The 57671-nt window shown below is 61.7% G+C and carries 44 protein-coding genes and 1 pseudogene (1 of these 45 only partly in view); 26 read left to right on the top strand and 19 right to left on the bottom strand.

What is annotated here, in order from left to right; all coding sequences use genetic code 11:
- Positions 1-104: 104 nt before the first annotated feature.
- The 8 genes and pseudogenes from CUJ91_RS25285 (at position 105) to CUJ91_RS25255 (ending at position 12372) form a co-directional block, all read left to right on the top strand.
- Positions 105-2500, top strand: a pseudogene (locus CUJ91_RS25285) (phosphoketolase family protein).
- 86 nt (positions 2501-2586) lie between these two features.
- On the top strand, positions 2587-5085 hold the full coding sequence (locus CUJ91_RS25280; RefSeq protein ID WP_114157445.1) for a glycogen/starch/alpha-glucan phosphorylase: 2499 nt from the start codon (positions 2587-2589) through the stop codon (positions 5083-5085).
- Positions 5072-7162: a glycogen debranching protein gene (locus CUJ91_RS25275; protein ID WP_114157444.1), complete on the top strand. Its 2091-nt coding sequence runs from the start codon at positions 5072-5074 to the stop codon at positions 7160-7162. Before CUJ91_RS25280 ends, CUJ91_RS25275 begins: the two co-directional genes overlap by 14 nt.
- 89 nt (positions 7163-7251) lie before the next feature.
- Positions 7252-8841, top strand: a complete 1590-nt coding sequence (locus tag CUJ91_RS25270) for an aspartate:alanine exchanger family transporter (protein WP_114157443.1) — start codon at positions 7252-7254, stop codon at positions 8839-8841.
- A 56-nt stretch (positions 8842-8897) separates the two neighbouring features.
- Complete coding sequence (locus CUJ91_RS25265; protein ID WP_114157442.1) at positions 8898-9893, top strand: 2-hydroxyacid dehydrogenase; 996 nt, start codon at positions 8898-8900, stop codon at positions 9891-9893.
- A gap of 198 nt (positions 9894-10091) precedes the next feature.
- Entirely contained in the window at positions 10092-10661 is a 570-nt protein-coding gene (locus tag CUJ91_RS25260; RefSeq protein ID WP_006051611.1) for a BPSL1445 family SYLF domain-containing lipoprotein, read from the top strand.
- 92 nt (positions 10662-10753) lie between these two features.
- A complete protein-coding gene (locus CUJ91_RS34940) occupies positions 10754-11224 on the top strand; it encodes a tetratricopeptide repeat protein (protein WP_244231023.1) in 471 nt (156 codons plus the stop codon).
- A 38-nt stretch (positions 11225-11262) separates the two neighbouring features.
- Positions 11263-12372: a tetratricopeptide repeat protein gene (locus CUJ91_RS25255; protein ID WP_244231022.1), complete on the top strand. Its 1110-nt coding sequence runs from the start codon at positions 11263-11265 to the stop codon at positions 12370-12372.
- A gap of 855 nt (positions 12373-13227) precedes the next feature.
- On the opposite strand, the gene CUJ91_RS25245 is transcribed toward CUJ91_RS25255, so the two are convergent.
- Positions 13228-14082, bottom strand: a complete 855-nt coding sequence (locus tag CUJ91_RS25245) for a DUF2092 domain-containing protein (protein ID WP_232292363.1) — start codon at positions 14080-14082, stop codon at positions 13228-13230.
- Positions 14083-15424: 1342 nt separating this feature from the next.
- Between CUJ91_RS25245 and CUJ91_RS25240 the strand changes: the two genes are divergently transcribed.
- The 10 genes from CUJ91_RS25240 (at position 15425) to CUJ91_RS25195 (ending at position 28653) form a co-directional block, all read left to right on the top strand.
- The gene (locus tag CUJ91_RS25240) at positions 15425-18136 is read left to right on the top strand and encodes a TonB-dependent receptor plug domain-containing protein (protein WP_029968810.1); all 2712 of its coding nucleotides are present in this window, start codon (positions 15425-15427) and stop codon (positions 18134-18136) included.
- A gap of 116 nt (positions 18137-18252) precedes the next feature.
- Entirely contained in the window at positions 18253-18864 is a 612-nt protein-coding gene (locus CUJ91_RS25235; RefSeq protein ID WP_114157440.1) for a MotA/TolQ/ExbB proton channel family protein, read from the top strand.
- 25 nt (positions 18865-18889) lie between these two features.
- Positions 18890-19309 (top strand): ExbD/TolR family protein, encoded by a 420-nt coding sequence (locus tag CUJ91_RS25230; protein ID WP_006051605.1) that lies wholly within the window; start codon positions 18890-18892, stop codon positions 19307-19309.
- Positions 19306-20076 (top strand): TonB family protein, encoded by a 771-nt coding sequence (locus CUJ91_RS25225; RefSeq protein WP_114157439.1) that lies wholly within the window; start codon positions 19306-19308, stop codon positions 20074-20076. The genes CUJ91_RS25230 and CUJ91_RS25225 overlap by 4 nt, the downstream gene beginning before the upstream one ends.
- A gap of 115 nt (positions 20077-20191) precedes the next feature.
- Positions 20192-22060: an extracellular solute-binding protein gene (locus CUJ91_RS25220; RefSeq protein WP_114157438.1), complete on the top strand. Its 1869-nt coding sequence runs from the start codon at positions 20192-20194 to the stop codon at positions 22058-22060.
- 26 nt (positions 22061-22086) lie between these two features.
- Complete coding sequence (locus CUJ91_RS25215) at positions 22087-23139, top strand: microcin C ABC transporter permease YejB (protein ID WP_114157437.1); 1053 nt, start codon at positions 22087-22089, stop codon at positions 23137-23139.
- Positions 23093-24208 (top strand): ABC transporter permease, encoded by a 1116-nt coding sequence (locus CUJ91_RS25210; RefSeq protein WP_114157436.1) that lies wholly within the window; start codon positions 23093-23095, stop codon positions 24206-24208. Before CUJ91_RS25215 ends, CUJ91_RS25210 begins: the two co-directional genes overlap by 47 nt.
- Positions 24205-25863, top strand: a complete 1659-nt coding sequence (locus CUJ91_RS25205; RefSeq protein WP_006051600.1) for an ABC transporter ATP-binding protein — start codon at positions 24205-24207, stop codon at positions 25861-25863. Before CUJ91_RS25210 ends, CUJ91_RS25205 begins: the two co-directional genes overlap by 4 nt.
- Complete coding sequence (locus CUJ91_RS25200; protein WP_006051599.1) at positions 25856-27292, top strand: TldD/PmbA family protein; 1437 nt, start codon at positions 25856-25858, stop codon at positions 27290-27292. Before CUJ91_RS25205 ends, CUJ91_RS25200 begins: the two co-directional genes overlap by 8 nt.
- Positions 27292-28653 carry a metallopeptidase TldD-related protein gene (locus CUJ91_RS25195; RefSeq protein ID WP_006051598.1) on the top strand — a complete coding sequence of 454 codons (1362 nt, stop codon included), beginning with the start codon at positions 27292-27294 and terminating at the stop codon, positions 28651-28653. The genes CUJ91_RS25200 and CUJ91_RS25195 overlap by 1 nt, the downstream gene beginning before the upstream one ends.
- A gap of 27 nt (positions 28654-28680) precedes the next feature.
- On the opposite strand, the gene CUJ91_RS25190 is transcribed toward CUJ91_RS25195, so the two are convergent.
- From CUJ91_RS25190 to CUJ91_RS25145, 10 genes are all read right to left on the bottom strand, one after another.
- Positions 28681-31482 (bottom strand): ATP-binding protein, encoded by a 2802-nt coding sequence (locus CUJ91_RS25190; protein ID WP_006051597.1) that lies wholly within the window; start codon positions 31480-31482, stop codon positions 28681-28683.
- Entirely contained in the window at positions 31479-32612 is a 1134-nt protein-coding gene (locus CUJ91_RS25185; RefSeq protein WP_114157435.1) for a substrate-binding domain-containing protein, read from the bottom strand. Before CUJ91_RS25185 ends, CUJ91_RS25190 begins: the two co-directional genes overlap by 4 nt.
- Before the next feature lie 177 nt (positions 32613-32789).
- Positions 32790-33698 carry a LysR family transcriptional regulator gene (locus CUJ91_RS25180; protein WP_114157434.1) on the bottom strand — a complete coding sequence of 303 codons (909 nt, stop codon included), beginning with the start codon at positions 33696-33698 and terminating at the stop codon, positions 32790-32792.
- Positions 33699-33792: 94 nt separating this feature from the next.
- Positions 33793-34785, bottom strand: coding sequence for an inositol 2-dehydrogenase (iolG, locus tag CUJ91_RS25175; protein ID WP_006051594.1), 993 nt, complete (start codon positions 34783-34785; stop codon positions 33793-33795).
- A gap of 40 nt (positions 34786-34825) precedes the next feature.
- The gene (locus CUJ91_RS25170) at positions 34826-35062 is read right to left on the bottom strand and encodes a hypothetical protein (RefSeq protein ID WP_006051593.1); all 237 of its coding nucleotides are present in this window, start codon (positions 35060-35062) and stop codon (positions 34826-34828) included.
- 27 nt (positions 35063-35089) lie between these two features.
- Positions 35090-35893, bottom strand: a complete 804-nt coding sequence (locus CUJ91_RS25165) for an SDR family NAD(P)-dependent oxidoreductase (protein ID WP_006051592.1) — start codon at positions 35891-35893, stop codon at positions 35090-35092.
- Between the two features lie 92 nt (positions 35894-35985).
- The gene (locus CUJ91_RS25160; RefSeq protein WP_044021871.1) at positions 35986-36270 is read right to left on the bottom strand and encodes a YciI family protein; all 285 of its coding nucleotides are present in this window, start codon (positions 36268-36270) and stop codon (positions 35986-35988) included.
- A gap of 10 nt (positions 36271-36280) precedes the next feature.
- Positions 36281-37369 carry a maleylacetate reductase gene (locus CUJ91_RS25155; RefSeq protein ID WP_053860485.1) on the bottom strand — a complete coding sequence of 363 codons (1089 nt, stop codon included), beginning with the start codon at positions 37367-37369 and terminating at the stop codon, positions 36281-36283.
- Positions 37356-37706, bottom strand: coding sequence for a Dabb family protein (locus CUJ91_RS25150; protein WP_006050462.1), 351 nt, complete (start codon positions 37704-37706; stop codon positions 37356-37358). Before CUJ91_RS25150 ends, CUJ91_RS25155 begins: the two co-directional genes overlap by 14 nt.
- Positions 37703-38584 (bottom strand): intradiol ring-cleavage dioxygenase, encoded by an 882-nt coding sequence (locus CUJ91_RS25145; protein ID WP_006050461.1) that lies wholly within the window; start codon positions 38582-38584, stop codon positions 37703-37705. The genes CUJ91_RS25150 and CUJ91_RS25145 overlap by 4 nt, the downstream gene beginning before the upstream one ends.
- A 315-nt stretch (positions 38585-38899) precedes the next feature.
- Between CUJ91_RS25145 and CUJ91_RS25140 the strand changes: the two genes are divergently transcribed.
- Positions 38900-39823, top strand: coding sequence for a LysR family transcriptional regulator (locus tag CUJ91_RS25140; RefSeq protein ID WP_006050460.1), 924 nt, complete (start codon positions 38900-38902; stop codon positions 39821-39823).
- Between the two features lie 11 nt (positions 39824-39834).
- Here the strand turns inward: CUJ91_RS25140 and CUJ91_RS25135 are convergent, their stop codons facing one another.
- The 5 genes from CUJ91_RS25135 to CUJ91_RS25115 form a co-directional block, all read right to left on the bottom strand.
- Positions 39835-40809 carry an ABC transporter permease gene (locus CUJ91_RS25135; RefSeq protein WP_114157433.1) on the bottom strand — a complete coding sequence of 325 codons (975 nt, stop codon included), beginning with the start codon at positions 40807-40809 and terminating at the stop codon, positions 39835-39837.
- Between the two features lie 14 nt (positions 40810-40823).
- On the bottom strand, positions 40824-41834 hold the full coding sequence (locus CUJ91_RS25130) for an ABC transporter permease (protein WP_114157432.1): 1011 nt from the start codon (positions 41832-41834) through the stop codon (positions 40824-40826).
- Positions 41827-43410 (bottom strand): sugar ABC transporter ATP-binding protein, encoded by a 1584-nt coding sequence (locus CUJ91_RS25125; RefSeq protein ID WP_114157431.1) that lies wholly within the window; start codon positions 43408-43410, stop codon positions 41827-41829. Before CUJ91_RS25125 ends, CUJ91_RS25130 begins: the two co-directional genes overlap by 8 nt.
- Before the next feature lie 396 nt (positions 43411-43806).
- On the bottom strand, positions 43807-44928 hold the full coding sequence (locus CUJ91_RS25120) for a Gfo/Idh/MocA family protein (RefSeq protein ID WP_114157430.1): 1122 nt from the start codon (positions 44926-44928) through the stop codon (positions 43807-43809).
- A gap of 88 nt (positions 44929-45016) precedes the next feature.
- Complete coding sequence (locus CUJ91_RS25115) at positions 45017-46186, bottom strand: sugar ABC transporter substrate-binding protein (RefSeq protein ID WP_244231092.1); 1170 nt, start codon at positions 46184-46186, stop codon at positions 45017-45019.
- 157 nt (positions 46187-46343) lie between these two features.
- On the opposite strand from CUJ91_RS25115, the gene CUJ91_RS25110 reads away from it, so the two are divergent.
- Positions 46344-47201 (top strand): sugar phosphate isomerase/epimerase family protein, encoded by an 858-nt coding sequence (locus CUJ91_RS25110; RefSeq protein ID WP_053860493.1) that lies wholly within the window; start codon positions 46344-46346, stop codon positions 47199-47201.
- 256 nt (positions 47202-47457) lie between these two features.
- Here the strand turns inward: CUJ91_RS25110 and CUJ91_RS25105 are convergent, their stop codons facing one another.
- Entirely contained in the window at positions 47458-48630 is a 1173-nt protein-coding gene (locus CUJ91_RS25105; RefSeq protein WP_006050453.1) for a TIGR03118 family protein, read from the bottom strand.
- Positions 48631-48803: 173 nt separating this feature from the next.
- On the bottom strand, positions 48804-49670 hold the full coding sequence (locus tag CUJ91_RS25100; RefSeq protein WP_006050452.1) for a LysR substrate-binding domain-containing protein: 867 nt from the start codon (positions 49668-49670) through the stop codon (positions 48804-48806).
- A 127-nt stretch (positions 49671-49797) separates the two neighbouring features.
- Between CUJ91_RS25100 and CUJ91_RS25095 the strand changes: the two genes are divergently transcribed.
- The 6 genes from CUJ91_RS25095 to ggt all read left to right on the top strand — a co-directional run bounded on the left by CUJ91_RS25095 (position 49798) and on the right by ggt (position 57130).
- Positions 49798-50820 carry an ABC transporter ATP-binding protein gene (locus CUJ91_RS25095; protein WP_114158055.1) on the top strand — a complete coding sequence of 341 codons (1023 nt, stop codon included), beginning with the start codon at positions 49798-49800 and terminating at the stop codon, positions 50818-50820.
- Entirely contained in the window at positions 50817-51974 is a 1158-nt protein-coding gene (locus CUJ91_RS25090) for an ABC transporter ATP-binding protein (RefSeq protein WP_006050450.1), read from the top strand. Before CUJ91_RS25095 ends, CUJ91_RS25090 begins: the two co-directional genes overlap by 4 nt.
- A gap of 105 nt (positions 51975-52079) precedes the next feature.
- Positions 52080-53582: an ABC transporter substrate-binding protein gene (locus CUJ91_RS25085; RefSeq protein WP_006050449.1), complete on the top strand. Its 1503-nt coding sequence runs from the start codon at positions 52080-52082 to the stop codon at positions 53580-53582.
- Between the two features lie 6 nt (positions 53583-53588).
- Positions 53589-54533 (top strand): ABC transporter permease, encoded by a 945-nt coding sequence (locus CUJ91_RS25080; protein WP_114157429.1) that lies wholly within the window; start codon positions 53589-53591, stop codon positions 54531-54533.
- Positions 54533-55429 (top strand): ABC transporter permease, encoded by an 897-nt coding sequence (locus CUJ91_RS25075; protein WP_107707935.1) that lies wholly within the window; start codon positions 54533-54535, stop codon positions 55427-55429. Before CUJ91_RS25080 ends, CUJ91_RS25075 begins: the two co-directional genes overlap by 1 nt.
- A gap of 63 nt (positions 55430-55492) precedes the next feature.
- Complete coding sequence (gene ggt, locus CUJ91_RS25070) at positions 55493-57130, top strand: gamma-glutamyltransferase (protein ID WP_006050446.1); 1638 nt, start codon at positions 55493-55495, stop codon at positions 57128-57130.
- A 14-nt stretch (positions 57131-57144) separates the two neighbouring features.
- Here the strand turns inward: ggt and CUJ91_RS25065 are convergent, their stop codons facing one another.
- On the bottom strand, positions 57145-57671 hold the 3' portion of the coding sequence (locus CUJ91_RS25065) for a Dyp-type peroxidase (protein WP_114158054.1). It continues 436 nt past the right edge of the window; 527 of the gene's 963 nt are visible here — the last part of the coding sequence; its start codon lies beyond the right edge, outside the window; the stop codon is at positions 57145-57147.

The following is a 57671-nucleotide window of genomic DNA, read 5'->3' as shown; positions in this document are numbered from 1 at the left end:
GCCTAAGGTCCTATTGCCTGTCGCCTGTCCGGCGTTTATCTCTATTGTGTAGAGCCGCTCGCCTGTTTGTTGGGGCCGAGGCTGCACGCACAGGAGACACCAGCATGAGCAGCAATCGAGCATCGGACTCCTCGAACCCAACCGCGCTCTCCAACGACGAACTAAGGCGGATCGACGCCTGGTGGCGCGCGTGCAATTACCTCTCGGTCGGCATGATTTACCTCAAGGACAACCCGCTTTTGCGCGAACCCCTCAAAGTCGATCATGTAAAGCACCGTCTGCTTGGGCACTGGGGCGCAAGTCCCGCGCTTTCGTTCGTCTGGGCGCATCTGAATCGCGTGATCAAGCGCGACGACCTGGACATGATTTTCATGGCCGGGCCTGGGCACGGCGCGCCTGGCGTACTCGGCCCAGCCTATCTCGAAGGCACCTATTCGGAGGTCTACCCGGACAAAAGCGAGGACGCCGAAGGCATGCAGAAGTTCTTCAAGCAGTTCTCGTTTCCGGGACATATCGGCTCGCATGTGACGCCCGAAACGCCCGGCTCTATTCATGAAGGCGGTGAACTCGGCTACAGCCTGTCGCACGCTTATGGCGCTGCGCTCGACAACCCTGATCTGATCGTGGCCTGCGTGGTCGGCGATGGTGAGGCCGAGACAGGTCCGCTTGCGACCGCGTGGCATTCGAACAAGTTCATCAATCCCGCGCGCGACGGCACCGTACTGCCAATTCTGAACCTGAACGGCTACAAGATCGCCAATCCGACGATCCTCTCGCGCATCAGCCACGGAGAACTCGCGGCGTTACTCGAAGGCTACGGCTATATGCCGTATTTCGTCGAAGGGTCCGACCCGTCGCAGATGCATCAGACAATGGCCGGCACGCTCGATACTGTGATCGCCGACATCCGCTCGATTCACGAAAGGGCGCGCGCGGATGGCAATGCCGAGCGTCCACGCTGGCCGATGATCGTGTTGCGCACGCCCAAGGGCTGGACGGGGCCGAAGGAAATCAACGGCCATAAGGTCGAGGGGTCATGGCGTTCGCACCAGGTGCCGTTCTCGGATGTAAGGGGAAACCCCGCGAACCTCGACCTGCTCGAAAGCTGGCTGCGCGGCTACAGGCCCGGCGAATTGTTCGATGACTCCGGAAGGTTGCTTACGGAACTGCGCGAGCTTGCGCCGCAAGGCCCGCGCCGCATGAGCGCGAACCCGCATGCAAACGGCGGATTGTTGCGCCGCGATCTGAAGCTGCCCGACTTTCGCGACTACGCGGTCGAAGTTTCACGCGCCGGCAATGTGCTGCGCGAAAACACGCGCCGCTTGGCCAGTTTCTGCGTGACACCATGCGTTGCAACATGGACACCTTCCGCGTCTTCGGCCCCGACGAGACTGCGTCGAACCGGCTTCAGTCGATTTACGAAGTCAGCAAGAAAGCGTGGATGGCAGACATGCTGCCCGAAGACGACGACGGCGGCGAACTGTCGCGCGACGGCCGCGTGATGGAGATGCTCTCGGAGCACACGCTGATGGGGTGGCTCGAAGGCTATCTGCTTTCCGGCCGCCACGGCTTCTTACACACGTATGAAGCGTTCGCGCACGTGGTGGACTCGATGTTCAACCAGCACGCGAAATGGCTGGACGTATGCAAGAACCATGTGCCGTGGCGGGCTTCGGTGGCCTCTGAAAATATCCTGCTTTCGTCGACGGTATGGCGTCAGGATCACAACGGCTTCTCGCATCAGGACCCCGGCTTCATCGACCTCGTGACTAACAAGAGTCCCTCGGTCACACGGGTTTATTTGCCGCCGGACGCCAATACGCTGCTCGTCGTGGCGGATCAGTGCCTGCGCTCGACCGACTGCATCAATGTCATCGTCGCCGACAAGCAGAAGCACCTGCAATTCACGACTATCGACGAAGCGGTCGTGCATTGCGCGAAAGGCATGGGTCTTTGGCGGCGCGCGAGCAATGACGAAGACATGGAGCCCGACGCGGTGATGGCTTCATGCGGCGACGTTGCCACGCAGGAAGCGCTCGCAGCAACGGCCATTTTGCGCGAGCGTCTGCCCGAGTTGAAACTGCGCTTCGTGAATGTAGTCGATCTGTTCAAAATGCAGCCGGTGACAGAGCATCCGCACGGCTCGACGGAGCGCGAATTCGACAGCCTGTTTACCGTCGACAAGCCCGTGATATTCAATTTTCACGGCTACCCGTGGCTGATTCACAAGCTTGCGTATCGATTCCGCAATCACGAGAATCTGCACGTTCGCGGCTACACGGAGAAGGGCAACATCAATACGCCGCTCGAACTCGCGATACTCAACAAGGTCGACCGCTTCAATCTGGTGCTGGACGTGCTCGATCGTGTGCCGCGCCTGCAGGGCAGAACCGCACATCTAAGAGAAGACATGAGGAACGCGATCATCCTCAACATGAATTACGCGCATGAGCACGGTACGGATAATCCGGAGTTGTCGGAATGGGTGTGGCCGTATTGACCGTCCGGAGCATAGAACCTGCGTTGCGTGATCCAACGGGAGCCGGGGCCGATCCCGCCCCGGCGTGAAATGCGAGGGCCGAGACCATGAACGAGGTTTCCGTAGCGGAAGCGGCTTTGAATACGCAAGGCGCCACTCACGACGTGAGCGGCTACGCGTTCCAGAACGACGTAGTCAGGAATCTGATTTGCCGGGTAGGACGCTATCCGGACATTGCAAGCCCGCACGACTGGTACATGGCGCTTGCCTTCAGTGTGCGCGATCGGATGCTCGCGCGCTGGGCCGCGTCGACGAAAGTCTACGCCGCACAAAACGTCAAGGTCGCCTGTTATCTGTCCGCAGAGTTTTTGATCGGCCCACAGCTTGGCAATAACCTGCTCAATCTCGACATGGGAGACGAAGCGCGCGAGGCGATGCATGCGCTGGGGCAGGACGTCGACGCGCTGCTTGCGATCGAGGAAGAACCCGGACTTGGCAACGGCGGCCTCGGACGCCTTGCCGCGTGCTACATGGACTCGCTTTCCACGCTGGAAATACCGGCGATCGGTTATGGCATCCACTACGAGTTCGGCATCTTCGATCAGGTTATCCGCGACGGCTGGCAGGTGGAGGTGACAGACAAGTGGCTGCAGAACGGCAATCCCTGGGAAATCGTACGGCCGGATGTGAGTTACTACATCGGCTTCGGCGGATACACGCAACAGCAGACCGACGCTGAAGGCCGCCTCCGCGTGAACTGGATACCGGCGCGGCAAGTGAAGGGCGTTGCCTGCGACCTGCCGGTGCAGGGCTATCGTGTCGATACCTGCAATGTACTTCGGCTGTGGAAGAGCGAAGCGGTCGAGTCGTTCGACTTCCAGGATTTCAACGCCGGCGAATACTACGAGGCTGTGCAGGAGAAAGTGGTTTCGGAAACCTTGTCCAAGGTTCTCTATCCGAACGACGAGCCCGAGGCGGGCAAGCGTCTGCGGCTTGCGCAGCAGTATTTTTTTGTTTCGTGTTCGCTGCAGGATATGTTGCGGCTAGCGGCATTGAAGAACACATCCATCGAACACTTTCCTGACCTGTTTGCCGCGCAACTCAACGATACACATCCATCAATCGCCGTTGCCGAGTTGATGCGTCTGCTGCTGGACGTGCACGGACTTTCCTGGGATGCGGCGTGGGATATCACCCAGCGCACTCTTGCATACACCAATCACACGCTGTTGCCCGAGGCGCTTGAAACGTGGAGTCTGCCGCTCTTTCAGAGCCTGCTGCCGCGCCAGCTCGAAATCATTTATGAAATCAATCACCGTTTTCTCGACAGCGTGCGGTGTGCTTTTCCCGCCGACGACGCGCGCGCGACGCGCATGTCGCTGATCGACGAACGCGGCGACAAGAAGGTGCGCATGGCGCATCTCGCCACGGTGGGCGCGCATGCGGTCAACGGAGTCGCGGCATTGCACTCCGATCTTTTGCGCCAGACGGTGCTGCGTGATTTTGCGGAGATGTATCCACAACGCTTTCTCAACGTGACGAACGGCGTGACGCCGCGCCGCTTTCTCATGTTGAGCAATCCGGGGCTCGCGGGTCTTCTCGACAGGACTATCGGCGCGAAGTGGCGAGCCGACCTGACCGAGCTCGACGCGCTTGCCGCGCATGCCGACGATGACGGCTTTCACGAGGCGTGGCGTGCAATGCGCTTCGACAACAAGGCGGCGCTGGCGGCGCGTATCGCTGATGCAACAGGTATCGACGTCGACCCGAACGCGCTATTCGACGTCCAGGTCAAGCGCATCCACGAGTACAAACGCCAACACCTGAACGCGTTATACATAATCAGTCTGTATCGGAGGCTATGCCGCGATCCGGGGCTCGACATCGCGCCGCGCTGCTTCATCTTTGGCGGCAAGGCGGCGCCGGGCTACGCGATGGCCAAGCTGATGATCCGCCTGATTACGGGCATTGCCGAAGTCGTCAATGACGATCCGGTAATCGACGGTCGGCTGAAAGTCGTGTTCTATCCTGACTTCAACGTGAAAAACGGGCATTGGGTGTATCCCGCCGCGGACCTCTCGGAGCAGATTTCAACCGCGGGCAAGGAGGCATCCGGCACGGGCAACATGAAGTTCATGATGAACGGCGCGCTGACCATCGGCACACTCGACGGCGCGAATGTGGAGATCCGTGAAGAAGCGGGCGCCGACAACTTCTTCCTGTTCGGCTTGACCGCGCAACAGGTCGAAGAGGCCAAGCGCGACGGCTATCGTCCTTCCGACTATGTGAAGTCTAACGACGAACTGAGCGATGTGTTTTCGGAGATCGCGCAGGGGCGCTTCTCGCGGGGCGACCCGAATGTATTCAGGCCGCTTGTCGACAGTCTGCTGCAATTCGACCCGTTCCTCGTGCTGGCCGATTTCGCGGATTACGTCGCGTGTCAGCAACGTGTGAGCGACGCGTGGCAGGACGCAAGGCGGTGGACGCGAATGTCGATTATGAATACGGCGCGATCGGGCAAGTTCTCGTCCGATCGTGCGATAGGTGAGTATTGCGAGCGCATATGGAACGCTCGTGCAGTGAGGATCGACCTTGAGCAGCGCTAACGTCGATAGCCAGCGTACTTATGTAGCGCGGCCCGGCTCACGATTTCCGCCTGGTGCGTCGGTCGTGCCGGGCGGCGTGAATTTCTGTATTTTCTGCCGGCACGCGGCTCGCCTGGAACTGCTGCTTTACGCTTCGCCGGATAGCATCGCACCGTTCCAGATCGTCGGACTAACGCCCGAAACAAACCGCACATTCTATTTCTGGCATGTGTTGATAGAAGACCTTCCGGAGCAATGCTGCTACACGTGGCGTGCATACGGCCGTCATGGTGTTCCGCAACTGGATGACGAAGCCAGCAGCCGTTTTGAGTTGCTCGATCCCGGCGCGCGCGCGGTCAGCGATCGGCGATGGCGCCGCCAGCCCGCTGCCGCTGTACGGGAGCGAGAGCATGCTTCGCTGCGAGCCATCGTCACCGAACCGCTGGGCGAACGCGAAGACGTGAGCGTGCGCACACTCGATGACGCGATCATCTACGAGCTGCATGTAGGCGGATTCACGCGCGATTCGTCGAGCGGCGTTCAACACCCCGGAACGTTCTCGGGGCTGATCGAGAAAATCCCCTATCTGAAGGATTTGGGCATCACGCACGTGGAGTTGCTGCCGGTGATGGCTTTCGATGAGCAGGACGTGCCTGCACCGGCTGCAGCGATCGGCCTCGTCAATTACTGGGGCTACAGCACGCATAGCTTCTACTCTCCGCATCCTGGCTATAGCGTCGAACCTGGGCGCGCGCCGCAGGAGTTCCGTGCGTTCATCGATGCGATGCACGCGGCCGGGATCCAGGTGCTGCTGGACGTGGTGTTCAATCACACGGCGGAAGCGGGCGCGAGCGGCCCTGTGATCAATTTCAAGGTGCTCGCCAACGAAGTCTTCTATCATGTCGATCCGGCGCAAGGAGGACGTTATCTCGACTACACCGGCTGCGGCAATACGGTCAACTGCAATCATCCGCTGGTGTCGGCGTTCATCCTGCGTTGTCTCGAGTACTGGGTTCAGGAATTCGGCGTGGACGGTTTTCGTTTTGACCTCGCGAGCGTATTCACGCGCGGCGAGGGCGGTGCATTGCTAGGTACGCCGCCGTTGCCGTGGGCAATGGAAGCTTCCCCGGTACTCGCGCGCGTGCCGCTGATCGCGGAGGCCTGGGACGCGGCGGGGCTGTATCACGTCGGCGCGTTTCCGGGCATGGCGTGGGCCGAGTGGAACGGGCGTTACCGTGACGTGATCCGGCGCTTCGTGCGCGGCGATCCTGGAATGATCGGCCAGATGTGCACGTGTCTCGCTGGGAGCGCTGATCTTTACCAGGCGGACGGCAGATTGCCAGTGAACAGCATCAACTTCGTCACCTGCCACGACGGCTTCACGCTGCGCGATCTCGTCAGCTACGACGCGAAGCGCAACGAGGCCAACGGCGACGACAACCGCGATGGCAGCAACGATAACCTCTCGTGGAATTGCGGCGAGGAAGGCGACTCAAACGATCCGTCGATCGTCCGTCTGCGTTTGCGGCAGGGGCGCAACTTCATTGCGATCCTGCTGCTGAGCCAGGGGGTACCCATGCTTCTCGCCGGCGATGAAATCCTGCGTACCCAGCGCGGCAACAACAACGCTTACTGCCAGGACAACGAACTGTCGTGGACGGACTGGCGTTTCTCCGATGACTCCCTTGACATGCTGCGTTTCGTGCGCGAGATGATCGCGCTGCGCAAGCGTCACCCGAGCCTGCGTCGTCGCCGGTTCTTCACGGGCGGTACGGAGCATGGCCAAACGCATCCCGATGTGGCGTGGCACGGGGAACGGCTCGGAGCGCCCGCATGGGGAGACCCGCAGGCTCGCCTCGTCGCGTTCACGCTCGCGGCACAGGCGCTCGACGAGCCCATGTTGCACGTCATCTTCAACATGAACGCAGACGGGCGCGATGTTGAGCTTCCCGCGCTCGACCACGCGAACTGGCGGCGGCTCGTCGATACGGCTGCGGAACTGCCGTCGAAAGTCGTTTCGAACATTGAAACGGCCCGCGTCGAGCGCGGTATCTGCCGCGTCGAATCGCGCAGTGTAGTCGTACTTGAATCGAGATGAATTGGTGCAGTGGTGCAAGACCGTCGGCGGCAAAGCGACTTCCATATCGATGTATTGCTGCATTGCCTTGTACAACCTGAGGGGGCGTCATGGACGCAGTCAGAACCTTCGTCGAAGCTCAGCCGCTGTTTGCGCTGTTTTTGACGATCGCGGTTGGCTACCTGATCGGCGAAATCAATGTGAAAGGCGTGGCGCTGGGCTCCGGGGCAGTACTGTTCGTTGGACTGGCGCTTGGCGCGTTCGCGCCAAAAGCCACGCTGCCAGCGTTGCTGGGCACGCTGGGTCTGTTGATGTTTCTGTATGGCATCGGCATTCAGTACGGCGCACAGTTCTTTCGTGGACTGACGAGCCGCGAGGGCCTAAAGGCCAATCTCGCCGCATGTATCGGCGTCATTGCGTCAGGCCTCGCAGCGTGCGCGTTCATCCGCTTTGGCGTTACGCTCGCCGATTCTCTCGGCATGTTCGCAGGGAGCGGCACGAGCACGGCGAGCCTTCAGGTTGCGATCGCATCGATGAACAGCAGCGATGCCGCCGTGGCCTATAGCGTTGCCTATCCGTTCGGCGTGGCCGGGCCGATTCTATTTATCTATGCGCTCAACGTGGCGCTCAAAGCCAGGATACGCAAGCCGCCCGCGAAGTTGCTCGAGACTGCGGAAATCGCGCTGCGCAATGAGCGTCTCTTTGGTCTGCGGTTGCCGGAACTTCTGACACAACTGCCTGCTGGCGTAGCCATCGCGGCCGTGCGGCGCGCGCATCGCAACCAGCTCCCCACCGACGATCTCATTCTGCGCGCCGACGACGTCCTTCTTGTCACGGCCACCGACGCGCGCCTGCTCGAGGAGGCGACGACGCTGTGCGGGGAGTTGCAGCCGGGACGCATCGCGAGTCACCGGGAAGACCTGGACTACATGCGCGTGTTCGCTTCGAATCCGTCGGTGGTCGGCATGCCGCTTGGCAGTCTGCGTTTCCCGGACGGTGTGAACTGCGCGGTTGCGCATGTGCGGCGCGGCGATACGGATCTGCTGTCCACGCCGGAGCTTGTTCTCGAAGCGGGCGATCGGGTCGGCCTGCTCGTGAACCGCGCGCATCAGGTGGCGGTGCGCGCGTTCTTCGGCGATTCGATCAAGAGCACGGCCGATCTCAGTTTCATTTCCTTGGGCATAGGCGCGGCTGCGGGACTGCTGGTCGGCGCGATCCCGCTGCGCTTTCCGGGTCTCGGTGCGTTCAGTCTGGGTCTGGCGGCGTTGCTGCTGGTCGCGCTGTGCCTTGGCAAGGCGCGCCGCAACGGACCGTTCGTATGGACGATGCCGCTTTCCGCGAACCTTGTCCTTCGCAACCTCGGACTCACCATCTTCCTCGCGCAAGTGGGCATCGCTTGCGGACCCAAGTTCGTCACGACCGTCGGGACCGCGGGGCCGCTGCTGCTGCTTTATGGCGCGATAACTTTGCTCGTGCTCGTCGGCGTCACGGCGATATGCTGCCTGTGGGTTTTCAAGCTGTCTTTCGATACATCGGTGGGCGTGATTTGCGGTGCAACCGGCAACCCCGCGATTCTCGCCTTCGCGAACCGCGTTGCGCCGACGGATCAGCCCGACATCATGTACGCAATGATTTTCCCGTCGATGACCATCCTCAAGGTGCTTTTCGTGCAGCTTGCCATAGCGATTGCAGCCGGCTAGACGAAGCTGCGCCGCACGAGGACGCACGTTCAACCCGGACACTGAAGGAGTCGATCATGGAAGTAGCGGTATTTAGTTCGACGCGCTATGAACGCCGGTATCTCGACGGAGCGAATCGCAACGGTGCGCACAAGCTGCATTACTTCGACGTGTTGCTGGATACGGATACCGCCGGCCTCGCCGCCGGCTACGGCGCCGTCTGCATCTTCGTCAACGACAAGGCGGACGCGGAAGTACTCGGCGCGCTGCACAGGGGAGGGACGCGTCTGCTGGCTCTGCGCTGCACGGGCTTTAACAACGTCGATCTCGCCGCCGCCGCCGGGCTCGGCATGAAGGTGGTGCGCGTGGTGACGTATTCGCCGAACTCCGTGGCGGAACATGCCGTAGCGCTTCTGCTCGCAATCAACCGAAAGGTGCATCGTGCCTACAATCGCACGCGTGACTCGAATTTCTCGCTTGACGGGCTGACTGGCTTCGACCTTTGCGGCAAGACGGTTGCGGTGGTCGGCACCGGCAAGATCGGCTGCGTGTTCGCGAAGATCATGCTCGGCTTCGGCTGCAGGGTGATCGGTTTCGATCCGCAACCGTCGGCGGAATTTCAGGCGCTCGACCTGAGCTATGCGAAGCCCGGCGAGATAGGGGAGCAGGCCGACGTTATTTCGCTGCATTGTCCGCTTACACCGGCGACACACCACGTGATCAACCCGCAGACGCTGGCACGCGCGAAGCGAGGCGCGATACTCATCAATACCAGCCGCGGGGGCCTGCTCGACACCGAGGCTGCCATCGACGCGTTGAAGACCGGGCAGCTCGGCGGCCTTGGAATAGACGTGTACGAACAGGAGAGCAATCTCTTCTTTCGCGATCTATCGAGCGAAATCATCACCGACGATGTCTTTCAGCGACTCGTGTCGTTCCCCAACGTAATTGTGACGGGGCATCAGGCCTATCTCACGCACGAGGCGTTGACGACCATTTGCGAAACCACGCTTGAAAGCGTCTCGGCATTCGAGAACAATCGGACTTTAGAGAACGAGGTGAAGACCCAGTAGCAGCGTGCGCTATTGACTACGCGAAGCGAGGCTAACGAGGTCGCGACGCATCGGACCAAGGTCCTATACCTGCCCGCGTGCGCGAGGCCTATCGTTCATGTGCGGTGTTGCCGCGTTACTCCGTCGCGTGGCGGATACGAATCGCAATCTCATCTGTTTCCAGGCGCAAATCTGGCGCACTTCAATAAGGGAACGCTCATGAACCGTCGCACTTTTTTTTCGGTTAGCGCAATCGCACTAGCCAGCTCGCTCGCCGCGTGTGGCACGACCTCGAATCCGACGGAAGCGGCCAATAAGCGCAATGAAATCGACGACGGCGTCGATGGCGCCCTCAAGAAGCTATACAGTTCGACGCCGGGTGCTCAGGCGCAGGCCGGCAACGCCAAGGGGATTCTTGTCTTTCCGTCCGTGTTCGCGGCAGGCGTAGTGGTCGGTGGCGAATACGGCGAAGGCGCGCTTCGCGAGCGAGGCACGTCCGTCGGGTATTACAAGACCAGTACCGCCTCATTTGGCTTGCAGATCGGCGCCCAGTCCAAGGCGGTGATACTCATGTTCATGACGCAGGACGCGCTCGACAAATTCCGCACCACCGACAAGGGCTGGACAGCCGGCGTGGATGGCTCCGTCGCGGTGGCCAAGACTGGCGCCAACGGTTCGCTCGACACTGCAACGACCAGTTCGCCGATCGTCGGTTTCGTGGTCACGAACTCCGGCCTGATGGCCAACCTCAGCTTTGAAGGCACGAAGGTCAGCAAGCTCGACATCTAGAAGCGGTGGCGGACCGGATGAATCTCCGCTGAATTTGGCGGTAACCAACCGGAAGCATCGCTCGTAAGACCCGCTAGACGCGATTCCGTACAATGGGCCTCTACGATCTTTGGACAGATCGCACTTGCCTGGTGCCCAGCGTAATGAGTCACGATACTGAACACATTCTCGCCGCCGCGCAGGCGAACTTGCAGGCCGGTCGGCTCGACGATGCGGCAAGCCTGCTTCACGGCATTCTGAAGACCGCTCCCGACCACGGCGAGGCGCTGGCAGGCCTTGGCTATATCGCCGCCCAGCAGGGCGATCATGCACGCGCCGCGGACTATCTGATCCAGGCATCGGAGCGTGCGTCACTCTCGTGGCATCAACTGAAGTTCGCCGCGCAGGTTTGTCGGCTGGCGCAGCGCCGCGATGCTGCTATAGCGTTGCTCGAACGCTGCCTGGCGCAGTGTCGCAACGATGCCGCCGCGTTGCATGGTGTGGCGGTGTCGCTGATAGAGCTTGGCGAATCGCAGCGGGCACTCGAGGTGTTCGTGCATCTTGCAAGGTCCATCCGCAACTAGCCGAAGCGCACTACAACCGGGGAACGCTGCTAGGCACGATGGGTCGCTATGACGACGAGCTCGATGCCTACCGGCAGGCCATCGCGCTCAAGCCGCGTTTCGTGCGCGCATACGTTAACCTCGGGGTCGCATTGCGAGATCTCCGGCGCTTTGATGAGGCGTTGCTTCAATTCAGGAAGGCGCTTTCGATCGATCCGAACGACGCCGGCGCACGCACGAATCGAGCACAGACCAATTTACTGCTGGGCGAATTCGAACACGGCTGGCGCGAGTACGAATGGCGCTGGCGCGATGGCACGGGCGACCACGGATTTCCGCAGCATTCGCTATGGACTGGCGCGCAACCGATAGGCGGCAAGACAGTGCTCGTTCATCATGAGCAAGGGTTCGGCGACACGCTGCAATTCGTACGCTTCGTGGATCAGCTAAGTGCGGCCGGCGCGCATGTCGTGCTGCGTGTCCAGGACGCGTTGTTACCGCTCCTCCGACATTATCCTGGCGCGGCGGAAGTTATCGGTGAGACCGACCAGGTAAAGCATTTTGACTATCACATTCCAACCATGAGTCTGCCGTTTGCGCTCAAGGTGGGTACACCCGGTCCCGCGCTATCCGGTCCCTATCTGCAGGCCGACGAAGAGCTTGTCCGTCAATGGGACGAGTTGTTGCCGGTCTCCAGGCGACGGCCGCGGATTGGGATTGTGTGGTCGGGAAGCCGTACGCATCTGAACGATCACAATCGATCGATTCCGCTTGAGCAACTGAAGCCGGTATTCGAAACCGACGCGGACTTCTTCGCGTTGCAACCGGATGTGCGCGATAGCGATCGGGCGTGCCTCGCACAACTTGAGCAAAGCGGGGCGCTACGCGATGTGTCAGGACGGCTAACCAGCTTTGCCGAAACCGCTGCGCTGATCGCCCGGCTCGACCTGGTAGTCAGCGTCGACACAGCCGTGGCGCACCTGGCCGGGGCGCTTGGAAAACCCGTCTGGATCGCTCTGCCGTTCATGCCGGACTGGAGATGGCAACTCGATAGGAACGATAGTCCGTGGTACGCAAACGCGCGGTTGTTCCGGCAAACCACGAGAGGCGATTGGACGGATGTAGTCGCTGCGCTTCGCGCAGAGATCGATGCATTGCCGGACGTCTAAACGGTGGCTTTCGTGCTGACATTCGAGAGTCAGCAGGACCCAAGCTATGCTCCACCGCCAGCCGTGCGAGAGGCGACCGCGATCAATATCCAGGCGGTGGCGGAACTTGTGTGTACACCACGCCGCCGCTGCCATACCCCGTCGCGAACCACGTCGCGCCGCACTTATAGTACGGCACCTCGTTAACGGCGATTGGTGCGACGTTGCACGGCGGCGCGACAGGCGCAGGCGCTGCGACAACCGCAGCGGTTGCGGGCGGCGGTGCGGTTGCGGCAGCGGTCGCACCAACCACCATTGCCCCGGCCACAAATCCGACTGCCGCAGAGCCGCCGTCCCAATCCGAGTTGGAGCAGTTGTTGCAATCGCCATGGTAGTTGCTCTGCACGTTGCTCACGGTGTTAGCCCGCGTGTTCTGCATCTCCTTAGCGGTGGATTGACGTGCACCCTGGTTCTGGCTCGACGCAGCCTGGCGCTGGGACTGGTTCTGGCTCGCGCTCTGCTGGCGGTTCGCCTGGTTCTGGCTGGAGGTTGCCTGCATCGAACTCGCTGAACTCTGACGCGCGCTCTGATTCGCACTTGATGTCGAGGTCGCTGTAGCCTGGCGAGAGGTCTGCCGTTGTTGGGCCGTTGCCTGCTGTCCGCCGCGAGATCGTGAACCGCCTTGCACAGCGGTCGAGCCGCCGGAAGAGAGGCCCCCAGCCGACGCTGCCCCGCCACGCGAAAAGCCACCTTCGCCGCCACCGCCACGGGCGCCACCACCTCGCTCGCCTCGTGCATCGACCTGGTTGATCAGCCCCAACGTGAGCACTGCGGCGAACAACGCCGCAATGGCACGGTCCCACGGTCCTGTTTTCATTATTTGGCTCCCTTCTTCGCCGACGACTGGCGAGCCGTGTGCGACGCACGCGGGAGTTGCGCTGCGAACGCGACTTTCTGCAGGCCCTCGGGCACCTGTGCCGAGAAGGTCGCATCGTTAAGTTGGGGCGCGAGATTCCAGTCGATAAAATCCGCCCAGAACTGGGGCTGGCCTACAGCCTTCTTGTAAGTCAGTACGATCCGCTGCAGCAGGGGCTTGTCGCCATCGGCCACCCACACCTGAAAATCCACCGTGTCGGTACGCGCGGCCAGATGATGGGACGCAGTTCCGTAGATACTCGTCTTCTCAACATAGTCCACCGAACCTACCCTGGTTTGCAATTCTTCTGGCAACCGGTTCAACAGCAGCGCAGCGAGCGGCAGGCGCATGCCGAGATCCTTGACGAAATACACGATGCTCTGGTCCAGCGCACCTGGTTGCGGCGCAGTCGCATAGACTTTGCTGGCGAGATCGACCAGAACGATCTCTTTTCCAGTCAGGACAACTAGTGTTTTTGCGCCATCGCTGCGCTCGGTTTCTACTCGCATGCGATCCGGCCGGCTCAACGTAACGGTGCGGTATTCGCCGAATTCGATTTTTTGCCCAGACGGCTGCTCCGCGTCGTAGCCGCTGCGCACACCGACACGAAAGTTCTGCGTCCCGCCAAGGAACTGCGCCATTTTCATGAGAATCGCGCGAGCCTCGGCTTGTGAGGCGGTTTCAGGATGAGCTCGCGCGGCACGCACCGGCGGTTCTTTTTGCCCGGAGGCAGGATAGGCGTGAGGAGCGCTGCTCAATAGCAGAACTAATAGCAAGCTCGCCCACGATGAGCGGCGCAATAAGTTAGTGATCAATTTATTAACTCCTCAACTGGAACAGCCCTGAGAGCTGTCGGTCCGCCCATATAAAGAATAGTGGATTACAAAGTTTTTACCATGCAAGGATGCGCATCTTAGCCAGCTAACGCGCAGCCAGGGTCTGATCAGGTGTGGTCATGGTTGCTCGATTTCGAGCCACGTGAAGTGTATTTCCGCCGGCCGTCTAGGCGTCTTGCCGGTACCGAAGGATTGGCTTATGGATTTAAAGCCCATCGGACTACGAATGATTTGCGAAGAGATGGTCTCAAGCCACGCGGGCGTTGCTCTAAACGGGTGCTCGAACCTGAGCCGGCACCAACGACTTGCGCCCCACCATTGCATCGCAACAAGCAAGCGCACCGTCTATCTGCCACTCGCATTGCGCTTAGTCTCGTTGCGATAGCTCACCCTTCACAGGCAGTGAAAAGCACCGGAAAATTCGAAAGCCCTAGAACGATCCATCTAATGACAGGTGCGGTGCAAGTTTGAAACAACGGCATCAAAAAAAGTTTGACGACCGATTTTGATTTGTTATTGTCCCTGTCCATTGAGCGCTTTGGTAACACGCAGCGCGCGGCCGTGAGATCCGTGAGTTTCTATCTCCACGCTTTTCCCGCCTGAGCAAAAGTCAGCGTTCCGGTATTCGGACGCCGCTTTCGCTCGCGCTCGAAAGTCGTGGCCGGGTTCGCGTCGTATGGGACACGTCGGACGAGACAGTGTGCGGCGTCCATACACCAGATGAAGCCTGGCCAAAAAGGCATCAAACAAGATTTGTATATATCAAACAAATTTTGACTCTGCGTTTCTGGCTTGCTATGTTTCATCCCACCCAAGGCAAGGGCCGCCATGCGCATGCAGGCGTTCCTGGCTGCGCAACGAAGATGGTAGCCAGGTGTCCGCAAACCTTTCGATAGGCTGACGAACCCACCGGCAAGCCGCGGCGCGCGAACCGGGGGGCGAGTCCTGCTGACCGGAGGCGGGGAGAGGCAAACTTAGGCATCCGTACTAGTTACCGGCTGCGCAAGTGATACAGGCGATGCGAAAAAGTCGAATGCCCAACGCTTCGAATTTTTATCGAACCTGAAATGTTCCAGAAAGAAAATACCTTTCATTTTGTTATTTAGTTAGGCATCCATATTTAAAGCCATTGAATAGATGGCTGATCTCTGATTTAACAAAAGTGCACCTGATTAGATTTATCCGTTTTGGACGTATTTGCACACATGCGGGGCATATCCGGTAAAGCGTGGTGCGTGGGCGTTGTAAAAAAGGCGGAGAAGTCCATAAGACTTTTCTTTGCACAACAGGTGTGGTCTTACTGACAAGTGAGAAGGGGAAAATGAAACAAAGGGCATTGGCGTTGGCCATCAGAAAAATGCTTTGGGCAGAACTTGCGCTGTCAGCGGCGATTGCCGCACCAGCGTTTGCACAAAGCCAACCGGCCCCGACCGGTAGTACCGCAGCCGCGACGACGTCGGAAGCCGCGCCGGCCGCGCCGGCCGCGCCGGACACGGGTAACGTCACGAAGATGCAGCGCGTGGAAGTCACCGGTTCGCTGATTCGCACGTCGGACAAGGTCGGCAACACGGAAGTGCAGACCATCACGCCCAAGGAAATCGAGCAAAGCGGTTATACGACGGTGGCCGATTTTCTGCGCGGCACGTCGGCGAATTCGGGCAGCAGCTGGGGCCAAACGACCATGAACAGCTCGGCGCAAGGTGGCGGCGGCATCGCGCTGCGCGGCTTGAGTGAGAAGTACACACTGGTCCTGGTCGACGGCCAGCGCGTCGCGAATTACGGCAAGGCGGTCAACTTCACGGACACGTTCTTCGACGTCAATTCGATTCCGCTCAACATGGTGGATCACATCGATATCGTGAAGACCGGCGCCGTGTCTGTGTACGGCTCCGACGCGATTGCGGGCGTGGTCAACATCATCACGAAGAAGAACTTCCAGGGCCTGCAGATAGACGGCCAGCTCGGCAAGGCGCAGCATCCCGGCGATGCCCAGGGCAACTTCGGCGTGCTCGGCGGCTTCGGCGATCTGAACGCGGATCGCTTCAACGTGACGGCCGCGGCAAGCTACTACCGCGACAGCGGATCGTCGCTGGCGGACCGGTCGATGACGGCCAATCAGGACTTCAGCCAGTTCCCCGGCGGCCTCGCAGGCCCGCTCGGCCCCAATCAGCAGTCTTACTGGACAGCGCCCGACGGCACCCAGACCGCGCTCAGCCCATGCCCGCCCGGCAGCGTCTCGGCAAACGGCGGCGCGACGTGCAAGAGCAACCCCGCCAGCGCGACATCGCTGGTGCCGTCCACCACGCGTCTGAATGCGAAGGTGCACGGCACCTTCAAAATTAACGACGACGTGCAGGCCTACGCGGACTTGTGGGTGAGCCGCAACGAAACGGTGCAGAACGAAGGCCCGGCCGTGCTTGCAAGCACGACCAACGCGTTCAATCCGGCGACCGGCTCCGCGTTGCCGCTGTCGCGAACCGTCCCGGGAAGCAATCCGTACAACCCGTTCGGCGCGCCGGCGCAAATCAATTACACGTTTCCAAATACGGTTTCAGCCGATACGGTGTCCACATTCTGGCGCGCGACGACCGGCGTGAAGGGCTCGTTCACCACACAGAAGTTCGGCGACTGGGACTGGTCCGCGGACTACGGCCATTCGCAAAGCACGGTCGACACGACATACAGGAATGCCCTGAACGTGGCGGGTGTCGAAAACATCTTGCAGAACGGCGTTTATGATTTCTCGAATCCGTCGGCCACGCCTAACGGATTGAACGGCGTGTTCCAGAACGACTACGAGCAGGCCATCTCCAAGCTCGATAGCGTGACGGCCAAAACCTCCACGGGCAATCTCTTCAACTTGCCGGGCGGGCCTGTGGGTGTCGGCTTCGGCACGGAGTTCCGTCATGAGAGCTCGCTGATCAATTCGCGCACCTACAGCGCGCTCGGCATCACCGCGCCGGCCAACGTGCAGACGGTCGACGGCGAGCGCAACGTGGCCGCGGTCTACTACCAGATTGACATCCCGATCATCCGCAACCTGACGTTCACGCAGGCCGGCCGTTACGACCACTACAGCGACTTTGGCGGCGCGTTTTCGCCGAGCTTCGCGCTGCGCTTTCAGCCGGTGCAGGCGCTCACGACATTCGCGTCGTACAGCCGTGGTTTCCGTGCGCCGACGCTCGTCGAAAATTCGCAGGCGACCTATCTCGCGCACCAGAATCTGGTGGACCCGAACGACCCGAGCGGCGTGCCGACCAAGCACTTCACGACCGAACAGGTGAACGGCAATCCGAACCTCGGACCCGAGCGGACCAAGAACTACAACATCGGCTTCCAGCTATCGCCGGACTCGTCGACGGATATCGGCGCGGCGTTCTACAAGATCCATATCGACGGAGTGATCGGCACCAACGACCCGAACGCGGTGATCAACGCGAACGATCCGTCGACGGTGATTCGCAATGCGGACGGCACGGTAGCGTACATCAAGGAACAGTTCGTCAATCTTGGCTCGCTCGACACCGACGGCTTCGACATGAACTTCCGCAAGTCGGTCGGCACGAAGTACGGCACCTTCACGCTCGCGGGCGACTGGGCCTATGTATGGCACTTCAAGCTCAATAGTCCGGGCGCGCCCACTCAGGATTTCGCCGGCAACAATCTCGCGCTGCTGCAACCGTTCGGTGCGAGCAATCCGCGCTGGAAGGGCAATACGAGCCTGAGTTGGGACTACCGCAAGTTCACGACGACGCTCACCTGGCAATACACCGGCCCGTACACCAACGCGGTGGCGGACGAGTTCGGCGACGGCGGCACCTTGTCTGTCGCGTCGTATAGCCAGTTCAACCTGATGGCCACGTATCGCGGCTTCAAGCACTGGACCATCTACGGCGGCATCAACAACATCTTCGATCGCAAGCCGCCGTTCGACGTGGAGTGGCAGGCCACGCCGGATATCACCGGCTACGACCAGTCGCTTTACACCAACATTGGCCGCTTCTTCCAGGTCGGCGCGACGTATCGCTTCTAGGCCGCGCGATGTCTGTTTTAGAAACGCAGTCTGTCTAATCTGGTCGGTCGCCGCCTCGGCTCAGGTCTTCGGACCGAGGCGGCCCAACTTTGTTAAAGACGTAACCGGAGTTCTTCGTGCTCAATACCCTTATCAACTATTCGGTTCAATCGATGGGCCTGATTCCGCTTCTGGCCTTCATCTTCCTGCTGGGCATCTCGATCATCGTCGAGCGCTTCATGTTTTTCTCGCGAGCGGTCAAGGCGGGCAGGACGCTCGAACACGATCTGAAGATGGTCGAGCCGGCCAACCTGTCCGACGCGCAAAAGGTCGCCGAACATTACGGACAGACCGTGCAAGGGGAACTCGTCAAAAGCGCGCTGAAAGTGCGGGGCAAACCGGAAGCGGTGGTCGAGCGCGAACTCGAGGAAACCATCATGTTCCAGATGCCGCGGCTCGACCGCAACCTGTGGATTCTCGACACGGCGGTCACGCTCGGCCCGCTGCTCGGTCTGCTGGGCACGATCGTCGGCATGGTGGAGTCGTTCAACGTGCTCGGCACGAGCGGCACTGCGAACCCCAACGGCGTGACGGGCGGCATCGGCCATGCGCTGACGGCCACGGCCTGCGGCCTGACGATCGCAATTATCTGCGTGATCTTTCTGAACTACTTCAACAAGCGCATCCGCATGACGGTGAATCAGTTCGATCTGATCAAGTCGCTGCTCGTGTCGCGATTCGCCGCCTGAACGCCCGCTTCCAAGGAGAACGATCATGCGTAACCATCGCAGCCATTACCTGGGCGCGGAAGAGAAGGCGCGCATCGAGATCATTCCGATGATCGACATCATGATGTTCCTGCTGGTGTTCTTCATGCTGGCCACGCTGAAGATGATCCAGGGCGCGGGCATCAAACTCGACCTGCCGCAATCGAGCACGGCGGAGCAGTTGCAGCAGACGGTGAAGGTGTCCATCGGCGTCACCAAGACCGACGAAATCTATCTCGACGCAAAGCCCGTTACGCCGACAGAACTGACCGCGCACCTGCAAGGGCTCGTGCACGATTCGAAGAAGGTCGACGTGGCGATCGCGGGCGACGAAGGCACGAGCTACAAGAACATCGTCAAGGTCATGGATCTGGTGCGCGCGGCGGGCATCAGCTCGGTTGCACTGGCAACGAACCCGACGACATGAGCTCTCCGGTACTCGACATGAAAGACCCGCAAAGCCGTCTGAACGGCGCGCTATGGGCGTCGTCCAATCCGGCGCATCATGGCCGCATGTCCATGAAGACAGCGCTCGCGATCGCGCTCGTCGTCGAACTGCTGATCGTCGCGGGGCTCTCGCACGTGAGCTTCAAACAGGAGCCGCCGCCCGCGCGCGAAGTCATGCAGGTGACCATGCCGCCGCCACCGCCTCCGCCTCCGCCCGAGGTGAAGAAGCTCGAACCGCCGCCCGCGCCGACGCCGGTGAAGCCGCCGCCCAAACCGCAGCAGCCCAGGCCGTTGCCGGTGGCGAAGCCGCCGCCTGCGTTGCCCTCCGCGACGCCTAAGCCCGCCAACATCGCGCCCGCTGCGAATCCGAGCGCGAATGCGCCTGCGCTCGCCACCGCCAATGCGACGCCAGGTCCCGCGACGGCGCCCGCGGCTCCGCCCGCGCCGGTGGCGCCGCCCGCGTTGCACGGCGTGGTCGACGGACGCGGTCACTGTCAGGCGGTGCAGCCGCAGATTCCGCGCCGCGCTCTGCAAGACGGTATCTCGGCGACCGTGATTGCGCATCTGTCGATTAGCCCGGACGGCAGCGTGAGCGACGTCAAGATCGTGCGCGTGACGCCGCCGACCTCGGTCTTCAACGAGGCGGTCGTCACTGCGGCGAAGGCGTACCGGTGCGAGAAGAATGCCGAGCCGTACGTCGGCGAAGTGGCGTTCTCGTTCAAGACCACGCCGGCCGACGACGAGTAACGCGGCATCAGCATTGAAGCAGCGGCGTGCGCGATGACCATCATCATCGTCGCGCCGGTTCGATGTATCGCGCGCCGGCTCGCAAGCGGCGCGCGACCTCTGGCATTTGAAACAGATGACACCTGTGAAGTTTCGCTGGCCGCGCGCTGTCGGCCTGAGCCTGGCGTTCGGTGTGCTGTGCGCGGGCGCGCACGCGAAGCCCTCCATATCGCAATACGACGAGCCGAAATACGCCGCGAATTTCACGCATTTCGACTACGCCGATCCCACGGCGCGCACCGACGGCACACTGAATTTTCAGAACTACAACGAATTGCAAAGCTACGATTCGATGAATCCGTTCCTCGTGCGCGGCGCGCCCGCGCCCGACGTGCTGCATCTGATGTTCGACACGCTGATGCAGCGAAGCTGGGACGAACTCGCGTCGGAGTATCCGTTGATCGCGAACGATGTCGAAGTCGCGCCCGACCTGTCGTCCGCGACGTTTCACATCGACCCGGCCGCGCGCTTTTCGAACGGCGATCCGGTCACGGCAGCCGATGTCAAATATTCGTTCGACACGTTGACGAGCCCGCGCGCCTCGCCGATGTTCAACGCGCAGTTCGCGGTGATCAGGCGCGCGGTGGTAATCGATCACGCGACGGTGCGCTTCGACTTCCGGCACGCCGAACGCGACGCGCCGCTCATCGCCGGCGACTTGCCGGTGTTCTCGCCGAAATGGGGGATGCGCGCTGACGGCACGCGTCCGCCGTTCGATCAGATCGCGAACGAGCCGCCGATATCGAGCGGCCCGTATCTCGTCGAGTCGCGCAAGAACGACAAGGAAATCACCTATCGGCGCAACCCCGCCTACTGGGCGGCGGACCTGCCGTCGCGGCGCGGCATGTACCGCTTCGCGCACATCACGTTCAAGCTGTATCGCGACCATTACACGCAACTGGAGGCGTTCAAGGCGGGCGACGCCGATGCGATCGTCGAATACAGCGCGACGCAATGGGCGCGCAAGTACGTGGGCAAGAACTTCGCGAACGGCCTGCTGAAGAAGGGCGATTTCGCGGACGGCCCCGCGCAGATGCAGGGCATGCTGATGAATCTGCGCAAGCCGATGTTCCAGGACGTGCGCGTGCGCCACGCGCTGACGCTCGCGTTCGACTACGACTGGATGAACCGCATGATGTTTTACGGCCAGTACAGGCGCACGAAAAGCTATTTCGACGCGAGTCCGTTTGGCGCGACCGGCATGCCGGGACCGAAGGAACTCGCGCTGCTCGAACCGTTCCGCGCGAGTCTGCCGCCCGAAGTGTTCGGGTCCATGCTGCCGCCGCCCAACACGTTGCCGCCGAACTCGCTGCGCGGCAATCTGCGCGTCGCCCGCGATCTTCTCGCGCAAGCCGGATGGCACTATCGCGACGGCGCGCTGCGCGATCAGCACGGCACGCCGATGACGATCGAGATCATCGACGATCAGCCGGGCATGGACCGTCTGATTTTGCCGTACATGCAGGCGCTCGCGAATCTCGGCATAGACGCGCATTTGCGCGAGATCGACAGTGCGTTGTATCAGAAGCGGATCGACAACTTCCAGTTCGATATGACCACGTACATCTATCCGCCGGTGACGATTCCGGGCGTGGAACTGGAACGGCGCTTCGGCAGCGCGGCGGCTTCGCAGGTGGGCTCGGAAAACTATCCAGGCATTCGCTCGCCCGCAGTCGATTCGCTGATTCGCGCGGCGCTCGCCGCAACCACACTCGACGATCTGCAGGCGGCGACCCGCGCGCTGGACCGTGTGCTGATCAACTCGTATTACCTCGTGCCCGAGTATTACGCGCCGGGGGCGCGCATCGGCTACAAGACGACGCTCGGGTTCCCCAACGTCGTGCCGGCGTCGTATGGATACGAGGACTGGGTGATCAGCTACTGGTTCGCAAGACGCCCGCGCGGCGACGCGGCTACGGCGACAGTCACATCCGCGGCTCACTAGCCGTTATCGAGGAATCGAGGAGCAGCATGCTTGCCTACATTCTCAGACGATTGTTGTTGATGGTGCCGACGCTCCTTGGCGTCGTCACGCTCACGTTCGTCGTCACGCAGTTCGTGCCGGGTGGGCCGGTCGAGCAGGTGATGACGCAACTCCGCCACGGCGCCGGCCGTGGCGGAGAGGCGGGCGCGGGCGGCGGCGGATATCACGGCAGTCAGGGCGTCGACGCGCAGCAGATCGCGCAGATCAGGAAAGAGTTCGGCTTCGACAAGCCGCCGCTCGAACGCTATGGGCTGATGCTCGAACACTATGCGAGCTTCGATCTCGGACAGTCGTACTACCAGCATGCGCGAGTATGGGACGTGATCCGCTCGAAGCTGCCCGTGTCGATCACGCTCGGGCTATGGACGGTGCTTCTCACGTATCTGGTTTCGGTGCCACTCGGCATCGCCAAGGCCGTGCGCAACGGCTCGCGTTTCGACACGGCGACGAGCGTGCTCGTGCTCGCGGGCTATGCGATCCCCGGCTTCGTGCTCGGCGTTCTGCTGCTGATGCTGTTCGGCGGCGGCACTTTCTGGCAGGTGTTTCCGATGCGCGGACTCACATCGGACGACTTCGGCGAACTCAGCCTGTTCGGCAAGCTGCTCGACTATCTGTGGCATATCGTGCTGCCGGTCACGGCATCGGTGATCGGCAATTTTGCAATCGTCACGATCCTCACGAAGAACACGTTCCTCGAGGAGATCGGCCGGCAGTACGTGCTAACCGCGCGCGCGAAGGGCGCCTCCGAGCGCGACGTGCTGTGGAAACACGTGCTGCGCAACGCCGCCATCCCGCTGTTGACCGGTTTGCCCGCGGCCTTCGTCGGCGCATTTCTGAACGGCAACCTGCTGATCGAAACATTGTTCTCGCTCGACGGCATGGGCCAGCTTTCCTACGATTCCGTGATTCGCCGCGATTATCCGGTCGTGCTGGGTTCGCTGTTCCTCTTCACGCTGATCGCTCTCGTAACCAAACTCATTGCTGACGTCTGCTATGTCCTCGTCGACCCGCGCATCCAGTTCAACCGGCTGGACCGATGATGTACCCGGCGCGACGCGCCGAGCCGTGACTTCTCCGTGGCGGCGGACGTGGCTGCGCTTCAGGCGGCAGCGTCTGGGCTACTGGAGCCTCGTGATCTTCATGTCGCTGTTTGTCGTGAGCCTTCTGGGCGAAGTGCTGTCGAACGACCGGCCGCTCGTGGTGCGCTACGACGGCCATTACTATTTTCCGATCGTGAAGGACTATCCGGAGACGCTCTTCGGCGGCGACTTTCCGGCACGCGCCAATTACCTCGATCCGTATATCCGCTCGCGGCTTCAGTCGAACGGCAACTTCGCGATCTATCCGCCGAACCATTTCCGCTACGACACCATCGACTATTTCGCCGCGCATCCGTATCCCGCGCCGCCCACCGCGTCGAACTGGCTAGGCACCGATCAATACGGACGCGACGTGCTTGCGCGCCTGCTATACGGCTTCAGGCTGTCGGTGCTGATGGCGCTCGCGCTGACGGTCTCGGGCGTGCTGATCGGCGTCGCAGCGGGCGCGATACAGGGCTTCTACGGCGGCCGCACCGATCTGATCGGCCAGCGCCTGATCGAGATCTGGAGCTCGATGCCCGATCTCTATCTGCTCATCATCTTCGCGTCCATCTTCGAGCCGACGCTGTGGCTGCTGTTCATTCTTCTGTCGATGTTCGGCTGGCTCGTGCTGTCCGACTACGTGCGCGCGGAATTCCTGCGCAACCGTTCGCTCGACTACGTGAAAGCCGCCCGCACGATGGGTCTGTCGAACTCGCAGATCATCTGGCGTCACGTGTTGCCGAACAGTCTCACGCCGGTTATCACGTTTCTGCCGTTCCGCATGAGCGCCGCGATCCTGTCGCTCACGGGTCTCGATTTCCTCGGGCTCGGTGTGCCGCCGCCGACGCCGAGCCTCGGCGAATTGTTGCAGGAGGGCAAGAACAATCTCGACGCATGGTGGATTTCGGTGTCGGCATTTGCCGCGCTGGTTGTCACGCTGCTGCTGCTGACGTTTATCGGCGACGCGTTGCGCAATGCGCTCGACGCGCGTTCGCGCGGCTCGGCATTCGGTGGAGCGCCGCGATGAACCGCACTGCAAACGAGCGGCCCTTGCTCGAAATCGAGGGCTTTTCCGCGCGTTTCGGCGACAGGCTAGCGGTGCGCGATCTGAGCCTGTCGATCGCGCGCGGCGAGCGCGTCGCGCTGGTCGGCGAATCGGGTTCGGGCAAGAGCGTCACCGCGCTGTCCATCTTGCGGCTCGTCGATCATGCGGAACTGGGCGGGCGCATTCTGCTCGACGGCGACGACCTGTTGCGCAAGACCGAGCAGGAGATGCGCGGCGTGCGCGGGGCGGACGTGGCCATGGTGTTTCAGGAACCGATGACCGCGCTCAATCCGCTCTTCACGATCGGCAAGCAGATCGCCGAAAGCGTGCGTCTGCACGAGGGCGGGCGGCCCAACGCGGCGCGGGCACGCGGCATCGAACTGCTCAGACGCACGGGCATTCCCGAGCCCGAGCGGCGCATCGACAGTTTTCCGCATCAGTTGTCGGGCGGCCAGCGTCAGCGCGCGATGATCGCGATGGCGCTCGCATGCCGTCCGCGTCTGCTTCTCGCCGACGAGCCCACGACCGCGCTCGACGTGACCGTGCGCCAGCAGATCGTCGATCTGCTGATCGAGCTTCAGGAACAGGAAGCCGCCGAGCGCGGCATGGCCGTGCTGCTGATCACACACGACCTGAACCTCGTCAGACGCTTTGCGCAACGCGTCGCGGTCATGGAGAAGGGCGTGCTCGTCGAAACCAATACGACGGAGGCACTGTTCGGCGATCCGCAGCATCCCTACACCAGACGCCTGCTCGACAGCGAGCCGCGCCGTTCGATTGCGCCGCTCGCCAAAGGCGCGCGCCGTCTGCTCGAAGTGCAAGGCTTGTGCGTCGACTACAGCACGCCCGCGAAGGGCTGGCGCTCGCTGGTCCGACGCTCGACATTTCGCGCGGTGCATGACGTCGATCTCAGCTTGCGGCGCGGCGAAACGCTCGGCATTGCCGGCGAATCGGGCTCGGGCAAGTCGACGCTTGCGGCGACCGTGCTGGGCTTGCAGCGCGCGGCCGCGGGTCATGTTCATATCGACGGCATGCCGCTGTCCACGCTGAGCTCCGCAAGTTCGCGGCGGGCCTTGTATTCGCGCATGCAGGTCGTCTTTCAGGACCCGTTCGGTTCGCTGTCGCCGCGCATGACGGTCGAGCAGATCGTCGGTGAAGGGCTCGCCGTGCATCGCCCGGAGATCGACGCGAAAGCGCGGCGCGCGCGAGTCGCCAGTTTGCTGGACGAAGTGGGGCTGCCCGCTGATGCCATGCCGCGTTACCCGCATGAATTTTCGGGCGGGCAGCGTCAGCGGATCGCCATCGCGCGCGCACTTGCAGTCGAGCCGGAACTGCTGGTGCTCGATGAACCGACGAGCGCGCTCGACGTGTCGATCCAGCAACAGGTACTCGCGCTGCTGGTACATTTACAGAACACGCGCAAGCTGAGCTACCTTCTCATCACGCACGACCTGGCGGTTATGCGGGCCGTCGCGCATCGCGTGATCGTGATGAAGTCGGGGCGCGTCGTGGAGAGCGGCGACACGCTCGACGTGCTGCGCGCGCCGTCGCATCCCTACACGCGCTCGCTGCTGGCCTCGTCGCTGCTGTCGCCACTGCCTGAGCCCACGCCAAACCTACGGAGCCTGAATGATTGACGAACGCTGGGTGCAAGCCGCCCGTTCACTGACGAGCCGCGCCGGGTTCTGGTCGCTGCGCATTGTCGATGAGCGGATCGACGATCACGAAGTCCGCAACGACATCGCGCAGCCGCTGCGCACCGTGCGCGATCGGGGTGCGATGCTGATCGCGTGGGTCGGGGCGGGGGCCGGTTATGCGGCGACGGCCAACCTGTCGGCGGCGGGCCTTCAGCATGCGCTCGATCTCGCAAGCGCGCGTGCCGAGGCGAGCGCGGCATTGTCGTTGATCGATCATCGCGAGGTGGCGCGGCCGTCGGTGAGCGGCGAATATGTGTCGCCGAATGCGCAGCACGCGCTGCCGGGCCGCGCGGAATGGATCGACCGCCTGAGCGCGGAATGCGCGGCTGCGAAGCTTGATCCGCGCATCGTCGAACGCGTGGCGGCGATGCAGATCACGCATACCGATCAGTTCTATATGACCGGCGACGGCGTGCGGATCGATCAGCGCTTTCGCTTCGTGATGCCGCAACTCAGCGTGGCCGCGCATGCGGACGGCGACACGCAGGTTCGCACGCTCGGCGGCAATTACGGCACGCTTGCGCAGGGCGGCATGGACGTGCTGGCGCGTTTCGGCTTCGACGGCGCAGGTCCGCGCGTCGCCACGGAAGCATTGCAATTGCTGGCCGCGCCCAACTGCCCATCGGGCAAGCGCGATTTGCTGCTGATGCCCGACCAGATGATGTTGCAGATTCACGAGTCGATTGGGCATCCGCTGGAACTTGACCGCATTCTCGGCGACGAGCGCAACTTCGCGGGCTGGAGTTTCGTCAAGCCGGACATGTTCGGCTCGTATCGCTACGGCTCCGAACTGCTGAACGTGACCTTCGATCCTGAACTGCGCGAGGAAGCCGCGGCCTATGCATTCGACGACGACGGCACCGAAGCGCGCAAGGAATATCTGATCCGCAACGGCGTGCTGGAGCGGCCGCTCGGCGGCGCGCTGTCGCAGCAACGCGCGGGCATGCCGGGCGTCGCGAATTCGCGTGCGTCGAACTGGAACCGGCCGCCCATCGACCGCATGGCGAACCTGAATATCGAACCCGGCGACAGTTCGCTCGACGAGATGATCGGCAACATTGAACACGGCATTCTGATGCGAACGAACACCTCATGGTCGATCGACGACCATCGCAACAAGTTCCAGTTCGGCTGCGAATTCGGGCAGTTGATCGAGAACGGCAAGCTCACGCAGATCGTCAAGCAGCCGAACTATCGCGGCATCTCCGCGAATTTCTGGCGCAGCCTGAGTGCCGTGGGCAACGCCGACACGCGCGAGGTGTTCGGCACGCCGATGTGCGGCAAGGGCGAGCCGGCGCAGGTCATTCGCGTGGGGCATGCGTCGCCGGCTTGCGTGTTCAGCGACGTCGACGTGTTCGGAGGCGCATGATGAACCACTTCATGTCGACGCGCGCCGGGCAACTGGTCGACTGGCAGGGGCACTTCACGTCGCTTGCCGACGCTATCGAGCGCCTTCAGCAAGGCGGCGAAACCACGCTGAGCTCGTTCGCCGGCGAGCAGTCGGACTTCATCCGCTTCAACGCGGGCAAGGTGCGCCAGAGCGGCACCGTGTCGCAAGGCAAGCTGACTTTGCGGCTGATCGACGGCGCGCGCCAGGCGTATTCCACGTTGACGGTCTGCGGCGATCTCCAGCAGGACATCGACGAAGTGAGCGCCGCGCTTGCGATGTTGCGGCAAGCGCTGCGCGATGCCGCCGACGATCCGCATCTGCTCGTCGATACGTCCGCATGGCAGCGCACGACGCGGCGTTCGGGCAAGTTGCCCGACCCGCACGGCTTGTCGCGCATCGTCGGAGAATGCGCGCGCGGCCTCGATTTCGTGGGCTTCTACGCGGGCGGCACGATCGTGCGCGGCTTTGCATCGACGCACGGCAGCCGCGGCTGGTACGAAGTGGACAACTTCAATTTTAGCTGGTCGCTGTACGACCCGAGCGGCCGCGCGATCAAGACCACTTATGCCGGCGACGACTGGAGCGATGCCGTTTTTGCGGCGAAAGTGGAGCAGGCCGCCGGGCGGCTCGCGGTGCTCGCTCGCGCACCGCGTGTGCTCGCGCCGGGCGCGTATCGCGCGTGGCTCGCGCCGGCCGCGCTGGCGGAGTTGCTTGGTGTAACGGCATGGCGCGGCTTCTCGGCGCGCGCGCAGGCCAGTTCGCGCAGCGAGTTGTACAAGCTGCACGTGGGCGAAGTCGCGCTGGACCCGCGCGTCTCGATAGCCGAGGAACTGGAGCTGGGCATCGCGCCGGCCTTCAACGAAGACGGTTATCTGCGTGAGCGGGTTGCGCTCATCGACGCGGGGCGCAGCGCCGGCACGCTGACCAACGCGAGAAGCGCCCGTGAATACGGCTTGACGCCGAACGGCGCGCTTGCTGAAGAAGCGCCAACGTCGCTTGCAATGCAGGCCGGCGGTCTCGCGGATCACGACGTTCTCGCCCGGATCGGCACGGGTCTCTATGTCGGCAACTTGTGGTACGTGAACTTTTCGGACCGCATGAATTGCCGCCTCACCGGCATGACGCGATTCGCGACGTTCTGGGTCGAGGACGGGCAGATCGTCGCGCCGCTCGACGCCATGCGCTTTGACGACAGCCTGTATCGGCTGCTCGGCAGTGAGCTCGAGGAGCTTGGCGCGCAAGCGGAATTGCTGCTCAGCGACGGCACGTGGGGCGAGCGGGCGACGGGCGGCATGCAATTGCCGGGCATTCTTGCGCGTTCGTTTCAGTTGACGTTGTAGGGGGGCGCGGCGGTGATCTGCCCACAATCACGGCACGCTCCTCCTTTCCAGACATCGGTCGACGAAACTTAGGATTGCCTTCGACTGGTAGTCCTTCGCCAACTGGCAAAGATGATCGGCGAACGGACGATATCGCTCGTCAAGCCCGGCAACCTGCGTGGCGTATTGCGCGATGGCACGCATGTCGCCGAGTCGCGCCAGGTGGTGCAGCGCCTCGAGTTCCCCAGGCGGCGGCATGATGAAGCTTTCCATCGACGGAGCGGCGGCTTGCGTCCGCGGAACTTCGTAGATCCACTCGATCGAAAGAAGCATCTGGATCTGCGACAGCAGCGCGCTGAAGTCGATTGGCTTTGGCAGAAACGCGTTTGCACCGGCCGCCAGACTTTTCGCGGCGTCGCTCCCCGAGGCGCCGGCGGATACGGCAATGATGGGCCGATCGGCGAACTCGGAAATCGAGCGAAGCTGCCGCGTCGCTTCAAGTCCGTCCATCTCTGGCATGACCACATCCATCAGGATCAGCGCCGGCTGCAGCGCTTGCGCTTTTTCCAATGCATCGAATCCGTTGATGGCCCCGACCGCATCGAATCCGAGCTGACCGAGCATATCGATCGCCACAGCACGGTTTACCGCCACGTCATCCACGACGAGAATCAGCTTGCGCGGTCCCTTGTAACCGCTGACCGCCTGCTCGGGCGGAATGGCAACTGACTGATGCGCCACTACCTGCACGTTCAACTCGAAGGAAAACGCGCTGCCCGCGCCGTGGCGGCTGTCGACGCGGATCTCACCGCCCATCAGGCGCAAGAGCTGCCGGCTGATAGTGAGGCCCAGCCCGGTGCCCCCTATCTGGTGCCGGGCATCGCTTACCTGCTCGAACGGCCGGAAGATTGCCCCCAGACGCGCTTCGTGTATACCAATGCCCGTGTCCCGCACTTCGAAAGACAACCGCGCGGGCGGCATCCACCCGACGCGCAGGCGCACGCTGCCCGTCTCCGTGAATTTGATTGCGTTCGAGAGGAGATTGAGCAGCACCTGGCGCAGCCGTTTTTCATCGACTCGCACAGCCGCAGGAAGATTGGGCGCCAGCTCGCACGCGAAGGCCAAGCCCTTTTCCATTGCCTTAACCCGAATCGTCTCGGCGATGAAGTAGATAAACCCCTCGAGCGGAACGTCGGACAAAGTGAGCTCCGCCTTTCCGGCCTCCATCTTCGCCATGTCCAGAATGTCGTTGATGATCGCAAGCAGATGTTCGCCGCTGCGCTGGATCACCGTGATTCCATCGACGTGGCGTCGGTCCAGGTTCTTGTCGCACTTCAGTATCTGCGCGTAGCCCAGAATTCCGTTCAACGGCGTACGCAGCTCATGGCTCATGTGCGCGAGAAAGGCGCCCTTGGCCTGATTGGCCGCATCGGCGCGCTCCTTGGCGACGGCCAGTTCGGCCGTTCGCTCGCGGATCATGTCCTCGAGGTGTTCGCGATAGCGCCGCAATTCCTCTTCGGCTCGCCGTTGCCCGGTTATGTCGCGCGAGATGCCGAGCAGAAACTGCGGCTCGCCGCGCTCGTCGACGATGGGGATCTTCATCGTGTGCAGCAGACGCTGCCCGTGAATGGTTTCGACCGGCTCCTCGGGCACGTCGACCATCTGATGCGACTTCAGCACGTCACGATCCTTCAGCGCGAAAAATTCCGCCTCTTGCGCCGGAAACATGTCATGCACGGACTTCCCGATGATCTGCTCGCGCCCGTAGCCGAGCAATTGCTCGCCCGCCTTGTTGATGCGCACGAAGCGCAGCGTCGCCGCATCCTTTACGAAAATCGTGTCGGGGATGTTCTCGACAATGCTGTCCAGGAAGTGTTCGCTCGCTCGCGCAACCTGCTCGGCACGCTGTCGTTCGACGATCTCCGCGGTCTGACCCGCGAGCGCAGCACTGAGTTCAGCCGTGCGCTCCGCAACGCGCGCCTCAAGTCCGGCGTTGAGTTCCTTGAGCGCATCCTCGGCCTGCCGACGCTGGCGCCGATCCTTCAGGAACTGCTCGACGGCGCGCGCCATGTCGGCAATCTCGTCGCCGCCGTGAACGGGAACGCCTACCTGGACGCCGCCGACATCACCGTGACGCAGGAAGTGGCTGACCCGGCGCAGCCGCGCCACGACGTGACGACCGAGGAATGCATGGGCGATCAGCCAGGTAAGCAGCAGGCTCACCGCCACCTCGCCGGCTACCCACATGCGGGTGCGGTTTACGTCGTCGGCGAGGCCTTGAACGGCTTTCCGATAATCTCGCGTGAAATAGTCAGACTGATCGCGGGCTGCGGCCGCCAAGGCGTCGGCCTGGCGGCGAAGATCGTCGTCGAGGCTGGCCAATGACGCGCCAGGCCGAGGCACGGCCTGCGACATCGTGTCGGCGCCGAGCGCGGTCTCGCGCAACTGGGCCTCGATATTGACCGTGTTGCGAAAACGCTGGCTCGACCGATGCAGCGTCAGCGCGTCGACGCCCAGGTTGTCGCTCGTGGTCGCGGAGGCGAGGCGGTCGACCGCACGATCGAACGACACCAGTTGTTCAAGCACCCGCCGATGCGTCTCGCGCACCGCGTCGACGGTATCGTCACGCGAGAGCTGTAGCGCGAGGCGCTCGATGATCAGGGTTTGCTGCGCCAGGTCTTGTGCATCCTCCTGGCGAGCCAGCCGCTCTTCGGCCAACTGACGAATTGCGTGGGCAGAGCCGGCCAATGAGTACAGGGTCGTGGCGCCGACCGCGACGACGAGCGCCGCGAGGCAGGAAACCACGAAGGTGAATTGCGCGGTGAGCGAGCGGGGCAGAGGAGCTTTCACGGGCGTTGCCAGATGCGGCGATAGACGTCACGATAACCGTTGGCCGGGTCGTAGATCAGACGATCGCCGCCGTCCGCGGCGACATTGTTCGCCGTCACGAGGTGCACGGGGAAGACGTAACCCGTCACGCCTGCACCGGCGAACAGCCGGTTCATTTCGTCTACCAACTGCCAGCCATGCAGATTCAGCGGTTCGGCAACGGTGCCGGTCTGGAAGCTGCCCGTCCGGATCCGCAGGAAGGCGGACTCGCTGCCGTCGCCGGCCGACAGCATGGCCATCGCGGTGGTTGGAATCCCGGCCTGCGTCAGTACGGGCGCGGCGTAGTCGAAGTAGATGTCGTTGACGGCCAGCGCATACGTCCAGCGCTCGCCAAAACGTGCGAGCAACGCGCGTGTCGTGCGCGGCATCAGGTCCTGGCTGCGCGAGATCGCCACGTCGCGCACTTCAAGCAGGGTACAGCCGCTGCACGCACGCACAACCGCGGCCATTTCGTCTGCCTTGCTTCGCGCAATCCGGAAATTGGAGTCGGTGAAGATGACGACTTGCGCTTGCCCGCCGGACTGCACGATGGCCGCGAGCGCAGTCACGCGCGCGACCTCGAGTGGATCGGTCGCCACGTTCATCGCCACGGGCGTGCCCGGCACCGGTCCGGCCTGGGCGGCGACATGCCAGCCGACGATAGGAATGTCGCGTTCGGCAAACGGCTGCAGGCCGGACAGCAGGGCGCGTGCGTCGCTGCCGACGATGATGAGACCGTCCGGTCCACTTGCCAGCGCGTTCGCAAGCATCTTCAGCCGCAGGTCGGGCGTGCCGCCCGAGTCGAATATTCTTACGTTCCAGCCGATGACCTTGGCCGCCTCGAGCACACCGTCGACCACGCCAATGATGCCGCCGTTGCGCAAATCCTCGGCAACGATGGCGACGCGTCTGCCGGCTTGGGCGCGCGGACCGCTCCGCGGCCCGTTCCAGGGTGCGGCGGGTTGCGCCGCCGCATCGACGACGCGCTCCGCTGCGGCCAGATAGTCCCTGGCCGCGACAGTGGTCCCCGGCGCTGGCACGAGCGGCATACCTTGCGCTGCGGCAACCGACAGCGCACACACGCACTCCAATGCCACCAGCAAGCGCCTCATGCTGTTCCCCAAGGGCTTCATCGCGGTCGATCAACCGCTGTTGAACACGTGCCCAGACGCCGCACCGCATCTGCCCTGCGGATACGATAGTACACCGCGATGACCGCGTCTTCTATCGTGCGGCTGGCGCTTGCAAAGGGTGATTTCGCAGCGAAAACGATTAACAAACCGGCAGGTTCAATCCAGTTTGCCCTGTTCGGCCAGCTCGACAAAAGTGTCGACCACATGGCGGACTTTCGGCCGTAGGTGAGCCACCTTCGGCCAGACGGCGTGCACGTCGATGAACTCACTCGAAATGTCTTCGAGAACTGATATCAACTTGCCCGACTCCAGATGAGGTCGCAGCAGAGACATTGGCATCTGGCAAAGTCCCAGGCCCGCGAGCGCGGCCTCGACGATCGAGTCGCCGTCGCTGATTTGATGGGTTGCCGGCGGGGAAATCCGGGAGACCTCGCCATCGACATTCACGCGCCATGAAAGCGGCTGACCACGGCGATGGCCGACAATGCATGAGTGATTCTTCAGATCTTCAAGCGCGCTCGGAGTGCCGCGCTGCGCAAGATAGTCAGGCGATGCCGCAATCACCATCCGTTGGCTGGTCAGACGACGCGCAACGAGACCACTCGAGCTTTCGAGTTCGCCGAATCGAATCACAAGGTCAACGCCTTCCTCGATCGGGTCAATGAGATGGTCCGAGAAGGTCATCGTGAACTGCAGGTCAGGATGCTTTCGACCAATGTCCAGCAGAATTGGAACGAGAATGCGTCGGCCGAAAGCTGCGGGCATGTCAATCCGCAAGCGACCGACTGGCCGCTGGTTGCCCGGGCCAAGTGCCGTTTCCGCTGTGCTGATTTCAACGAGTGCAGAAGCGCATGCCGCAAAATAGGCATCGCCGTCGGCCGTGAGCGAGATGCTTCTCGTCGTGCGATGGAATAGCTGCGCGCCGAGCCGGTCTTCCAGCTTTGCGATTGCTTTACCGACGGCCGACTTGGTCAGCCCGAGTTCTTCGGCTGCGTCGGTGAAGCTGCGCGACTTCGCTGCGGTGACGAATATCAATATCCCGCTGAATGTGTCGACCTGCGCCATGTCATGCCCCGTTGACGAGTTTGATTCCACCTATAGGGCACGAACGCGAGCACTGTCAACCAGCAACGCGGAAGTCAACGGCCAACGGTCCCGATTAAATTTTGACCGCGCAGCCTGTGTTGGCCGCCTCAAGGGCGCAGTTCGCAATGCGCAGCGCGCGAATACCGTCCCGAGGCGTTGCAGGCATCGGTGCATTGTTTTCGAGCGCCGTCAGGAAGCGGTCCAGTTCGACCTTGTATGAATCGGCGTGCCGCTCAAGAAAGAAATTGAGCAGCGGCTCACGCGCTTCGGTCCTGTCGCTCGTCCACCGGCGCAGGCTCGACGGCCTGTGGTTTTCATTCAAAACCATTCCCTTTGAACCAAAGACTTCGACCCGTTGGTCGAAGCCATACACGGCTTGGCGTGAACCGTTGATGTGACACTGCTTGCCCGACGCCGTCCGCAGCAGCACCATCACACTGTCGTAGTCCGGAAGCTCTTCCAGACCCGGGTCGACCAGGCGGTTCCCCATTGCCATCACTTCGACCGGTTCTTCGCCGAGCAGCCAGCGAGCAGTGTCGAAATCGTGAATCGTCATGTCACGGAAGATTCCGCCCGAGTGCCGCAGATACTCTCGCGGCGCGAGGCCGGGATCGCGACTCGTGATGACGACCTGGCGAACATCGCCGACTTCGCCTTCGTCGATAGCCTGCTTGAGCCGCATTGCATCCGGGTCGAAGCGTCGATTGAAGGCAAGCATCACGCGCCCGTTAAGACGCTCGATTTCTTCGACGGCGGCGAGCGCCCGGTCTATGTTTAGGTCGATGGGCTTTTCGCAGAGTACCGGCTTGCTGAGCCGGACGGCTTGCAGCGTCAGGTCGATATGTGTATCTGTCGGTGTGCCGACGATGATGGCGTCGACATCTTCCCGATCGACTACGGACTTGCAATCCACAGACGAGTCGCAACCGAGTTCTGCGGCGAGCGCCTCGACCGCTTGCTTGTTCGGGTCGGCCACAACGACGAGCTTCACTCGACGGTCTGCGGCAACATTGGCCGCGTGAATTTTTCCGATGCGTCCGGCACCGAGAACAGCGATACGCAACATCTGAGTCTCCTATATTTCGTCGGCGCGTGAAGCGCCCCGGCTATTCACTCTTGATTTCGGTAAGCGCCGATACAGCGATCTGTCGGCTAAGCCGCAGGATGTCGTCAAGACCAAACTCCTGGACTTCCGGCACTCGGTCTCCACGCGCTTTTGCTACATCCGTCGCGATGCGAAGCGCGTTTGAGCGCTCACGCATCAACAACTCCAGCGCCTCGACAAGAAAAGCGCGTTCTCTCTGCGATACCTTCGCTGCAACCACTTGGTCATAAGCAGACATACGCGGGTCTCCAGAACAATGCGGCCTTCAAATCAGGCTGCGGATACTGCCGCCATCGACACCCCAGACCGCAGAAGTGACGAACGACGCGAGGTCGGAAGCCATGAAAACAATCACGTTGGCCACTTCGTCCGGCTGGCCCAGCCGCTTTAACGGCAGCTGGCGCAGAGACAGCTCGTGCTCGACCGCGTCTTTCGGAGCCATGCCATGAAACTTGCCCATCGTGTCGGCGAATCCGCCGTCTTTTGTCCAGAACGGCGTCCAGACAGGACCCGGCGCGACTGCGTTCACGCGAATTCTGGGAGCTTCGGCCCGCGCGAGACCTTTTGTCAGAGCGAGTACCGCCGCCTTGGATGCGGAGTAATCAATCGGAACAGGTTCGGGCTGGCGGGCGAGGTCCGACGCGTTGTTGATAATCACCGAGTTCTCGCGAGCGCGCAGTACCGGCAGCAGGTATCGACACGTCCGGACATAGCTCATGAAATTAAGGCTCATCGTGAAGTCCCATTCCTCGTCCGAAAGTTCTTCGAACGTGCGGACCTTCCCCGCGCCGACGTTGTTCACGAGAATGTCCACCTGCCCGTTGTGCGGCTTAAGGGCCGCGTCGATGCCGCTTTTCACGCCATCGGCCGTGGATAAATCTGCCTGCGCAGTCGTGACATTGGTGCCGAGCGCGCGCAATTCCGACTCGATCTCCTTCAGCGCATGCGCGTCGATGTCGATGATGCAAAGACGTGCGCCTTCGCGTGCGAAACCCAAAGCGGTCGAGCGTCCGATACCTTGGGCTCCGCCCGTGATGAGCACGATTCTCCCTTCCAGGCCTGTCTGCATGATGTCTCCATTCAATGTTCTGTAGTTTGCGAGCGTTCAGGAACTCGATGCCATTTCCATTCGCTTTCAAACAGCGCCGTGATACGACGGACTTACCGGTTGTCGACCCGCTTGATGAAAGGCCTGATATCGACCGTGGCCCAAATTCCGGCTTTGTTGAACGGGTCGGCTTCTATGAATTTTTGAATTTCTTCGATGTCATCGGCTTCATAGAGAAAGAAGCTGCCAATCATCGTCTGGCCGTCAGCTTTCGTCAGCGGGCCGGAGATGAGTGTCTTTACAGGTGCTGTCTGTAAATGGGCCTTGTGCGCGTCATAGTTCTCAAGGCGGCGCTCGACCATATTCGGATGATCAAGACAGTAGACAGTGAAGTTCATTTTCGTCTCCTTACTCTGATTGAGTTGTTGTTGCGCCGCGCGGTGCGACGCCATCGAAGGCATCCTGCAGAAGCGCAAGCAGAGCGTCCCGCTCGATTTCACGCGGATTCCAGTAGGGGTTCGAGCTGGCTATGTCGGCGGCCTTCGACACATCTTCGGCGGACATCCCGATGTCTTTCAACGCAAGCGGCGCACCGCAGCGTTTAGCGAGCTCATAGACACCCAATGCCGCGTCTTGCGAACCTAGAGCGCGGGCTATCCGTTGCATCGCGTTTGGAGCGGCTTGCCGGTTATACGCAAGCGCATGTGGGAGAACGATGGTGTGTGTCTGAGCGTGCGGCAGGTTGAAACTTCCGCCGAGCGTATGACACAACTTGTGATGAAGCGCCATGCCCACGCTGCCCAGCACCGTTCCGCAGAGCCAGGCACCGTACTGTGCTTCAGCGCGAGCTTCCACGTTGTGCGAGTTGGCCACGATAAGCGGTAAAGCACGCGCCAGAGCAGCGATGCCTTCTTCCGCCATCAAACTCGTCACGGGGTTCTCGTCGCGCGAGTAGAGCGCTTCAGCGGCATGGGCAATTGCGTTGATGCCGCTCGTGACCGATAGCGCGACAGGAAGCGACATCGTCAGGTCCGCATCGTAGATCACTGTCTTAGGCAACACGCGCAGGTCCGTTCCTGTCTTCTTCAGGCCCGCATCGGTGATGCCATAGATAGGCGTCATTTCGCTGCCTGCATAAGTCGTCGGCACGGCGAGAATCGGCAAGTCCGATTCGAGCGCGATTGCCTTGCCTAAACCTATCGTCGAGCCGCCTCCAACGGCAATGGCGCAATCGGCGTTCAGCTCTCTTGCCAGTGCGCGAGCTTCCTTGGCCAACTCGAGCGGCACGTGCATGACCGCGCGGTCGAACACAGCGGCGGCTCGCGCGCCCAGGCGCGCAGCGATGGCTTCACCGGTCTCTTTTTGCTCCGGGCTGCACAGAATGAGTGCTCGCTCCGAACCCAGTTGAAGTACTTCGCGCTCGAGGTGCTGCAAACTGCCTGGGCCAAAGACAACTCGACCGGCACGCGCCTGATAAACGAACTCACGCTTTTGCATTGGATAACTCCGCTGTACTCTCGAAACTCAACCCCGCTTCCAACTGGTAATCAACCTGGAACCGTGCAGTGCGAAGGTCGCCGAGTTCGTGACGAACGCGCAGATGTTCGGGGTGAGACGCATAGGCTTCCAACGCTTCCTGCGAGTCGAACTCGGTGATGAGAACGGCGTCGCACGCGTAATCGACCTGGCTGGAGTCAAGTCCGACTTCGAGGTGCCGCATGCCGGGGATACAGCCGCGCAAGCCTTCGAAACTGGTCTTAACGAGGTTGGACGCAGCTAGCCGCTCTGCAGGCGAGTCGCCTTTGACACGCCACATGACGATATGCCGAATCATGCGTGTGCCTCCGACGGGTTGAGCACGAAGTCGTATTCAAGCGAGTACCACGGCACCGTCATTTCGCGGCCGTCCGGCGCTACACCTGGCTCATGACGCTTCCAATCGGCAATCAGCGATGAGCGCACGCCGAACACGACGTCCGAGTCGAGATACTGGTCGCCATCACGAAACACATGCGTAATGAGCGTCTCGTAGCCAGGCGCTTCAATCATGAAGTGCAGGTGCGCTGGTCGCCACGGATGACGACCGACAGCGGCTAGCATGCGACCAACGGGCCCGTCGTGCGGGATGGGATATGCCTCGGCAAGAATCGAGCGGAAATTGAAATACCCTTCAGCATCTGCGTTCAGTCGGCCGCGACCGCGATGGGTGGCGTTGCCCGCCTCGTCGAGGTTCTGGACATCGTAGAAACCGTCTTCGTCCGACTGCCAAACGTCAATCTGGGCGTTCGCGATGCTTTCCCCTCCGGCGCCGCGAACCTGCCCCTTCACATAACAAGGCGCACCTTTCGCACCATTCGAAATGTCGTCGCCGTTGTTGTAGAGAGGCGCTCCCTCTACGTAGAACGGCCCGAACACGGTTGCTTCCGTGCAATTCGATGGTTTGCGATTGTTCTGCGACATGACCAGCATTGAAAGGCCAAGCGTGTCCGACAGCAGAATGAATTCCTGCCGCTTGTCGTCGGTGATATGACCTACTTCTGTCAGAAACCTGATTGCTTTAAACCACTCGTCCTCGGTGAGATGAACGTCGCGGGCGAAAGCGTGGAGATGTTGAACCAGGCTCGTCATGACGGTCCTGAGTCTCGCGTCCTTGCACTCCGCGAGCGAGGCGATAACGGCCTGAGTGATGGTGTCTTCGTTGATGTTGCGCATCGTGCGTGTCTCCGTTGTGCGCTCAAGGCGTCTTAAACGAAAGGTAATGGGTCATCCGCGTAAATAAAATGCCTCGAAGTGAAATGACATTTCCTTGTCCCGGAAGAATCGGCTAAGCGCGCATTGCAGCTTGCGGCGGACCTGCAAGCGCGCCCGTCAACGCTCTTTCATTGTAGAAGTCGATTCTACAAATCGGATACCTTGAGTCGGTTTATCAATGCTCCCGTCTACGGCATATTGGGCCCGGAAGGGGTGGAAGAATCCCTTCCGATTTTTTCACCTGAATGTTTCACCTGAATGGGAAGAGGGCAGGCGATGGACCGCTGGACGCAATTGCAGTTGTTTGTGCTCACTGCCGATCTGGGCAGCCTGTCGAAGGCGGCCGAGCAGCTCGACATGTCGAACGCTGCGGCCAGTCGAACGCTGAGCTCGCTGGAAGAGCGCCTCGGCGCACGGTTGATAGAGCGGACGACCCGCCGCATGTGGCTCACCGATGCCGGCCGTGAATATCATCGTCGCTGCACTGCGGTTATTTCCGAGCTGTCCGAAGCCGACTCGATCGCTTCCGAAGAAGCAGTGAGCCCGCGGGGCGTACTGCGCGTGACCAGTTCCGTCTCATTCGCAATGATGCATATTGCACCCGCGCTACCGGAGTTCCTCACGCGCTATCCCAACCTGTCGGTTCAGATAGTCGCGGCGAATCAGTACCAGAACTTCATCGAAGCCGGGATAGACATCGCCATTCGCACCAGGGAGCACGAGGGAGACTCCGGCATCACCATACGACGCCTTGCTGAGACCAGGCGAGTGCTGGCGGCGTCGCCGGCGTACCTCTCCGCGCACGGTCGTCCCCAGAATCCCGAGGATCTCGCGCAGCACAACATGCTCGTCTATAACCTTGCCGTTGACCCCTATCTGCTTCATCTGCGTCGGGGCACGGAAGAACGCAACATCGCCATTGCAAGCGCGCTCGACTCCAACGAAGGCCAGGTCATCGTCGCGGCCGGGCGGGCAGGGCTAGGGATTGTTGTCCAACCGCTTTACATCATTCACGACGACATCGTGTCTGGCCGTCTCGTGCCAGTGCTCGACGATTGGCAATTGCCGCGTCTGACCATCAACCTCGCTTATCAAAGCCGACGTTACCAGCCCGCGAAAATCAGAGTTTTCACGGACTTCCTCATGGAGCGCGTCAGAAGCCTGAATCTCGAAGAACGTTGGATGACGTTTGCGACCTGAAATACCGGCCTTCAATGCACTCGGCGAAATGCAATAAATCGCTCGAGCGGCGACGCGAGGACTGCACCCAGGCGCCCATCGAGCAGAACCACAATCAGAAGCAAAAGGCCGTTGACGAGAAGAATCTGCGTAGACGTAGCGCTCAACAGGCCGAGCCCATTGTTCAGCACAGTAAGAATCAGAACACCCATTGCCACGCCGAGCGGCGAACCGATACCTCCACCCAACGCGACACCGCCAACAATCGCCGCTGAAGCCGCCTGAAGCAGGATATTGCTTCCCATCGTTGCGGACGCAGTCGCGAGGCTCAGCGAGAGAAGGCCGCCGCCGAGTGCCGACAGTCCGCCGGAGATAACGAAGCCGACCGTCAGTGCCTTACCCACACGCGCGCCACTCTGAATTGCCGCCTTCCGATGCCCACCCGATGCGTAGATGTCGCGCCCGAGGGTGGTGTAACGCAAGAACAGCGATACGACGACGAAGCAGGCGATCGTAATGAGGCTACGCGGGGAAAAGATTGCAGCAATGTTCTGGTCAAGGAAGTCGCTGACATCGAGGTTGGCGTAGCTCAGCACGCGGCCGCCCGCAATCCAGTAACCGATGCCGGTAAGGAACATCATGGAGCCGACTGTCGTCACCAGCGAAGAGACACCGAGCCACGGCAGCAGCGCCGCGTTAGCGATACCGACCACCACACCAAAGATGATGGCGTACAGCATGCCGAGCATCGCACTATCGCCACCGAACTTCACCGTGATGAGGCCGGCAACTGTCGAGAGTGCAGCGACGCTCAGGTCGAACTCACCCGCAATCATCGTGACCGAAAGACCGAGTGCGATGATGCCGAGGAATGCAAACGCCTGGAAGATTGCGTAGAGGTTCGCCTGCGAAAAATAGTGGTCGACGCAGAGGCCGAAGACAACAGGCATTCCCACGAGCAATACGAGGCGAATGGCCAGATTGAGAAGTCGTTGAGACTGTTCCATTTTCACATCTCCTGTTATTTCCGTCCCGGACCGAGCCGGGCAAGCAACGCTCCGAACACGACTGCCGCGAGAACGACGATGCCCTTCGCTACCAACTGGTACTCGTAACTCACACCGCTGACCAGAAGGATGTTGCTGATAACGGCGAGGAAAATGGCGCCTGTTACCGCGTCGGAGATTTGTCCGCGTCCGCCTCGAATCGAAATTCCGCCGACGAGCACGGCAGCAATTGCGTTGAAGTCCAGGTCAATGCCGTAAGTCAGGTTGCCTTGCGCCGACGACGATGCAATCAACGAGCCGGCAAGCGCCGCTGCGGCGCCCGCGAATCCATAGCAAACGAGCGTTGCCGTCATCAACCGAAGTCCTGCAATGCGCGCAACTTCGGCGCGCATACCAATCAGTCGGATTTCCCGCCCGATGCGGGACTTTTGCAGAATGAAGCTTGCGATGGCGGCGAACATAGCCAGCACCAGGATCTGATTCGGCAGCCAGCCAAACAAGCGTCCTTGACCGAGCCAGGTCGCGTCGCCTTTTCCGATGACGGTAAGCCCGCCGGTGTAGATAACGCCAGCGCCAATGATGATTGACGACGTGGCAATCGTGGTGATGATGGGATTCGCCCTGCCCAATGCGATGATTCCACCCTGGAGAGCCCCCATCAAAAGGCCGCTCAACACGACAAGCAGCAGCGCTGCGCCGAGACCCAGATGAATGAGCGCAGCGAACATCACAGTGGAGACGGCCGCTGTTGCGCCCATCGAAAGCATGAAGAGATTTCCGCTGAGGGTCACTAGCGCCATCCCGATAGCGCCAATGCCGACTGCGGCCACCGAGTACATCAGAGACTGCATGTTTCCGAACTCGGTGAAGTGCGGAACGATAGCCGCGGCCACTACGATAAGTACAAGGGTAGCGATGCGAATCGACGCAGCGTGAATACTCGTCGTGCCGAACAATGCTGCGGCCCAGCGTCGTAGCGCAGTCGTCGATACCTGCGCGGTAGGCTCAAGAGCTGTCTTACGCATTACCCACCTCCGCAGTCTGGTTCCGGAAAGAGACATGGCCATGAGATGCATCGCCGTCGCCTGCCACGATGTCGTGCAGGAGCGTGTCGCCGTTTATCTCGAACCGCGGCTTATGACGGACCATCCGGCCTCTGAAGACAGTGAGAACCGTATCCGCGAGCTCCAGGATTTCTTCGAGGTCAGTCGAATAGAAGACGATCGCCAGGCCTTCGTCCGCCATCTTGCGCAGCGTGGCGTAAATTTCGCTGCGGGCGCCAATATCGACGCCCCGGGTAGGCTCGTTCAGAAGCAACAGACGTGGAGCTAGTGCTACTGCCTTCGCGAGAGAGACCTTCTGCTGGTTGCCGCCGCTAAGCGTCGACACTTCGTGCGGAAGACGCCTCGGGTCGATGGTGAACATCGAGGCCAGGCGTCGTGCCTCTTCCTGTTCACCGGCGCGTCGCATGATTCCCGCTCGGGTGAACTTCGCCATAACGGACGCAGTGATATTGATGGCAATTGGCGCATCCAGGAAAACGCCCTTGTCAGCGCGGTCTTCTGCCACGTACGCGATTCCCGCTCGCAGCGAGTTGCGAATGCTGTCGAGCTTGACGGTTTGGCCGTCCACTTTCACCGCACTGGAAATATCACCGCGCAGGCCGGCAAGCGCTTCAACGAGGACTTCCGCTCCCGAACCCAACTGGCCGACCACGGCGAGGATTTCACCCGGCGCGACGTCGACTGACAGTTGCTTGACCTTGTCCGCGACCGTCAGGTTGGAAATCGAAAGACGCGGCGCCACATTGGCGCGATTCTCCGGCGGCATGACCTTGCTGTGCACCAGCTCGCGACCAATCATTGCCTTGACCACCTCTGCGGTCGTCATATCCGCGGTGCGCTGCGTGAGCACATGCTGTCCATTGCGGAAGACCGTTACCCGGTCTGTGAGCGCAAACACTTCGTCCAGTCGATGACTGACGAAAATCATCGCGGTCCCCTGGTCACGCAGTTTGCGCGCGACATCGAAGACCCGAACAATCTCCGCATCCGACAAGGTCGCGGTAGGTTCGTCCAGCAGCAGGACCTTCGCTTGACGCGACATGCCCCGGGCGATTTCGACGAGTTGGCATTCGGCGAGGCTCAGTCGCGACGCAGGCGCGTCGAGCTTGATATGCGACAGTCCGACCGAATCCAGATGCTCACGGACAGAGTCCCGGTATTGGCTGCGACGGTAGATTGCGCTCTGGTTCGCGCCACCGAGAAGAATGTTATCGAGCACCGACAGCGTCGGGACGATAGCCAGCTCCTGGTGAACGATGGAGATGAGTCTCGGGTCGGTGCGATGCCCCAGCTTAAGTTGATGTCCGTCGATGGTAATTTCACCGTCGTCCGGCTGCACCAGGCCACCGAGAATTTTGATAAACGTGCTTTTGCCTGCACCGTTCTCGCCACATAGCGCGTGAATCTCACCAGGCGCCAGCTCGAGGCTGACGCCGGTGAGCGCCTTCACGCCACCATAGTGTTTGGTCAGATTGCGAGCGCACAGCAGACTCTGGGTGGCGAGCGTCTCGCCGCCTGTTTTCGCGTCTTGCAGCATTGTCTTCCTCCATACGCGGACACTCTTCGGTCGTCCGCTGCTACGGGTCGATGCCCGTCACGGTCACCTTGCTCATACGCGTGATTGCTCACGCTTCGTGACGCCTACATTTCGAATAACGAAGCCTTGCATCGACGCTGAAGCGCAGGTGTGCCGTGGGCGCGACCGCATCAGCGATGCCGCTGCTGTGAGTTCAGGAGGAGAGGAATTGGCAAAGAATCGCTGCGTGCGCAGGAATGCATGTCGTCTCCATCCGAAACTCGCTTTAGCGGCTTCGTTATCGTTAAACACAGGTTATTCGTTCGCCGAGGAAAGAAAAATGCGTGGCCGCGAAATGATATTTCCAGCCACCGGAAATATCGGCGTCCGGCTGCAGTCGTACAGAAACGCGGTCGGTTACAGAGAGACTCTCCGTGCCTCGGCCGAAGACCGGATAGCGGCGTCGACAATCCGTTGGATTTCCCACGCTTCCCGAAAGTCCGGGAACGTGGGCGTTCCATGTTCGATTGCGGCGATGAATTCCGCCATCTCTATGGTTTTCAAATCGTTGAAGCCCAATTGGTGGCCGCCCGCCATCGTGAAGTTTTCGTAGGGACGATGTGCGGGTCCGGCTTCGATTCGAGTGAATCCCGATGTCCGTACGTCGCCGCCGGCCTTGAAATAGCGGAGCTCGTTCAAGCGCTCCTGTGAAAAGCACAATGCACCCTTTGTTCCATAAATCTCGAACTCGAGTTGCATCTTGCGGCCAGTCGCGGTCCAGTTTGCTTCGATTGAGCCCAAACACCCGCGGTCGAACGTCACCATCAATCTGGCAATGTCGTCGACCTTGACCTTCCGGCGCTCGGGCGAACCAGGCGACACTGGGCGCGACTTATTGACGGTCTCGAGTTGCGCGTTCACATGGGTGATAGGACCAAGAAGGAAGCGCGACATTCCGACGATGTGGTTGCCGATTTCCGCCAGCGCGCCAGCACCGTTTTGAGGGTCGACTCGCCAGCTATAGGGAATCTCAGGGTCGGCCATGTAGTCTTCCGCATGGATGCCGCGAAAGCTCGTGATATCGCCCAGTTCGCCGGACGCGATCATCTCCCGCGCCAGTTTGAGAAGGGGATTCTTGATGTAGTTGTAGCCGACTTGCGTGACGACGTTCGCGGACTCGGCCGCCTTCATCATGTCGTGAGCATCGGAAGCGCATGGCGCAATAGGCTTCTCGCAATGCACATGCTTCCCGGCGGCGATCGCTGCCAATGCCATCTCTCGGTGCAAGCTGCATGGCGTCGTGATTGAGACGACCTGAATATCGCGGTCTTCGAGGAGTGACCGCCAGTCATTTGTCGCACGCTCGAAGCCAAACTGCTCGGCCGCTTGCCTCGCTCCGGCCTCGCTGACATCGGCGACGGCCACCATCCGCGGGATCAAAGACTCAGGAAAAGCATTCGGCACCGCTCTGTACGCCAGCGCGTGCGCTTTTCCCATAAAGCCAGTTCCAATCACCGCAACGCCAATCTCTCGTCTCATTCGTGTCTCCGTGCTTAAGCGAAAGCGACCCCGCAGGGTCGCGTTGCGTCCTATTGGCTACGCGGTAACTGGGTAGCCGTCGCGTGACTTACTTTTTCTGGGAATAGCAGACGTTCAACGTGGCTTTGGTGGCCGCCGGGTTCGGCAAGTACTGCACGGCTTGCGGGGCTTTGCCGGATGCGAGTTGCTTCGCGGCCTTCGCGGCGTAAGCGCCATCGTCGAAGGGAGATTGCTCGACCGTGGCATACGCCTTTCCGGCCGAGATAGCTTCCACCGCGCCGGAGTCGCAACCGTGTCCGACAATTACGAGCTTCGAAGGGTCGAGGCCGAGCCGTTGTGCGGCGGTCACCACGCCGCGAAGTTGTGAATCGTTCTCCGTGTAGATGCCTTTCACGTCTTTGAACTGCGTGAAGAGCGCCGACGCGGCGGCTTCCGCCTTCACCGCATCCCAGTCGGCCGGCTGTGAGCCGACTACTTCAATGCCCGGCGCATTCTTCTTGAGGCCATCGACGAAGCCCTGATAGCGCTGGACCTGCGGAGGCGTGCCCATCGGCCCGTTAATGACGATGACCTTGCCTTTATCGCCGTATCCCTTCTCCTTGAAGCCTTGAATCATCGTCTTCGCCGCGACGTCGCCGTTGCTGATGTCGTTTGGCCCAGTGAAGACTTTCCAGTACCGGGAGTACTTCTGGTCGGGCATCGAGTTCGAAATGACGAGCGGGATCTTTGCCTGGTCAATCTTGCGAATCGACGGGACCATTGCGCTCGAATCAACCGGCACGAGGACGATGACATCAGGCTTCTGCGCGAGCGTCTGGTCGACCTGGGTTGCCTGCTCATTCGGGTCGTAGTTGGTGACCTTCACGTCGAGCTTGATGCCTTGCGCCGCGGCCTCCTTTTCGAAGCCTTTGACATAGAGCGCCCAGTACTCGACGCTCTGCGTCGGCATAAGCAATGCGACGCGGGGTTGGTCGGCGGCTTGGGCGCCACTGCCGAAAGCGGTGGCGATAGCGCTGACAGCAAGGCAAGAAATAACGGATTTGCGGATGTTCATGCTGTGTCTCCTGATGGCCCGTGAGATAGGTGAGCCGGGTTTTAATGTTCTCGAGAAGGCACAGTACGGCTTGGTATGGGAAAGAAAAATGCGACAGAACGAAAAGTTATTTCCGCTCACTGGAAAAATTGCGACTTGCAGACGGCGATAGCCACGCGGCTTTCGAAGAATGACGCTGCGCGCCGCTTTTGCGGGCCGCGACACGCCCAGCAATCCGCAAAACGCCAGCGTGTAGATTCAAACTCTACGGTGAGACGATTCGAGGGTTGTTTATCCGCTGCCGTTTCTACGCGATAGTTCAGGGCATGGTTTTCTGGCGACGGCCGTCGGGTCGGTCGCTGCTTTCTTAACGAGGGTTTTCATGTCCAGATCTAAAGTCGAACTTGTTGCTGCTTACTTCACCCTTTCGGGCGACGTCTTTCCGTTTGGCCCGACGGAAATCAGTCCATTCAGCTTCAAGGATCGCGTTGAAGCGGCAGCAAAAGCGGGCTGGGACGGCATCGGCCTGATTCATTCGGATATCTATGCAACGGCCGACAAGATCGGCTTCCCGGAAATGCGCCGAATCCTCGAAGCCAACGGCATGAAGCACGTCGAGTTCGAGTTCCTGGTCGACTGGTATCAAACCGGCGAGCGCCGCCGCACGTCGGACAGCATGCGGTACTACTACCTGAAGGCTGCGGAAGAACTTCGTGCGCGCATCGTGAAGGTCGGTCCAGGCATTGGCGAAGAAACCGCAAACATCCCGCTGATGGTCGATGAATTCGGCAAGCTGGCTGACGATGCCCAGAAGCGCGGTACGCAAGTGATGCTGGAAATCATGCCGTTCAGCAACGTACGCACGATTGAAACCGGCAAGGCCATCGTCGAAGGCGCGAACAGGAAGAACGCGGGTCTGCTGCTCGACATCTGGCACCTGAGCCGCGGCAACGTCGACTTCAAGGAAATCGCCACGATCAAGCCGGAATTTATCAAGGGCATCGAACTCGACGACGCGGACCGTTACGCAATCGAGCCGCTGTGGATGGACACCTGCCACAAACGCCGTCTGCCTGGTGAAGGCGTACTCGACGTGCAGGGCTTCATCAAGGCAGTCCAGGCGACGGGCTTTGACGGTCCGTGGGGCGTGGAAATATTGTCGGAAGTCGAGCGAAAGCTGCCGCTCGAGGAGATGGCCACACGTGCGTACAACGCGACGATTCGGCAGTTCGAGAATTAAGCACGACGCCTGAACCAGGTAGGCGAACGGCCGCCGCCAGATGCTTGCGGCCATTTGTTTCGACATTTCGACGTGCCGGTCGCTCGTTCACGATGAGCGACCTTCTCTCCCAAAAGAGAACTGCTTCCCGCTCAGCAGTTCCTTTGTCCGCAGGGTGATATCCGACAGGCCCTTTTGCACGATTCTCGGGCGCTCGCGGTGCTCAAAGCAACGCGGCCGCTCGTCCCACCTTAGCGGCCGCACGACTGCCCACAACCTACATGCCGATGCTGGCGCCGCCGCTCGAACTCGTGCCTGTACTCGTTCCCGTGGCGGAACCCGGGGTCGATGCCGGATTCAGATCGATTCTTCCATAGACACCGTCCGCTTCGTCATTGGGCCCCGCGGCGAAGAAGAGGGTAGTGGCAGGCTGATTGTCGAGCCCGTTGCCGAACGCGATGCCCCACAAACCCGGCTCGACGATCGCCTTGCCGTTCGAACTCTTGATGGCGCCCATCGACTGGCCGCTCGATGCGTTGAACGCGTTGATCGTGCCGTCGCCGAAATTGCCGATCAGCACAGCGCCGCTCAATGAGCCGAAATTGCCCGGCGCTTGCGCAATACCCCACGGCGCATTCAGCGCGCCGCCCGTTGCAAAGTGCTGCTTGAGATTGCCCGCCGTGTCGAATACGTCGACCATGCCGAGTCCGGCTCCGGCGACGTCGTCATGTTTGTCGGAATCCTGCTTCGCATAGGTGACGAACAGATTCGATCCGATCAACTGGATGCCGAACGGCGCGAAGCCGGCAGGAATGGATGGATCCGCAAAGGCGCCGGGCATGGCGACTTTGGCAAAATTGGTGTCGAAGACGTCGATCTTGCTGTTATGGAAATCGGTGGCGTAGAGAAAGTTGTTGCCGTTGTTCGGCGCGAGCGCGAGGCCCTTGTACACGGCGCCGCCGGTGCCGTCGTCGTACATGACAAACGCATTCGTCGGCCCAACGGCGGGCGCCCACGCGGTGACGGTGCCGCCTTCTCCCACGAAGATAAACGCGGCGACGCCCGTCTTGCCGTTTCGCGTCACGTTGAAGCTTTGCGTGCCGTTGAATACGATGCCGGTCGGCGACGCTGTTCCATTCGTACCATCGGGGATCGTGACGACCAGCGATTGCGGCACGCCGTTGCCGTCATAGAGTGTCGCGAGGTTGGTTCCGTTGTCGGCGACCCAGACGAAGCCTTTCGGATTGAAGGCCACGCCCCAGGCATTCTTCAGATTGGGGTCCGTGTGCGCCGCCGACACGGCGCCGTCCGAGACGAGCGCCGTTGCGGTGAACGACGACTGCAAAGGCGGCCCGGAACTGTTCGAGCTGGAACTGCCGCCGCACGACGCGAGTGTCGCGATAGCCGCGCCGCACGCTACGACGGTGAACGCTGCGAGTAGAGACTTCATGGCCGCACTCCTTGTTCCGTCCAAAGATCACAACGCTGAATGAACGGGAAGGCGAACGGGTTTATTCCAGTGGTGGGAAATTATTTGCGGGTGCTTTGTATGGCTGAACTGGCGATCCGCTGCGGATCGATTGAGTAAGAGAACAGAACAGCGCACACGCCGCTTCCGGCCGCTCAGTCGCTGTGCAGCGTATCGATAATCGCCTGCGTGATGCCGGGCCGGCCATATGACGCGCGCTGGATCATGCCGACTGTGCGCAGCACCGGCGGATCTGAAATCGGCAGCACGCGCAGTAACGGATCGTTTTGCCAGTTGCCGCGATGCAGAAGCGGCAGCACTGCGACGCCGACATTTTCGCGCACCAGCGCGACGATCGTCTCGATCGAATTGAGTTCGAGATATTCGTTGACCGTCACGCCGGCTGTTTGCAGCGCATGCTCGACGACGCGCCCGGTGCGCACGCGCCGGTCGAAGCGCAGAAAGGGATAGCTGCGCAGAATCCGCCGCGGATCGTTGTCGCCGATTTCGCGGCTGACCACCAGCATCAGCGGCTCCGTGTAGAGCGTCGTCCACTTCAGCGTGTCGGGCAGGGTGGTGTCGGCATGCGCGACGACCGCCGCGATATCGACTTCACCCGCCTCGACCATCCGCGCCAGTTCGTCGGAGCGCGACGACAGCAGCCGCACATCCAGTTGCGGATGCGCGGCCTTCAAACGCGCGATGACCAGCGAGAGCGCGCCGATCACCGACACCACCGCGCCGATGGTCACCGGCCCGACCATCGAATCCGCCGGCGTCGCCTCCAGTTCGGCCAGCAGGTCGAAAATCTGCTCGACCTTCGGCCAGATATCTTGCCCGTCGCGGCTCAATGCGATCTGCCGGCCGCTGCGGTCGAATAGCTGGCGGCCGAGCGCCTGTTCGAGCCCGCGCATCTGCAGGCTGACCGCCGCCTGGGTCAGCGCGACGCTGTCGGCCGCTGCCGCAAATGATCCGGTGCGCGCGACTGCCCGAAAGGTCCTCAGCATGCGCAGCGTGGGCATCGTTCATCCTCAAGAAAAAGTTAAGTACGGGTAAGAAATATTAATATTTTCTGTCGTAAAGCGCACCACATAATCGCCGCGAGACAGCCTTGAACAGGACTAGCAGCACGATATGGAGTTTCCCAGCGTGACCGATGACGCCCGCCGACCGGTTCTCGAGGTTCGCGGCTTTTCGTTGAAGTTTTCGCGCGCGGCCGACGCGCCCAACCTCGTCGATGACGTGTCGTTCTCGGTCGGCACTGGCGAGACGCTATGCATCGTCGGCGAATCGGGCTGCGGCAAGAGCGTCACGTCGCTCGCACTGATGGGGCTCCTCGCGAGTCCGCCTGCGCAACGCGTCGCCGGCACCGCGCACTTCGAAGGCAAGGACCTGTTCGCGCTGTCCGAGCGCGAACTGGCCGATATTCGCGGCAACCGGCTGTCGATGATCTTTCAGGAGCCGATGACGTCGCTGAATCCGGCGTTCACGGTCGGCGAGCAGATCGGCGAAAGTATCCGCCGGCATCGCAATGTGGAGCGCCGGCAAGCGCGCGAAGAGGCGCTCGAGATGCTGCGGCTGGTGCGGATTCCGGCGCCGGAAACCCGGCTCGATGCGTACCCGCATCAGCTTTCCGGCGGCATGCGCCAACGCGTGATGATCGCGATGGCGCTCGCGAATCGCCCGCGCCTGTTGATCGCCGACGAGCCGACGACCGCGCTCGACGTGACCATCCAGGCGCAGGTGCTGGCGCTCGTGAAAAATCTGCAAGCCGAGACCGGCACGGCGATGGTGTTGATCACGCACGACCTCGGCGTCGTCGCGGAAGTTGCCGACCACGTTGCGGTGATGTACGCGGGACGCATCGTCGAATACGGCACCGTCGCCGATCTGTTCGACGACCCGCAACATCCGTACACGATCGGCCTGATGGGCGCGATTCCTTCGGTCGGCAAGCGGGAAGGCGCGCTTGCGACGATCCGCGGTTCGGTGCCGTCGCCTGAGTTGATGCCGCACGGCTGCCGCTTCGCGCCGCGCTGCCCGTTCGCCGAACAACGCTGCATTGACGCCGCGCCGCCTGATAAGGTGATCGCCGGCGTGCATCGCGTTGCGTGCTGGCTCGCTCCGGTCGAACAGGTCGCCGCGCCGGTATTGCGTGAGGAAATGGCATGACGACGCCCAATAAACCGACGCCGCACGCACCGACGCGGCACCCACAGCCGGCCTCGCAGCCGGCTTCCCATTCGCCGGCGCCGATCATCGAGGCGCGCTCGCTGACGAAGCATTTTGGCGGTACGCGGCAGCTCTTCATGCGCACGCCAACGGTCTATGCAGTCAACGAGGTGTCGTTCGCGGTGCAGGCGGGCGAGACCTTCGCGATCGTCGGCGAATCGGGCTGCGGCAAGTCCACGCTGGGCCGCCTGCTGCTTCGTCTGATCGATTCGACGGACGGCCGCGTCTTCTATCAAGGCAAGGACATCACGCATGAGCAAGGCGCGCCGCTGCGGCGGTTGCGCCGCGAAATGCAGATCATCTTTCAGGACCCGTTCGCGTCGCTGAATCCGGGCATGACGATCGGCAAGATCGTCGGCGAGCCGATCGCGCTGCACGGGCTCGCGCACGACAGCGCCGGGCACCGCGAGCGCGTCGCTCACCTGCTGCGCACGGTCGGCCTGCAGCCGGCCTACGCGAACCGTTACCCGCACGAATTCTCCGGCGGCCAGCGGCAACGGATCGGCATCGCGCGCGCATTGGCCGGTGAGCCGAAGCTGATCGTCGGCGACGAGCCGGTGTCGGCGCTCGACGTCTCGGTGCAAGCGCAGGTGATCAATCTTCTGGAGACGCTCAAGCAGGACCTCGGCCTCACGCTGATCATGGTTGCGCACGACCTTGCGGTGATCCGCCATATGAGCGACCGCGTCGCCGTGATGTATCTCGGCGAGATCGTCGAGCTGGCCGATGTCGATGCACTGTTCGACGCGCCGCTGCATCCGTACACGCAAGCACTGCTGCGCGCGATTCCGGCGAGCAGCCCGCACGAGCGGCGTGCGAAGCCCGCGTTGTCCGGCGATCTGCCGAGTCCGACCGCGCCGCCTTCGGGTTGCCGTTTCCATACGCGCTGTCCGCATGCGAAGCCGCATTGCGCTGAAGTGCGGCCAGTCAGCGAACGACTCGATGACGGACGGCAGGTCGCATGCCACTTCTGGCGCGAGATCCAGAACGCCGGCAGCGGCGCACCGCTGGCCACGAGCGTCAGTCCGAAATTGATCGAGCGGCTCGCGATCTACCGTGAGCGCCAGACGGCGCTAGCTTCCGCGGGCGACTGAGCCGGTGGCCGCGATGAAATTCGAGCGAAGAAGCGGGACGCGCGCCGCGCCGCCAGCCTCTTCACCACACCGTTTGATGAATCGGAATACAAAGGGAAAATGCTCATGCGAAGAATGTTGATTGCCGCGGCGCTCGCACTTGGCGCCGGCGCCGCGATGGCCCAGACCGGTCAGACGATACGGATCGGCTTGCAGGACGACATCGGTTCGCTCGACCCCGCACGCAGCGTGCAGCTCGTCGACCGGATCGTGTTTGCGTCGCTGTGCAACGCGCTCGTCGATATCACGCCCGACCAGAAGATCGTACCGATGCTGGCAACCTCGTGGACGACGAGCGCCGACGGCAAGACGCTGACATTCAAGCTGCGCAAAGGCGTGAAGTTCCAGAACGACGAGCCGTTCAACGCGGCCGCCGTCAAGGCGAACCTCGACCGCGACCGCACGCTGCAGACGAGCAACCGCAAGAGCGAACTGGCGTCGGTCGATCACGTCGACGTCATCGACGACTACACGGTTGCCATCGTGCTGAAGCAGCCCGACGCCGCGCTGCTCGCGACGCTGACCGACCGCGCCGGCATGATGCTCGCGCCGAAGACGCTCGCCGATCCGGCCGGCGTCGCCGCGCATCCGGTGTGTTCGGGGCCGTACAAGTTCGTTCAGCGCGTGCAGAACGATCGCGTCGTGCTCGAGAAATTCGCCGGCTACTGGGACGCCGACAAATACCCGATCCAGCGCGTGGTCTTCCTGCCGATTCCGGACAGCACCGTGCGCCTCGCCAATCTGCGCTCGGGTTCGCTCGACATGCTCGAGCGCCTCGCGCCCTCCGATGTCGCGTCGGCGAAGAGCGACACGAACTTGAGGTTCGCGCCGGTCAGCGGCTTCGGCTACTACTACGTGACGTTCAATATCGGCAACGGCAAGCGCAGCAACGCGGTGCTGAAAGACAGGCGCGTGCGGCAGGCATTCGAGCTCGCGATCGACCGCGACGCGATCAACCAGGTGATCGGCGCGGGCATCTTCGCGCCCGCGAATCAGGCGGTGCCGAAGTCGAGCCCGTACTACAACGCGTCGCTGCCGATGTCGCATCGCGACATCGCGAAGGCGAAGGCGCTGCTGAAGGCGGCGGGCCACGAGCATGTCGACATCGAGTTCACTTATCCGAACAACACGGTGTCGAGCCAGATCGTGCAGATGATGCAGGCGATGGTCAGCGAAGCCGGCTTCAATCTCAAGCTGCGGCCGACCGACTACGCGACCGAACTCAACGCCGCCCACAGCGGCGACTTCGAGGCGATGTACCTCGGCTGGTCGGGCCGTGTCGATCCGGACGGCAATCTGCATCAGTTCAACACCTGTTCCGGCAACCTCAATTACGCGCATTACTGCAACCCCGAAGTCGACCGCCTGCTCGACGCCGCGCGCGTGAAGCTGACCACCGCGGAACGCAAAACCGACTACGAAGCGGCGTCGAAGCTGCTCGCCGACGACGATCCGATCGTCTATGTCTATAACCAGCCGTGGCCGTTCGAGCTGTCGAAGAAAGTGCAAGGCTTCACGCCGTATCCCGACGGCCTGGTCCGCCTGCGCGGCGTCAGTATCAAGGGCTGAGCGGTCATGCTGCGGATCATTGCAAATCGCATGCTGGTCGCCATTCCGACGCTGATTCTGGTGTCGATGCTGATCTTCGGCCTGCAGAAGCTGCTGCCGGGCGACCCCGTGACGGCGATGGCCGGGGAAGACCAGGACCCGCAGTTGATCGCGTCGCTGCGCGTCAAGTACCACCTCGACGAGCCGGTGCCGACGCAGTACGCGCTGTGGGTACGTGACGTCGTGCGTGGCGATCTCGGCGCGTCGCTGCGCACCGACGTGCCGGTGACGTCGCTGATCGCGCAGAAGCTGCCGGTCACACTGCAACTCGCGGCGATGGCGATGATCTTCGCCATCGGTATCGGCATTCCGGCGGGCGTCATCTCCGCCGCGAGCCGCGGCGGCGCGCTCGATTACGGAGCGAACGTGTTCGCGCTGTCCGGCATGTCGATCCCGAACTTCTGGCTCGGGATCATGCTGATCTTCATCGTGTCGGTGCGCTGGCATCTGTTGCCGTCGTCCGGCTATGTGTCGCCGGCCGAAGACTTCTGGCTCAGCATCAAGACGATGCTGATGCCCGCGTTCGTGCTCGGCGCTTCGCTCGGCGCGCAATTGATGCGTCACACGCGCAGCGCGATGCTGAGCGTACTGCGCACCGACTATATCCGGACCGCGCGTGCCAAAGGGCTGCTGCGCGGCACCGTCGTCGTCAAGCACGCCTTTCGCAACGCGCTGGTTCCGATCGTCACCGTGCTCGCGCTGCTGTTCGGCGAACTGCTCGCGGGTGCGGTGCTGACCGAACAGGTTTTCACGATCCCCGGCTTCGGCAAGCTCATCGTGGACGCCGTGTTCAATCGCGACTATGCGGTCGTGCAGGGCGTGGTGCTCGTCACCGCGCTGTGCTTCATCGTCGTGAACCTGTGCGCCGACGTGTTGTACGTCCTCCTCAATCCCCGACTGAGACGCAGCTGATGGCTACTCCCGCCGCCCCCGTTCGTGCCTCGGCCGCTGCGTCGCAGACGACCGTACTGCCGCGCCGCGAGCGCCGCGGACTGGTGAAATTCATGCGCAATCGCGCTGCCGTGTTCGGCGCGGCGCTCGTGCTGCTGATCGTCGTCATGGCGGTCTTCGCGCCCTGGCTGTCGCATTACGACCCGGTGCAGGCCAGCTTCATGACCGTGCGCCAGGCGCCCTCGGCCGCGCACTGGTTCGGCACCGACGAACTCGGCCGCGACGTGCTGAGCCGTCTGCTGTGGGGCGCGCGTGCGTCGTTGCTGGCGGGCGTCGTGTCGGTCTGCATCGCGGTCGCGATCGGCGTGCCGCTCGGCTTGCTGGCCGGCTATTTCGGCAAGCTCGTCGACGGCGTGATCTCGCGAATCGCCGATGCGTTGCTGTCGATTCCGTTCCTGATCCTCGCCATCGCGCTCGCCGCGTTCCTTGGACCGAGCCTGACCAACGCGATGGCCGCGATCGGCATCTCCGCGATGCCGCGCTTCGTCCGGCTGACGCGCGGCCAGGCGATCACCGTGAAGGCCGAGGACTACGTGGAAGGCGCGCGGGCAATCGGCCTCGGCCACGCACGGATCATTGTGCGGTACATTCTGCCTAACGTGCTGCCGCCGATCATCGTGCAGGCCAGCCTGACGATCGCGACCGCGATCATCGCCGAAGCGAGTCTGTCGTTCCTCGGGCTCGGCCAGTTGCCGCCGTCGCCGTCGTGGGGTTCGATGCTCAACACCGCGAAGGACTTTGTCAGCCAGGCGCCGTGGATGTCGATTTTCCCCGGCATCGCGATCTTCCTGGCCGTGCTCGGTTTCAACCTGCTTGGCGACGGTCTGCGCGATGCGCTCGATCCGCGCGAGTCGTGACCGGATTCCGTCACCGCTTTCATCGGCCGACTGGCCCTCTCATCACTTTCGTTTGAGTTTTCAATGACACGTTTCAATTGGCAAAACCCGTATCCGACACCGCGCTTGCCCGTGTTCGCGCGCAACATCGTTTCGACGTCTCATCCGCTTGCCGCGCAAGCCGGCTTGCGCATGTTGTGGAAAGGCGGCAATGCCATCGATGCGGCGATTGCCGCAGCGGCGGCGATCACGCTCGTCGAGCCGGTCTCCAACGGCCTCGGCAGCGACGCGTTCGCGCTCGTCTGGGACGGCAAGAAGCTGCACGGCCTGAATGCGTCCGGCGTCTCGCCGGCGGCATGGAACGTCGATTACTTCAAGCGTAAGTACGGCGAGGAAAACGGTCTCGCGAAGCATCCCAAGCGCGGCTGGGATGCGGTGACGGTGCCGGGCGTCATCGCCGGCTGGGAGGCGTTGCATCAGAAGTTCGGCACGCTGCCGTTCGCCGACCTGATGGAGCCGGCGATCGAGATCGCCGAACGGGGTCACGCGGTGGCAAGCGTGGTTGCGTACAAGTGGGCGGCGGCCGTGCCCGAGCTCAAGGATCAGCCCGGTTTCGCCGACACGTTCATGCCGCGCGGCCGCGCGCCGGAAGTCAGCGAACTGGTGCGCTTTCCCGGCCACGCGAAGACGCTGCGCAAGCTGGCGGAGCAGGGGCCGCGCGCTTACTACGAAGGCGAGATCGCCGAACAGATCGCCGCGTTCTCGCGCCAGGGCGGCGGCGCGCTCACGATGGACGACTTGCGCAACTACCGTGTCGACTGGGTCGAGCCGATCAGCAAGGACTATCGCGGCCACACGGTGCACGAGATTCCGCCGAACGGGCAGGGCATTGCCGCGCTGATCGCGCTCGGCATTCTCGAACAGTTCGACCTGGGCTCGCTGCCGGTCGACGGCATCGAATCGCAGCACCTGCAGATCGAAGCCATGAAGCTCGCGTTCGCCGACGTCTACCAGTACGTCGCCGACCCGCGCTCGATGGAGGTCACGCCGGAACAGATGCTCGACGACGCGTATCTGAAGTCGCGCGCGAAGCTGATCGACCGCAAGCGTGCCACGCAATTCGACTTCGGCATGCCGAAGGCGGGCGGCACGATCTACATGTCGGTGGCGGACGAGCGCGGCATGATGGTCAGCTTCATTCAGTCGAACTACATGGGCTTCGGCTCGGGCATCGTGGTGCCGGACTCGGGCATTTCGCTGCAGAACCGCGGCTACGGGTTCTCAATGGATCCGAAGTCGGCGAACGTGGTCGAGGGCGGCAAGCGGCCGTTCCATACGATCATCCCCGCGTTCCTCACGCAGCAGGTGGACGGCACACAGGAAGCGGTGATGAGCTTCGGCGTGATGGGCGGCGACATGCAGCCGCAAGGGCATCTGCAATCGGTCGTGCGCATGCTCGACTACGGCCAGCAACCGCAGGCCGCCTGCGACGCCCCGCGCTGGAAGGTCAATCGCGACTTCTCGGTCGACGTCGAAGCGACGCTCGATGTGGACACGGTGCGCGCGCTCCAGGGGCTCGGCCATACGATCAAATCGGTCGACGATCCGTATATGGATTTCGGCTCCGGGCAGTACATCTGGAAGCTCGACCGCAACGATCCCGAACGCGGTTATGTCGCCGCGAGCGACACCCGGCGCGACGGACTGGCCGCCGGGTTCTGAGCGGGGCGTTCGACCTACACCGCTTGCAACAGGGCACTGAGCGTGCGCGGCGCCGGAGCGAAGAACACCGCGCCGGTGTGCGCAGTCGAGAAATCGAGCAGGCGGTCGTGCATGCCCGGCGGATCGCCGAGGAACATGCGCTCCAGCATCTTTTGCGTCACCCATAGATGCCTGGAGTAGCCGATGAAGTAGGTCCCATATTCGCCGTGGCCGGGGCGGCCGAAGGGCATGTTGTCGCGCAGGATATCGTGCTCGGTGCCGTCGCCGTCCACGATCGTGGCGAGGGTCTTGTGCGACTTCTGGCCGCTCGCCGCGTCGGGCAATTCCACGTTGCTGACGATCTCCCGGCCGATGATCTGCTCCTGCTCATTCCTGGGAAGCCGAGCCCACGGCTGCATTTGATGCAGATACTTTTGCACTACCACGTAGCTGCCGCCGGCGAACTCCTGATCCTCACTGCCGACCAGCGTTGACGAGCCTATCTCGCGACCGGTCGGGTTGGCTGTGCCATCGACGAAACCAAGCAGGTCGCGCGAGTCGA

Origin of the sequence: Paraburkholderia graminis (assembly GCF_003330785.1) — a bacterium.
Classification (GTDB): domain Bacteria; phylum Pseudomonadota; class Gammaproteobacteria; order Burkholderiales; family Burkholderiaceae; genus Paraburkholderia; species Paraburkholderia graminis.
This window is presented reverse-complemented; position numbering and strand designations above follow the sequence as displayed.

What these genes read in the sequence shown, in the direction of transcription:
- CUJ91_RS25085 (WP_006050449.1), top strand. Translation starts at nt 52,080, where the DNA reads ATGCGAAGAATGTTGATTGCCGCGGCGCTCGCACTTGGCGCCGGCGCC.
- CUJ91_RS25090 (WP_006050450.1), top strand. Translation starts at nt 50,817, where the DNA reads ATGACGACGCCCAATAAACCGACGCCGCACGCACCGACGCGGCACCCA.
- CUJ91_RS25075 (WP_107707935.1), top strand. Translation starts at nt 54,533, where the DNA reads ATGGCTACTCCCGCCGCCCCCGTTCGTGCCTCGGCCGCTGCGTCGCAG.
- CUJ91_RS25120 (WP_114157430.1), bottom strand. Translation starts at nt 44,928, where the DNA reads ATGAGACGAGAGATTGGCGTTGCGGTGATTGGAACTGGCTTTATGGGA.
- CUJ91_RS25105 (WP_006050453.1), bottom strand. Translation starts at nt 48,630, where the DNA reads ATGAAGTCTCTACTCGCAGCGTTCACCGTCGTAGCGTGCGGCGCGGCT.
- CUJ91_RS25215 (WP_114157437.1), top strand. Translation starts at nt 22,087, where the DNA reads ATGCTTGCCTACATTCTCAGACGATTGTTGTTGATGGTGCCGACGCTC.
- CUJ91_RS25265 (WP_114157442.1), top strand. Translation starts at nt 8,898, where the DNA reads ATGGAAGTAGCGGTATTTAGTTCGACGCGCTATGAACGCCGGTATCTC.
- CUJ91_RS25130 (WP_114157432.1), bottom strand. Translation starts at nt 41,834, where the DNA reads ATGCGTAAGACAGCTCTTGAGCCTACCGCGCAGGTATCGACGACTGCG.
- CUJ91_RS25180 (WP_114157434.1), bottom strand. Translation starts at nt 33,698, where the DNA reads ATGGCGCAGGTCGACACATTCAGCGGGATATTGATATTCGTCACCGCA.
- ggt (WP_006050446.1), top strand. Translation starts at nt 55,493, where the DNA reads ATGACACGTTTCAATTGGCAAAACCCGTATCCGACACCGCGCTTGCCC.
- CUJ91_RS25145 (WP_006050461.1), bottom strand. Translation starts at nt 38,584, where the DNA reads ATGCGCAACATCAACGAAGACACCATCACTCAGGCCGTTATCGCCTCG.
- CUJ91_RS25165 (WP_006051592.1), bottom strand. Translation starts at nt 35,893, where the DNA reads ATGCAGACAGGCCTGGAAGGGAGAATCGTGCTCATCACGGGCGGAGCC.
- CUJ91_RS25135 (WP_114157433.1), bottom strand. Translation starts at nt 40,809, where the DNA reads ATGGAACAGTCTCAACGACTTCTCAATCTGGCCATTCGCCTCGTATTG.
- CUJ91_RS25170 (WP_006051593.1), bottom strand. Translation starts at nt 35,062, where the DNA reads ATGTCTGCTTATGACCAAGTGGTTGCAGCGAAGGTATCGCAGAGAGAA.
- CUJ91_RS25280 (WP_114157445.1), top strand. Translation starts at nt 2,587, where the DNA reads ATGAACGAGGTTTCCGTAGCGGAAGCGGCTTTGAATACGCAAGGCGCC.
- CUJ91_RS25255 (WP_244231022.1), top strand. Translation starts at nt 11,263, where the DNA reads ATGGGTCGCTATGACGACGAGCTCGATGCCTACCGGCAGGCCATCGCG.
- CUJ91_RS25185 (WP_114157435.1), bottom strand. Translation starts at nt 32,612, where the DNA reads ATGAGGCGCTTGCTGGTGGCATTGGAGTGCGTGTGTGCGCTGTCGGTT.
- CUJ91_RS25100 (WP_006050452.1), bottom strand. Translation starts at nt 49,670, where the DNA reads ATGCCCACGCTGCGCATGCTGAGGACCTTTCGGGCAGTCGCGCGCACC.
- CUJ91_RS25225 (WP_114157439.1), top strand. Translation starts at nt 19,306, where the DNA reads ATGAGCTCTCCGGTACTCGACATGAAAGACCCGCAAAGCCGTCTGAAC.
- iolG (WP_006051594.1), bottom strand. Translation starts at nt 34,785, where the DNA reads ATGTTGCGTATCGCTGTTCTCGGTGCCGGACGCATCGGAAAAATTCAC.
- CUJ91_RS25080 (WP_114157429.1), top strand. Translation starts at nt 53,589, where the DNA reads ATGCTGCGGATCATTGCAAATCGCATGCTGGTCGCCATTCCGACGCTG.
- CUJ91_RS25110 (WP_053860493.1), top strand. Translation starts at nt 46,344, where the DNA reads ATGTCCAGATCTAAAGTCGAACTTGTTGCTGCTTACTTCACCCTTTCG.
- CUJ91_RS34940 (WP_244231023.1), top strand. Translation starts at nt 10,754, where the DNA reads ATGGGCCTCTACGATCTTTGGACAGATCGCACTTGCCTGGTGCCCAGC.
- CUJ91_RS25125 (WP_114157431.1), bottom strand. Translation starts at nt 43,410, where the DNA reads ATGCTGCAAGACGCGAAAACAGGCGGCGAGACGCTCGCCACCCAGAGT.
- CUJ91_RS25240 (WP_029968810.1), top strand. Translation starts at nt 15,425, where the DNA reads ATGAAACAAAGGGCATTGGCGTTGGCCATCAGAAAAATGCTTTGGGCA.
- CUJ91_RS25155 (WP_053860485.1), bottom strand. Translation starts at nt 37,369, where the DNA reads ATGCAAAAGCGTGAGTTCGTTTATCAGGCGCGTGCCGGTCGAGTTGTC.
- CUJ91_RS25210 (WP_114157436.1), top strand. Translation starts at nt 23,093, where the DNA reads ATGTCCTCGTCGACCCGCGCATCCAGTTCAACCGGCTGGACCGATGAT.
- CUJ91_RS25150 (WP_006050462.1), bottom strand. Translation starts at nt 37,706, where the DNA reads ATGATTCGGCATATCGTCATGTGGCGTGTCAAAGGCGACTCGCCTGCA.
- CUJ91_RS25195 (WP_006051598.1), top strand. Translation starts at nt 27,292, where the DNA reads ATGAACCACTTCATGTCGACGCGCGCCGGGCAACTGGTCGACTGGCAG.
- CUJ91_RS25220 (WP_114157438.1), top strand. Translation starts at nt 20,192, where the DNA reads ATGACACCTGTGAAGTTTCGCTGGCCGCGCGCTGTCGGCCTGAGCCTG.
- CUJ91_RS25230 (WP_006051605.1), top strand. Translation starts at nt 18,890, where the DNA reads ATGCGTAACCATCGCAGCCATTACCTGGGCGCGGAAGAGAAGGCGCGC.
- CUJ91_RS25270 (WP_114157443.1), top strand. Translation starts at nt 7,252, where the DNA reads ATGGACGCAGTCAGAACCTTCGTCGAAGCTCAGCCGCTGTTTGCGCTG.
- CUJ91_RS25160 (WP_044021871.1), bottom strand. Translation starts at nt 36,270, where the DNA reads ATGAACTTCACTGTCTACTGTCTTGATCATCCGAATATGGTCGAGCGC.
- CUJ91_RS25200 (WP_006051599.1), top strand. Translation starts at nt 25,856, where the DNA reads ATGATTGACGAACGCTGGGTGCAAGCCGCCCGTTCACTGACGAGCCGC.
- CUJ91_RS25260 (WP_006051611.1), top strand. Translation starts at nt 10,092, where the DNA reads ATGAACCGTCGCACTTTTTTTTCGGTTAGCGCAATCGCACTAGCCAGC.
- CUJ91_RS25140 (WP_006050460.1), top strand. Translation starts at nt 38,900, where the DNA reads ATGGACCGCTGGACGCAATTGCAGTTGTTTGTGCTCACTGCCGATCTG.
- CUJ91_RS25205 (WP_006051600.1), top strand. Translation starts at nt 24,205, where the DNA reads ATGAACCGCACTGCAAACGAGCGGCCCTTGCTCGAAATCGAGGGCTTT.